Source organism: Flagellimonas chongwuensis (assembly GCF_013376415.1).
In the GTDB taxonomy this organism is placed as follows: domain Bacteria; phylum Bacteroidota; class Bacteroidia; order Flavobacteriales; family Flavobacteriaceae; genus Flagellimonas; species Flagellimonas chongwuensis.
Window position 1 is genome coordinate 1 of sequence record NZ_WYET01000012.1, and the last position, 57671, is coordinate 57671.

The 57671-nt window shown below is 40.3% G+C and carries 61 protein-coding genes, 2 tRNA genes and 1 riboswitch; of the genes, 31 read left to right on the plus strand and 32 right to left on the minus strand.

The window, feature by feature from the left end:
* Positions 1 to 241: 241 nt before the first annotated feature.
* Positions 242 to 1105 carry a helix-turn-helix domain-containing protein gene (locus GUA46_RS15840; protein ID WP_176621298.1) on the minus strand — a complete coding sequence of 288 codons (864 nt, stop codon included), beginning with the start codon at positions 1103 to 1105 and terminating at the stop codon, positions 242 to 244.
* A 76-nt stretch (positions 1106 to 1181) separates the two neighbouring features.
* Complete coding sequence (locus GUA46_RS16860; protein ID WP_176621299.1) at positions 1182 to 1901, minus strand: putative quinol monooxygenase; 720 nt, start codon at positions 1899 to 1901, stop codon at positions 1182 to 1184.
* A 244-nt stretch (positions 1902 to 2145) separates the two neighbouring features.
* Here GUA46_RS16860 and GUA46_RS15850 point away from each other — a divergent pair, with 244 nt between their 5' ends.
* Both GUA46_RS15850 and GUA46_RS15855 read left to right on the plus strand, forming a co-directional pair.
* A complete protein-coding gene (locus GUA46_RS15850) occupies positions 2146 to 2730 on the plus strand; it encodes a Crp/Fnr family transcriptional regulator (RefSeq protein WP_176621300.1) in 585 nt (194 codons plus the stop codon).
* 175 nt (positions 2731 to 2905) lie between these two features.
* Positions 2906 to 3586 (plus strand): type 1 glutamine amidotransferase domain-containing protein, encoded by a 681-nt coding sequence (locus GUA46_RS15855; protein ID WP_176621301.1) that lies wholly within the window; start codon positions 2906 to 2908, stop codon positions 3584 to 3586.
* 399 nt (positions 3587 to 3985) lie between these two features.
* On the opposite strand, the gene mobB is transcribed toward GUA46_RS15855, so the two are convergent.
* The 6 genes from mobB to GUA46_RS15885 form a co-directional block, all read right to left on the minus strand.
* Positions 3986 to 5008: a MobB family relaxase gene (gene mobB, locus GUA46_RS15860; protein ID WP_176621302.1), complete on the minus strand. Its 1023-nt coding sequence runs from the start codon at positions 5006 to 5008 to the stop codon at positions 3986 to 3988.
* Positions 5009 to 5013: 5 nt separating this feature from the next.
* The gene (locus GUA46_RS15865) at positions 5014 to 5598 is read right to left on the minus strand and encodes a BfmA/BtgA family mobilization protein (RefSeq protein WP_176621303.1); all 585 of its coding nucleotides are present in this window, start codon (positions 5596 to 5598) and stop codon (positions 5014 to 5016) included.
* 262 nt (positions 5599 to 5860) lie between these two features.
* The gene (locus tag GUA46_RS15870) at positions 5861 to 7099 is read right to left on the minus strand and encodes a site-specific integrase (RefSeq protein WP_176621304.1); all 1239 of its coding nucleotides are present in this window, start codon (positions 7097 to 7099) and stop codon (positions 5861 to 5863) included.
* A 226-nt stretch (positions 7100 to 7325) separates the two neighbouring features.
* Positions 7326 to 7400, minus strand: a tRNA-Pro gene (locus GUA46_RS15875).
* A 19-nt stretch (positions 7401 to 7419) separates the two neighbouring features.
* Positions 7420 to 7503 (minus strand) — tRNA-Ser (locus tag GUA46_RS15880).
* 112 nt (positions 7504 to 7615) lie between these two features.
* Positions 7616 to 9652 (minus strand): HD family phosphohydrolase, encoded by a 2037-nt coding sequence (locus GUA46_RS15885; RefSeq protein WP_176621305.1) that lies wholly within the window; start codon positions 9650 to 9652, stop codon positions 7616 to 7618.
* Between the two features lie 161 nt (positions 9653 to 9813).
* Between GUA46_RS15885 and GUA46_RS15890 the strand changes: the two genes are divergently transcribed.
* Positions 9814 to 9963, plus strand: coding sequence for a hypothetical protein (locus tag GUA46_RS15890; protein WP_176621306.1), 150 nt, complete (start codon positions 9814 to 9816; stop codon positions 9961 to 9963).
* Between the two features lie 8 nt (positions 9964 to 9971).
* Here the strand turns inward: GUA46_RS15890 and GUA46_RS15895 are convergent, their stop codons facing one another.
* Genes GUA46_RS15895 through GUA46_RS15910 form a run of 4 tightly spaced genes read right to left on the minus strand, consistent with a single transcriptional unit; the run spans position 9972 to position 12085 of the window.
* The gene (locus tag GUA46_RS15895; RefSeq protein ID WP_176621307.1) at positions 9972 to 10256 is read right to left on the minus strand and encodes a Rossmann-fold NAD(P)-binding domain-containing protein; all 285 of its coding nucleotides are present in this window, start codon (positions 10254 to 10256) and stop codon (positions 9972 to 9974) included.
* A 25-nt stretch (positions 10257 to 10281) separates the two neighbouring features.
* Positions 10282 to 10908, minus strand: coding sequence for a class I SAM-dependent methyltransferase (locus tag GUA46_RS15900; RefSeq protein WP_176621308.1), 627 nt, complete (start codon positions 10906 to 10908; stop codon positions 10282 to 10284).
* Positions 10909 to 10921: 13 nt separating this feature from the next.
* Entirely contained in the window at positions 10922 to 11164 is a 243-nt protein-coding gene (locus GUA46_RS15905; protein WP_176621309.1) for a hypothetical protein, read from the minus strand.
* A gap of 12 nt (positions 11165 to 11176) precedes the next feature.
* Positions 11177 to 12085 (minus strand): NAD(P)/FAD-dependent oxidoreductase, encoded by a 909-nt coding sequence (locus GUA46_RS15910; RefSeq protein ID WP_176621345.1) that lies wholly within the window; start codon positions 12083 to 12085, stop codon positions 11177 to 11179.
* 130 nt (positions 12086 to 12215) lie between these two features.
* On the opposite strand from GUA46_RS15910, the gene GUA46_RS15915 reads away from it, so the two are divergent.
* The 4 genes from GUA46_RS15915 (at position 12216) to GUA46_RS15930 (ending at position 14599) form a co-directional block, all read left to right on the plus strand.
* A complete protein-coding gene (locus GUA46_RS15915) occupies positions 12216 to 12596 on the plus strand; it encodes a Fur family transcriptional regulator (protein ID WP_176621310.1) in 381 nt (126 codons plus the stop codon).
* A 173-nt stretch (positions 12597 to 12769) separates the two neighbouring features.
* On the plus strand, positions 12770 to 13327 hold the full coding sequence (locus tag GUA46_RS15920; protein ID WP_176621311.1) for a TetR/AcrR family transcriptional regulator: 558 nt from the start codon (positions 12770 to 12772) through the stop codon (positions 13325 to 13327).
* A 12-nt stretch (positions 13328 to 13339) separates the two neighbouring features.
* Positions 13340 to 14215, plus strand: a complete 876-nt coding sequence (locus GUA46_RS15925) for an alpha/beta fold hydrolase (RefSeq protein WP_176621312.1) — start codon at positions 13340 to 13342, stop codon at positions 14213 to 14215.
* A gap of 18 nt (positions 14216 to 14233) precedes the next feature.
* A complete protein-coding gene (locus tag GUA46_RS15930; RefSeq protein ID WP_229418532.1) occupies positions 14234 to 14599 on the plus strand; it encodes a nuclear transport factor 2 family protein in 366 nt (121 codons plus the stop codon).
* Between the two features lie 82 nt (positions 14600 to 14681).
* On the opposite strand, the gene GUA46_RS16865 is transcribed toward GUA46_RS15930, so the two are convergent.
* From GUA46_RS16865 to GUA46_RS15970, 9 genes are all read right to left on the minus strand, one after another.
* Positions 14682 to 14906, minus strand: a complete 225-nt coding sequence (locus GUA46_RS16865) for a phosphatase PAP2 family protein (RefSeq protein WP_313790884.1) — start codon at positions 14904 to 14906, stop codon at positions 14682 to 14684.
* On the minus strand, positions 14852 to 15520 hold the full coding sequence (locus GUA46_RS16870; RefSeq protein ID WP_417943206.1) for a YqcI/YcgG family protein: 669 nt from the start codon (positions 15518 to 15520) through the stop codon (positions 14852 to 14854). Before GUA46_RS16870 ends, GUA46_RS16865 begins: the two co-directional genes overlap by 55 nt.
* Positions 15521 to 15645: 125 nt before the next feature.
* Entirely contained in the window at positions 15646 to 15924 is a 279-nt protein-coding gene (locus GUA46_RS16925; RefSeq protein ID WP_176621313.1) for a YqcI/YcgG family protein, read from the minus strand.
* Positions 15925 to 16307: 383 nt separating this feature from the next.
* A complete protein-coding gene (locus GUA46_RS15945) occupies positions 16308 to 16604 on the minus strand; it encodes a hypothetical protein (protein ID WP_176621314.1) in 297 nt (98 codons plus the stop codon).
* 6 nt (positions 16605 to 16610) lie between these two features.
* Positions 16611 to 16994 (minus strand): group III truncated hemoglobin, encoded by a 384-nt coding sequence (locus tag GUA46_RS15950; protein WP_176621315.1) that lies wholly within the window; start codon positions 16992 to 16994, stop codon positions 16611 to 16613.
* Positions 16995 to 17232: 238 nt separating this feature from the next.
* Positions 17233 to 17520, minus strand: coding sequence for a hypothetical protein (locus GUA46_RS15955; RefSeq protein WP_229418533.1), 288 nt, complete (start codon positions 17518 to 17520; stop codon positions 17233 to 17235).
* 16 nt (positions 17521 to 17536) lie between these two features.
* Positions 17537 to 17998, minus strand: a complete 462-nt coding sequence (locus tag GUA46_RS15960) for a hemerythrin domain-containing protein (RefSeq protein ID WP_176621317.1) — start codon at positions 17996 to 17998, stop codon at positions 17537 to 17539.
* Positions 17999 to 18005: 7 nt separating this feature from the next.
* Complete coding sequence (gene ric, locus GUA46_RS15965) at positions 18006 to 18734, minus strand: iron-sulfur cluster repair di-iron protein (protein ID WP_176621318.1); 729 nt, start codon at positions 18732 to 18734, stop codon at positions 18006 to 18008.
* A gap of 52 nt (positions 18735 to 18786) precedes the next feature.
* Complete coding sequence (locus tag GUA46_RS15970; RefSeq protein WP_176621347.1) at positions 18787 to 19221, minus strand: RrF2 family transcriptional regulator; 435 nt, start codon at positions 19219 to 19221, stop codon at positions 18787 to 18789.
* 419 nt (positions 19222 to 19640) lie between these two features.
* Here GUA46_RS15970 and GUA46_RS15975 point away from each other — a divergent pair, with 419 nt between their 5' ends.
* The 12 genes from GUA46_RS15975 (at position 19641) to GUA46_RS16025 (ending at position 29870) form a co-directional block, all read left to right on the plus strand.
* Positions 19641 to 20372, plus strand: coding sequence for a CPBP family intramembrane glutamic endopeptidase (locus GUA46_RS15975; RefSeq protein ID WP_176621319.1), 732 nt, complete (start codon positions 19641 to 19643; stop codon positions 20370 to 20372).
* Between the two features lie 106 nt (positions 20373 to 20478).
* Positions 20479 to 21408: a polysaccharide deacetylase family protein gene (locus GUA46_RS15980; protein ID WP_176621320.1), complete on the plus strand. Its 930-nt coding sequence runs from the start codon at positions 20479 to 20481 to the stop codon at positions 21406 to 21408.
* Between the two features lie 37 nt (positions 21409 to 21445).
* A complete protein-coding gene (locus GUA46_RS16875; RefSeq protein WP_229418534.1) occupies positions 21446 to 22105 on the plus strand; it encodes a hypothetical protein in 660 nt (219 codons plus the stop codon).
* Between the two features lie 32 nt (positions 22106 to 22137).
* A complete protein-coding gene (locus GUA46_RS16880; RefSeq protein ID WP_229418535.1) occupies positions 22138 to 22845 on the plus strand; it encodes a serine hydrolase domain-containing protein in 708 nt (235 codons plus the stop codon).
* Between the two features lie 24 nt (positions 22846 to 22869).
* The gene (locus GUA46_RS15990) at positions 22870 to 23568 is read left to right on the plus strand and encodes a hypothetical protein (protein WP_176621321.1); all 699 of its coding nucleotides are present in this window, start codon (positions 22870 to 22872) and stop codon (positions 23566 to 23568) included.
* A 100-nt stretch (positions 23569 to 23668) separates the two neighbouring features.
* Positions 23669 to 24787 (plus strand): serine hydrolase domain-containing protein, encoded by a 1119-nt coding sequence (locus GUA46_RS15995; protein WP_176621322.1) that lies wholly within the window; start codon positions 23669 to 23671, stop codon positions 24785 to 24787.
* A gap of 70 nt (positions 24788 to 24857) precedes the next feature.
* Positions 24858 to 25193, plus strand: a complete 336-nt coding sequence (locus tag GUA46_RS16000; RefSeq protein ID WP_176621323.1) for a hypothetical protein — start codon at positions 24858 to 24860, stop codon at positions 25191 to 25193.
* Positions 25177 to 25755 carry an RNA polymerase sigma factor gene (locus tag GUA46_RS16005; protein WP_218109578.1) on the plus strand — a complete coding sequence of 193 codons (579 nt, stop codon included), beginning with the start codon at positions 25177 to 25179 and terminating at the stop codon, positions 25753 to 25755. Before GUA46_RS16000 ends, GUA46_RS16005 begins: the two co-directional genes overlap by 17 nt.
* A gap of 19 nt (positions 25756 to 25774) precedes the next feature.
* Positions 25775 to 26116, plus strand: a complete 342-nt coding sequence (locus GUA46_RS16010) for a hypothetical protein (protein WP_176621324.1) — start codon at positions 25775 to 25777, stop codon at positions 26114 to 26116.
* Between the two features lie 140 nt (positions 26117 to 26256).
* Entirely contained in the window at positions 26257 to 27711 is a 1455-nt protein-coding gene (locus tag GUA46_RS16015) for an amidohydrolase family protein (RefSeq protein ID WP_176621325.1), read from the plus strand.
* Positions 27712 to 27893: 182 nt separating this feature from the next.
* A complete protein-coding gene (locus tag GUA46_RS16020; protein WP_159075763.1) occupies positions 27894 to 28445 on the plus strand; it encodes an NUDIX hydrolase in 552 nt (183 codons plus the stop codon).
* Between the two features lie 75 nt (positions 28446 to 28520).
* Positions 28521 to 29870 carry a serine hydrolase domain-containing protein gene (locus tag GUA46_RS16025; protein ID WP_229418536.1) on the plus strand — a complete coding sequence of 450 codons (1350 nt, stop codon included), beginning with the start codon at positions 28521 to 28523 and terminating at the stop codon, positions 29868 to 29870.
* 81 nt (positions 29871 to 29951) lie between these two features.
* Here the strand turns inward: GUA46_RS16025 and GUA46_RS16030 are convergent, their stop codons facing one another.
* The 10 genes from GUA46_RS16030 to GUA46_RS16075 all read right to left on the minus strand — a co-directional run bounded on the left by GUA46_RS16030 (position 29952) and on the right by GUA46_RS16075 (position 37954).
* Positions 29952 to 30866, minus strand: a complete 915-nt coding sequence (locus GUA46_RS16030; RefSeq protein ID WP_108245081.1) for a PAS domain S-box protein — start codon at positions 30864 to 30866, stop codon at positions 29952 to 29954.
* A 179-nt stretch (positions 30867 to 31045) separates the two neighbouring features.
* Positions 31046 to 31963 carry a ketopantoate reductase family protein gene (locus tag GUA46_RS16035; RefSeq protein WP_176621326.1) on the minus strand — a complete coding sequence of 306 codons (918 nt, stop codon included), beginning with the start codon at positions 31961 to 31963 and terminating at the stop codon, positions 31046 to 31048.
* A 76-nt stretch (positions 31964 to 32039) separates the two neighbouring features.
* Positions 32040 to 32681, minus strand: coding sequence for an HAD family hydrolase (locus tag GUA46_RS16040; protein ID WP_176621327.1), 642 nt, complete (start codon positions 32679 to 32681; stop codon positions 32040 to 32042).
* On the minus strand, positions 32672 to 33322 hold the full coding sequence (tenA, locus tag GUA46_RS16045) for a thiaminase II (protein ID WP_108245084.1): 651 nt from the start codon (positions 33320 to 33322) through the stop codon (positions 32672 to 32674). The genes GUA46_RS16040 and tenA overlap by 10 nt, the downstream gene beginning before the upstream one ends.
* On the minus strand, positions 33309 to 34142 hold the full coding sequence (gene thiD / locus GUA46_RS16050; RefSeq protein ID WP_176621328.1) for a bifunctional hydroxymethylpyrimidine kinase/phosphomethylpyrimidine kinase: 834 nt from the start codon (positions 34140 to 34142) through the stop codon (positions 33309 to 33311). The genes tenA and thiD overlap by 14 nt, the downstream gene beginning before the upstream one ends.
* Positions 34139 to 34777, minus strand: coding sequence for a thiamine phosphate synthase (gene thiE, locus GUA46_RS16055; RefSeq protein WP_176621329.1), 639 nt, complete (start codon positions 34775 to 34777; stop codon positions 34139 to 34141). Before thiE ends, thiD begins: the two co-directional genes overlap by 4 nt.
* Positions 34774 to 35577: a hydroxyethylthiazole kinase gene (gene thiM / locus GUA46_RS16060; RefSeq protein WP_108245087.1), complete on the minus strand. Its 804-nt coding sequence runs from the start codon at positions 35575 to 35577 to the stop codon at positions 34774 to 34776. Before thiM ends, thiE begins: the two co-directional genes overlap by 4 nt.
* 69 nt (positions 35578 to 35646) lie before the next feature.
* A riboswitch (TPP riboswitch) is annotated at positions 35647 to 35739 on the minus strand.
* 165 nt (positions 35740 to 35904) lie between these two features.
* A complete protein-coding gene (locus GUA46_RS16065; protein ID WP_229418537.1) occupies positions 35905 to 36465 on the minus strand; it encodes a RidA family protein in 561 nt (186 codons plus the stop codon).
* Between the two features lie 67 nt (positions 36466 to 36532).
* Positions 36533 to 37114, minus strand: coding sequence for a TetR/AcrR family transcriptional regulator (locus tag GUA46_RS16070; protein WP_108245121.1), 582 nt, complete (start codon positions 37112 to 37114; stop codon positions 36533 to 36535).
* Positions 37115 to 37195: 81 nt separating this feature from the next.
* Positions 37196 to 37954, minus strand: a complete 759-nt coding sequence (locus GUA46_RS16075) for an SDR family NAD(P)-dependent oxidoreductase (protein ID WP_176621330.1) — start codon at positions 37952 to 37954, stop codon at positions 37196 to 37198.
* A 327-nt stretch (positions 37955 to 38281) separates the two neighbouring features.
* On the opposite strand from GUA46_RS16075, the gene GUA46_RS16080 reads away from it, so the two are divergent.
* The 12 genes from GUA46_RS16080 to GUA46_RS16135 all read left to right on the plus strand — a co-directional run bounded on the left by GUA46_RS16080 (position 38282) and on the right by GUA46_RS16135 (position 56704).
* The gene (locus tag GUA46_RS16080; RefSeq protein ID WP_176621331.1) at positions 38282 to 39268 is read left to right on the plus strand and encodes a FecR family protein; all 987 of its coding nucleotides are present in this window, start codon (positions 38282 to 38284) and stop codon (positions 39266 to 39268) included.
* A complete protein-coding gene (locus tag GUA46_RS16085) occupies positions 39255 to 39848 on the plus strand; it encodes an RNA polymerase sigma-70 factor (RefSeq protein ID WP_108245090.1) in 594 nt (197 codons plus the stop codon). The genes GUA46_RS16080 and GUA46_RS16085 overlap by 14 nt, the downstream gene beginning before the upstream one ends.
* A 99-nt stretch (positions 39849 to 39947) precedes the next feature.
* A complete protein-coding gene (locus tag GUA46_RS16090; protein ID WP_176621332.1) occupies positions 39948 to 43316 on the plus strand; it encodes a SusC/RagA family TonB-linked outer membrane protein in 3369 nt (1122 codons plus the stop codon).
* Positions 43317 to 43322: 6 nt separating this feature from the next.
* Entirely contained in the window at positions 43323 to 44999 is a 1677-nt protein-coding gene (locus tag GUA46_RS16095; protein ID WP_176621333.1) for a RagB/SusD family nutrient uptake outer membrane protein, read from the plus strand.
* Between the two features lie 54 nt (positions 45000 to 45053).
* On the plus strand, positions 45054 to 46289 hold the full coding sequence (locus GUA46_RS16100; RefSeq protein WP_176621334.1) for a YdcF family protein: 1236 nt from the start codon (positions 45054 to 45056) through the stop codon (positions 46287 to 46289).
* Positions 46290 to 46528: 239 nt separating this feature from the next.
* Positions 46529 to 48085, plus strand: coding sequence for a purple acid phosphatase family protein (locus GUA46_RS16105; RefSeq protein ID WP_218109579.1), 1557 nt, complete (start codon positions 46529 to 46531; stop codon positions 48083 to 48085).
* A 331-nt stretch (positions 48086 to 48416) separates the two neighbouring features.
* The gene (locus GUA46_RS16110) at positions 48417 to 48887 is read left to right on the plus strand and encodes a hypothetical protein (protein WP_176621335.1); all 471 of its coding nucleotides are present in this window, start codon (positions 48417 to 48419) and stop codon (positions 48885 to 48887) included.
* A gap of 92 nt (positions 48888 to 48979) precedes the next feature.
* On the plus strand, positions 48980 to 50194 hold the full coding sequence (locus GUA46_RS16115; protein WP_176621336.1) for an efflux RND transporter periplasmic adaptor subunit: 1215 nt from the start codon (positions 48980 to 48982) through the stop codon (positions 50192 to 50194).
* 124 nt (positions 50195 to 50318) lie between these two features.
* Positions 50319 to 53489: an efflux RND transporter permease subunit gene (locus GUA46_RS16120; RefSeq protein WP_176621337.1), complete on the plus strand. Its 3171-nt coding sequence runs from the start codon at positions 50319 to 50321 to the stop codon at positions 53487 to 53489.
* A gap of 12 nt (positions 53490 to 53501) precedes the next feature.
* Positions 53502 to 54971: an efflux transporter outer membrane subunit gene (locus GUA46_RS16125; RefSeq protein WP_176621338.1), complete on the plus strand. Its 1470-nt coding sequence runs from the start codon at positions 53502 to 53504 to the stop codon at positions 54969 to 54971.
* A gap of 65 nt (positions 54972 to 55036) precedes the next feature.
* Complete coding sequence (locus GUA46_RS16130; RefSeq protein WP_108245098.1) at positions 55037 to 55924, plus strand: helix-turn-helix domain-containing protein; 888 nt, start codon at positions 55037 to 55039, stop codon at positions 55922 to 55924.
* Positions 55925 to 56023: 99 nt separating this feature from the next.
* The gene (locus GUA46_RS16135) at positions 56024 to 56704 is read left to right on the plus strand and encodes an SDR family NAD(P)-dependent oxidoreductase (RefSeq protein ID WP_108245099.1); all 681 of its coding nucleotides are present in this window, start codon (positions 56024 to 56026) and stop codon (positions 56702 to 56704) included.
* 198 nt (positions 56705 to 56902) lie between these two features.
* Here GUA46_RS16135 and GUA46_RS16140 read toward each other — a convergent pair whose 3' ends face one another.
* Positions 56903 to 57526 (minus strand): HPP family protein, encoded by a 624-nt coding sequence (locus GUA46_RS16140; RefSeq protein WP_176621339.1) that lies wholly within the window; start codon positions 57524 to 57526, stop codon positions 56903 to 56905.
* Positions 57527 to 57671 lie beyond the last annotated feature (145 nt).

Below are 57671 nucleotides of genomic sequence, written 5' to 3' on the forward strand. Positions count from 1 at the left end.
GGGTCATCAATGTTGACGGAATCGAAACTTCCCATGGCTATATTGACCTTGTTCCTCTCTTTTGTTCTTTCTGATTTATGACTATAATTTAATCAGAATCAAACTTAAGATGGCTATAATTCATTGTGGCAGGATTTCCTTGAACGGAAATCCTTAACTTCAAGCCAAGGTTTGATTTCGTTGTGGAATTTCACGCAGTGAACATTCCGCCCGAAATCATAGCCGAGAACGTTATGAGCAATTAATTTGACTCTAGTTTAGCAAAACCAACTGTCTTACGATAAATATCAGGCGATACTCCTACCTTCTTTTTAAAAAAACGACTGAAATAGAATTCATCGTCATAACCTAAAAAAGCAGCAATTTGTTTCACTGGTTTAGAAGTTAGATAAAGTTCTCGTTTCGCCTCAATAATGATCCTATTTGAAATTAAAGATGAAGTCGTTTGATTGAGATATTTCTTGACGATACCGGCTAAAGTTTTAGGACTTACACATAGTTCATCTGCGTATTCTTGGGGAGAATGGAGTTTGCAATAATTACTTTCAATTGCATCGACTAAATTTTGTAAAATTTCTGTTTTTGAATCTGACGATCTGGGAGTTAATTGTTGATCAAATTGTTTCTTTTGTCTGACCGCTTCAATTAAAAACACTTTTAAAAATGCCACAAGAACTTCATGCTGAGCGATTGAGTCTTTGTCCATCTCTTTCGAAATTTGATCAATCAAATTAAGAAATAGGCTTTGCTCGTTTACAGTAAAATAGGGTAATCCATGGAAATTATTAAAAAGGAATCCCTCGGTCTCTATTTCGTTTTGATGTCTATATGTACAAAAAAAATCGGGATGAAAATTCAATAAATAACCCTGACACTTTTCTTCAGAACGTATCATGAAAGGTTGATACGGAGCCAAACAAATCATTTGATTTCCTTGCAATTCAAAACTTTGAAAATCAACGCTTAGTTCGTAGCTAATTCCACATAACAAAACGATAGAATAATAATTTCTTCTTTGTAAATGATCAAACTGGCTTAGGTCGTTCAACTCTTCTAATCTAAACGCAAGTTCCCCGTTTTGTTTGTCTATAATTATTTGGGCCATACTAAATTTATTTTTTAGCTCATTCAAATTTAAAAAAAAAGGAATGCCAAAAGTACTCCTTTCTTAAATCAAATATTTATTTTGAAGCTAGAATGTTAATTTTTTGAATTGCTGAAGCATCAAAGCCTTCCAAAATTACAGGCGCATTCTCCATCAACGCTGCTGCTACTTTCCCTGTCAAATGAGCTTCTCTGCCAGCGTCATCTGCAAACGTATCGAAAATAGCATAGGTTTCTTCATTGATTTTAAAAGCATACCAAGATAAAGTTGCAGGCTCAGAACTTACCAATGACTTGCCCGCTTGTAAGAAATCCTCCACTGCAGATGTCTTTCCTTCTTTGGCTTTCATGATCACCAACAATCCGTTATTCTGATTACCCACTTTATGATTACTTGCTTGAACATCAACAGCCTTAATGTCTCTGCTAGGATCAAAACCTTCTAAAAGAACTCCAGCATTGGCCAATAAGGCTTTTGCCACTTCTCCTTTTAAGTGTGCCTGTCTGCCTTTTTCAGCTTCAAATGTGTCATAAATTCCGAAAGTTTGTTCATCTATTTGAAATGCAAACCAAGATTCAGTTTTTGGTTCTGCATTTACCAATGATAAACCACCTAGAAGAAACTCTTTCACTTCTTGCTCCTTACCTTCTTTCGCTTTCATGATTACTAATAATCCGATGTTTTCATTTTTTGTGTTGTCCATAATTTTACTTTTTTTAGATTGAGAAAATGCTTGAATTGTTATCCCTAGAATGAGAACTAGGCTACTTAATTTGATTAAACTTTTAAATTTCATTTTGACTTATTTTTGTTACACTACAAATGTAAAACTAAATAAGGGGTCTTGGAATGGAGATAAAAGACTTAAGCATGGACAATTTTCCAGTGACAATGAAGAATGTAAAAAAGCTCATAATCGAGTAGACGGCTCCGTTTGTAAGAAAATAATTAACTTTACCAACAAACCAATACTAAGCCGACAAATCCGCGTCTCTTACTCCGTCAAATGGCGATAAACGAGACCGTTGCGAGTAATTTAAATGAACATCGAAAATTCAATAATATTAGAAATTTTTAAAGGCATTTCTTTTTCAAAAAAAGAAATGAATCTTATTGAAAGTAAACTTAAAAAACTCAAGTTAAAAAAAGGGACTACACTATTAAAAGCAGATGATAAAGTGAACAGTCAATATTATGTTTACAATGGATGTTTAAGAACTTACTTTATTGACAAATCTGGTAAAGAACATACTTTGCAATTCGCCATTAATGATTGGTGGATAAGCGATTATACGGCTTTCTTCACAGCATCCAAAGCGATTATGTATATTGAAACTATTCAGGATGCAACTTTATATGAAATTTCCAAAAAAAGTATGGAAGATTTATTTGTAGAGATTCCACAATTAGAAACTTTTTTCAGAAAAAAAATGGAAAGAGCTTTTGCTAGCTTTCAAAAAAGAATATTAGCAAGTTTAGCCCAATCAGCTAAAGAAAGATACGTTTCTTTTATTAGCACTTACCCAAATATTGAACAGGCTGTAAAAAATTACCATATCGCTTCTTATCTAGGAATTACTACCGAAAGCTTAAGTAGAATTAGAAAAGAAATATCTCATAATTGATTTTATTACCATACATCAATTTTCAGTACTTAATTTGACAGTAATTTTGTTTCTAATCAAAAGAATAACAACAATTATAATCGCTTTAGCTTTATTTTCCTCTTGTGGTAAAAACACAAAAGAAACTAATTCTAATGAAAAATAATTAAGTATTAACACAAAAAAAAGCAAAAAAATGAAAAAAGTATTATTTGTATTAACTAATCATGAAGATTTAGGAGATACTGGATTGAAAACTGGTTTTTGGATTGAAGAATTTGCAGCACCTTATTACTTATTAAAAGATAAAGGAATTGAAATTACTTTGGCATCTCCAAAAGGAGGACAACCTCCAATTGACCCAAAAAGTAATGAACCAGATTTCCAAACTCCAGCAACCATAAGATTTAATGATGATAAAGAAACTCAAGAAATCTTATCTAAAACAATAAAATTGGAAACTGTAAATCAAGCAGATTATGACGCAGTATTTTATCCTGGTGGACACGGTGTTGTATGGGATTTAGCTGAAGATGAAAACTCAATTGCCTTAATAGAAGATTTTTATAACAACAATAAACCTGTTGCTGCTGTTTGTCACGCTCCTGCAATTTTTAAAAACACAAAAAATACGGATGGGACATCTTTGGTTAATGGGAAAAAAGTAACTGGATTTACAAACGGAGAAGAAGAAGCTGTTCAACTAACTTCTGTTGTTCCATTTTTGGTTGAAGAAATGTTAAAGAGTAATGGTGGAATTTACACTAAAAAAGCAGACTGGAGTCCTTATGCGGTCGAAGATGGTTTGTTAATAACCGGACAAAATCCTGCATCTTCAGAACCAGTTGCCGAACTATTACTAGAAAAGTTAAAGTAAAAACTACTCACTACAACGTGTATAATTAATAGCGACTTGGTTTTTTAATTTTTAGGATTTACTTTTAATGAAATTGTAAACGACTTTTCCTTCAGCAACCAATTGACCTTCCTGGAAAGCCTGCATACTTGTTACCATTGGTCTATTGCCCAAATGTACTAGATTATCTACAACTAATCAAAATGCTTTTGCACCTTGTAAATAATCAATTCTAAGATCAATAGTTGCTAATTTATCTTTGACCTCCTCCCCTTAAAACCGAACTGTTTAAAAGTAGAATAGTATCACCCCAAATCCCTTACCCAAACTTTTGCGCATGGATCCTATCGGGTTTTTGTAGTGTTCCGGTAGATAAGCGTAATGCAAAAACACGATAGGGCGCAACCTACTTGTTGGATTTCAATATCCCATATCCTCACCTGTGCTCCTGGCCTTATCGACACCCCTTCCAAGAGCTTTGATGATCTTGGCCGCCATCCGCACTTTATTGGTTGGGATACTGGGAGCTTTCACCCCCATGGTCTTAAGAAGCTTAAAGGCCACATCCTTTTCCTTGGTGGGCAGTCCCATGACCTTGGCAAAGAACTTCCCCGGTTCTTTGGCATGGGCCTTTCGCCCTACATAGGATTCCACATAGTTCCTCTTGAACCCTGTTGTCCTGTCAAAGGTCTTTTCTGCCGCTTGGTAAAAACTGTCCCTATCAAACCCTCTTTTGACCATCTTTCCGTTCAGTTCCACTTCGGATGCCTTGTGCTTGGCCATTGGGGAAAGCGTATAGGTGTTCGTTACGTCCCTTCTGCTGACTATGATATGGATATGGGTCTGTGGCCCCTCTTTTTGCATCCCTGCGGCCACCAATTGTCCATTCTGTTTGTGTGGGGCCAATCTTTCTTGCTCTACGATTCTTTTTTCAAGCTCTTTGACATTCCCAATGGATTCGCCCCGTACCACTTTCCGTACCTCGTTCCTGAGCCTTGCTATTTCTCCACGATACGGCGCATTCTCCTGAACCTGTTTGTCAAATCCCCGATAGGTGCGTTCATGCTCTATCTTGGCGTAATATTTCAGGTTCTCGGCCTTGACCTCTTGGTTGCGATGGAAACTCTTGGCATAGTCCTCCATGAGTTTCCTTGTGTATTCCCTTAGCATATTTGGGTCATTGCCGATGGCCTTCAGTTCCCTTTGGCTGGGACTGACCACTATGGAATAGAATTTTGGGTCTTTTTGTCTTAACTTGGCAGTATTGGCATCTATTTCATCGATGACCGTTTGAGGGCTTACACTGTCGTTCTCTTGGTCAAAGAACTCTTCCCTTTGCTCGGGCAATCTGTCCTCATTTTCCTTTTCCAGATAGTCCACATAGTTCCCTACACTGGAGTTATAGGTACTGCCCATTTTCTGTGCTGAGATGGTAAGGTACATATGCGTTATCTTAATTGATATTTCAGGCTTTCGAAATCTCCGATGCCCATATGGATTTTCAAATAGGGCTTTCCCATCATGCGTTCCACCTTCTCCACATTATCTAGGATTTCATTGCAACGCTTTTTATATTCATTGTATTCATGTAAAAGCCTATCATGTTCCACTTTCGGAACGGTATTTTTTGGCTCCAAAAAATCCATTCGCTCTTCCTGTATCTGGACAGGTTCACGTTTAGGTTTCCTCCCATCTTTTACATAGGCCTCGTAAAGTATCAGCATCATTTCATAGGTCGGCCGGATACTGGTCTTTTCTATGTTCTTGATAATGGCAATGAGCCTATCGATTTTTTTCATCACCTGACGCTCCAATTTTTCGATACTGTCAAGGATGATCTTTGTTCCTTCCCCAATAGGATCAAGGTTGTTCTCCTTGAAGTATTGTATCATTCCATCCAATACCTCACTATGCGATTTGCCGAACTTTTTGGAATAACTGCGAAAACGTATGGCCGTTTCTTTCTTTACTGTGATGTTGGAATAACCACTGGTTCCTTTCTTTGTTCTGCCATTTGTTGATTGCTTTTCCATAGGTGCGATTTTGTTTTTTCGTCAAATTGCGTCAATTTTTTCGTCAAAAATTTCCAGTGTTTATAGGGCTTCCCAAAGGGTTTACTGTAGATTTCGAAAAAGTCTACTGTAAGGCCTGATTATGTGCAGTATTTCAAGAAGTGTTCAACTAACTGGTTTTCAACAAGTTGAAAACCCGAAAACAACCGTGATGGCGCAATTTGCGCATCACCCTCTTGCTATTCCTTCGTCCCGCAAGCGGGACCGAATGAATACTACCTAATCATCCTTCGGCTGCTTTTTTGATCTGCATATGTTCTATAAGGTTTTGCATGTCCTCCCCTATCTTATGTTCCAGTACCCTTGCATAGATCTGGGTAGTGGACAGTTTGGTATGGCCTAAAAGTTTTGAGACTGTTTCTATTGGGACTCCATTCGAAAGGGTTACCGTTGTTGCAAAAGTGTGCCTTGCTGTGTGGAATGTGACCCTTTTTCGGATTCCACAGGCTTTACTGATTTCCTTTAGATAGAAGTTTACCTTCTGGTTACTGAAAACGGGTAAAAGGATATTGTTGATTTTCCTTTCAGAAGATCCTTCATATTTCTTGATGATATCCCTTGCCTGAGGCAGCAATGGTATTTTGAGTCTTTCATCGGTCTTCGTCCTTGTGGTAAACAACCAATCATTGCCGTCTATACCTTTGATAAGATTGTCGGGACTAAGTGTTTTTACATCAATATAGGATAGGCCTGTATAACAGGAGAACAGGAATACATCCTTCGTCTTTTCTACGCCTTGTTTTGTAAAACTGGTTTCTTCTATGAGTCCAAGTTCCCTTTTCGTCAAATGTTCTCTTTGTGCTTTGACAAAGTGCAGTTTATAGTTCTCAAAGGGATCCTTTGAAAGCCATTCCATCCTTACCGCTAATCTTGACATTTTCTTAAGCCGTTCCATGTGCTTCATGGCCCCGTTATTGGTACACTTGGTTCGTGTAGATGGCCTGTACTTTCTTAGATACTGTTCAAAGTCGGACATAAAACGGTAATTCAATTTTTTGAGCTTTATGTCCTCTACCCCATATTCCTCTTTTAAAAAGAGGTTTATGCACCGTTCGGTAATATGGTAGTTCTTTCTGGTTCCGGGGCGCAATGAAGTATGCATGGTTCCATTATGGTAGGCAATTAATTGTTTCAATGTTTTGCCTCCCTCATCTTCCCCAAAGAATCTTGCTTTTATAGCCAATGGAGTAATTACCTTATCTTCTGCCATCAATAGCCTATGGGCCTCATGTAAGCCTGTATATATTTGGTCAAGATACTTGTTAAGGGAAATGACATAACTGGAAAATCCCTTGCCCCTTTTACGGCTATTGTCCCATAAATTGGTTTTGATTTCCCGATTTATGCTAAAATCGGTGCGCTCACCGTCAATGGTGATCCTACAATAGACAATCCGGTTCTCGGATTGCACCTTGTGCTTTCTTGTAAAGAAATTGATTGTTAAACGATTGTTTTTCTGCATGTTGTAACCTTTTAGAGTGTGAATACTGTGAAAGTCAAAACACAAGAAAAATGGTTCTAAAAGTCATTTAAAGGTACAACAAGAAGTGTAAGTGTTTGCTCCCGATGGGAACACGCTTGATATGATTTTAGATGGTTTTAAATGAATTCAAACGATATGTCTAAAAACACAAAACACTGAAAATCATAAGATTAACAGTGTTTTGATTTTACTTAAATAAGTTAAGTCGGGGTGGCAGGATTCGAACCTGCGACCTCCTGCTCCCAAAGCAGGCGCGATAACCGGGCTACGCTACACCCCGATCTATTAAAATAGAAAAGCGGAGAGACTGGGACTCGAACCCAGGCAGCACTTACGCGCTGACAGATTAGCAATCTGCTCCGTTACCACTCCGGCACCTCTCCTATTATGTTCTATGAACGTGCACTCTGAAAATGCGGATGCAAATGTACCTTTTCAGATGTAAGATCGCAACTATTTTTTCACTTTTTTAATGGAACTTTTGTAATGCACCTGCTATTCAGGATATTCCACGCGCAAATGATAAATATTTGTAAGCTTTTGCTTGAGTACTTTCTTCACCATTTCAATCTCTTTTAACGTAATATTCGCGTTCAAGTATTGATTGGCCTGCATTTGACCTTTCACGATTTTCTCCACAAACTCATCAATGATAGTAAATGTAGGATTCTTCAAACTTTTTGATGCTGCCTCAACGGCATCGGACATCATTAATATTGCTGTTTCCTTCGAAAAAGGTATGGGACCCGGATACTCAAAATCACTCCTATCTACATCTTGTTCCAACTCTTGCTGTTTTTTGTAGAAATAGTAGACTAATGTTGTTCCATGGTGGGTTCTGATAAAATCTATCACTCTGTCGGGAAGCTTATTTTTTCTGGCAATCTCTATTCCATTGATCACGTGGTCAATAATGATCTTGGCACTTTCCTTTGGAGGAAGGTCATCATGTGGATTAACATTGGTGATTTGATTCTCCGTAAAGTAAGTAGGTCGTTCCATTTTACCAATATCATGATAAAGCGCACCTACCCTTACCAGCATTGCATTTGCCCCAATTTCGTTGGCAGCTGCCTCCGCTAGGTTGGCAACTTGCAAGGAATGATGAAAGGTTCCGGGTGCCTTGTCCGAAAGTTCTTTGAGCAATTTGGAGTTTGTATCGGAAAGTTCCAACAAGGACACATCGGATACAAGTCCAAAAATTTTTTCGAACATGTATATCAATGGTTGTGCAAAAAGCGTCAGCAACCCATTTAGAACAAACACACCGAATAATATCCATTCAATGTTGTCCATATTACCTTCATGTATCGCATGGAAAGCGAAATAGCCAACAATATATATCAACGTTATCTGACCTACCGAGATAAACAGGTTCGCCCTCTTATAAAGCTCAGAGGCCGTTAATATGGTAACTATACCCGTAATTATCTGCAAAAAGATATACTCAAAACTATTGGGTACTATAAAACCAAGGATAAGTACTGTTAATACGTGTACAAAAAGTCCCAATCTAGCATCAAAAAAGTTTTTTAAGATCAATGGTAGAATGCACAACGGAACCATATAAATAAAATCCTCATAATGCTTTACCATCAAGGTTGTGGCGACAACCATCAATAAGATGTTGAAGAAAATGAATGTTACCTTGTTATTGTTCTGAAAGATCTCGTTCCTGTATCGTTTCAAAAACAAAAACAACATAATGAGCACCAAAGCCACCAAAATGGTATACCCCAATAAAATGAAATAGTAATTGCTGCCCATCCACAGATCGGATTCATATTCATCCTTAAGGGAGTTAAGGATTTTAAAGTCATCATTCTCTACAATCTCACCTTTGGAAATAATCAATTGACCCTGATCAACCTCTCCCCGTGTGTAGGATATTTTAGAAAGTTCTTCATTTAAGGCACTTTCCGTAAGTGTGTCATCGTAAAAAAGATTGGCCTTGAGACTACTTTTTAGTAAAGACTGTACACGTTCTGCCCCGTCTATCCCCACATCCGAAAAAAGCTCGGTTACCTTCTTTTTGGCCTGTTCAAGGCTCAAGTAATCACTTGGAGAAATGGGCTGTGCTTCATTATTCTTGACCACAACCGTGGATTTTGATTGCGGCAGGTTTTGAAAAATTCCACGGAGGTACACTTCATCAATAACTTCTTCAGAAGCGTTCCTCAAGGATTGTCTTTCCGAAGAGGTGTAGTTTCCCGATTGAAGAAGTGCATTTAATCCTTCCCGTACTTCTTGCTTTACATCAGAAATCAAGGACGCATTGTAGGTATAATAATCTGTTTTGTTGGCTCTAATGGAAGACTGCTCCTCCTGTATTTCCTTTTGGGTCTTTTGTATGGAAAAATCTATTGGGGCATAGAGGTTTTCATATTGCCAAGGTTTCCCTTTTTGAAACTCATACTTAAACTTGCCTCCTTTTGGAAAGAAAAAAACAATGAGTGCTACCGATACTACATAAAGGAAATACTTGTAGACCAGTGACTGGTGTTTATATACATTATCCAAAGTTTTTCCCATTCCATAAAACTGTTAGCTTCAAAAATAGAAAATTAATGTATAAGAACATTTTTTTGTAATGCTTACATGCCTATTGTACAGATCTAGACTAGGGTTGGTTCCATGAGTTTTCTGAAAGTTTTTGTTTTTCTACCCAATAACCGCTCCAAGTCACCTGATTGATGTTCGAATTCACCTCCTTCGATAGCCAATACCCAACCTTTTATAAATTCGGCCACGTGACGGGCAACGCTTTTGGCAACCATCCCATCAATATATTTCTGGGCATAAATAGTGGTAAATGGAACTTGTTGTCCATTGATTTCCGATAGGATTTTTGCTATGTCGGAAAACGAAATGGCATGAAATCACCTAATGAATAGGTTTTATTTTCATGTCTAGGTGTCGAAAGTATTTCGGCGTGGGCTTCTGTCAATTCATCCCTTGTCGCTGGTACCATATTTCCACTGTTTGCCGGAAGGTTTATTCCAGTTTCAAAAGGATTGGGACCATAGTAAAACGATAAAAGATCAGTAAAAGGCTGATGGTACAAGATAGTATAGTCGAGCCCTGAGGATTTTAGCACTTGTTCCGTAAAAAGATCGGATTCCGTGACTTCGGCCATAATCCGTCCCGAATCTTTTTTGCGTTCACTTTTTGCAGATAATATACCAATACCGTTGTGAGGGGTGGTCTCCCAAATTCCTTATGGGTTCCCTGATTTCCTTGGCCTCTACCAGGCCATAATTGCCAAAATCCAATCGAATTGATTCTGAATCATAAAAAAATAGGGTAACACCATAATCCTTTTTGAATGTGTCTTTGCCTATTTCTACCCCTTCACCATATCTAAAATCCTTTTTCGAGATGGATACAAAAACCATATAGCCCCCAGGCCTCAGTTGTTTATAGCAATCCTTTATCAACTTGGTTCGTTCTTTGGGGATCAATAAATGAATCAAAGAATAGCTGAATATTCCATCATACACTTCTTGATCAAACGGCATTGAACTGGTAGGTCCATGATGGATTTTTATATGTTCTCCCAAATGCTCGTTTGCCATTGCAATTGCTGTTTCGGAAATCTCAATTCCAATTACCTCGAATCCATTGTCAATAAAAACCTTGGCATTTCTTCCGTAACCAAACCCCGGTACCAAGATTTTATTCAAACCGTTTTTCTTAAATAATTCCAACGTTTCAATAGCTGAATCCGCAGGTTTCCATCCCCACATTTCTTGCTTGTCCCGAAAGCTTGATTCCCAAAATTCTGTCATAGTTACCCTTAGATTATTTGCAAATTTTGTCTTCCAAAACTTCACATTTAAAACCTGATTCCTTTACGATTGCTATAATTTCATCGGAATTGACTACATCTTCCATTCTTAAAATTGTATGTCCACAAGGAAATGCTACCTCTGTCTCATTAAAGTCAAAGTTGACTTTTAAATCAGTATTTTCTAATAGGATTCTACTTGAAACCCTATCTGCCTGAGTTTTGTTTGGAATATCAGTTATAAATACCTCGATCATTGGGTCATTGGATTAAAATTGTTCACTTGTTAGCTCCCTATTCACTACTGCTCCAGTTACATTACCACTATAAACGGCATTGGCAATGGAACGCATCATATTTGAATTATCACCGCAGGCATAGATACTTGGTATGGTCGTTTTTTGGAAATCATCAACTTTTATATAGCCTTGTTCGGTAAGTTCACAACCAAGGGAAACCGGCATATCTGAATGTTGTTTAAAAGGAACTGCAGCATATGCAGCATCAAAAGATATTTTAGTGGTGTCGTCAAAAACTATATTTCGTAGGTGTCCATTTTTGTGTTCAAATTCGGAAATTTTCGTTTCTATGATTTTTATACCGTGCGTGTTTAGTTTATCAAGTTGTTCTGAATTAAAGTCAGCCCCTTCCGTGGTCAAAATCGTAATGTTGTCTGTTAGATTTTTGACCAATGAAGCAAGGTGGAATGCTTTTGCCCCGTTTGCAATAATGGCCGTGTTTTGGTTGCGGTATTCATAACCATGGCAATAAGGGCAATGGATAATAGAAATACCCCAACATGCTGCAAATCCTGGTATGTCCGGTATCATGTCTTTTATCCCTGTTGCAAAAATCAATTTTTTGGCATTGAATTTATCTCCTGCGTTTGTTGTGATTTCAAAGCCATCTTCACTTTTCCTCCCACTACTGGCAATCCCATTATAAAATTTAACTGTACCATATTTTTCAACTTGATGCTTGGCAAGCATTGAAATCTCTTTTGGTGTTTTTCCGTCCTGTGTTAAAAAGTTGTGTGAATGTGGTGTGCGTTCATTGCAAGGCATACCGCTGTCAATTAGTAGAACATGGCGCAAGGAACGTCCCAAAGCCATTGCAGCTGAAAGACCTGCATAGCTCCCACCAACTATAATTGTATCAAAATTGTTCGTATTCGTCATCTTAATTTTATTTAGTGAGCCTAATGGATTTACTTCCCATCCATCAAACATTATTGCAACATAGTCGCAATATTAATTTTTCAAATGTAGTATTGTTTTTGTAATATTGCAACATAGTCGCAATAAAAATATGAAGCGTAGAAATACACACTCAACAGCGGAGATTTTTGAAGTTCTCAAATCGTCGGGAAATGCACTGAGCCACGATATGATACAGGAAAATATTGGTTCCGATATAGACAGGGCCACCATTTACAGAGTACTAAATAGGTTCTGTGAGGATGGAAAAGTGCACAAGATCATTGGGGATGATGGAAAACAATATTTTGCAATTTGCCACAATTGTGGAGAGAAAAAGAAAGTACACTCCCATAATCATATTCACTTCAGATGTTTGCAATGCGGTAAGGTCGAGTGTTTGGAAAGGGATTTGGCCGTCCCGCTACCTGAAGGCTATGTTGCCAAAGTTCATAATCTTGTGATTTCCGGTTTTTGTAACAACTGTTCTTAAAAGCACCTTCTTTTTAGTATGGCATTCTGCTATTCTTCCCTGCATCAATCTCTTAGAACCTAGTAAATGGCGTTTAAATTACCGAAAGGTGTTTTCAGTAGTGGGATACATCAAACTATTAATAAATTTAATGAAATGTCACATATTTGAGACATATTTCATAAATTTGGGTCATGATAAACACTCGAACTAAAATTATAGCTGCCGCAGTGAAGTGTTTTAGGAACAACCCGTCGGATACTTTGGAAAAGGTTGCTGAAGAAGCTGGGGTTTCCCGTAGAACACTGCATCGCTATTTTGAAAATCGTGAGGATTTGATCGAATCCTGCAAAAACGAGATGTTGGTCAGTTGTAACAAGGCTATGACATTAGCCTATGAAAGTGATTCGGACCCGATTAAAAAAATAAGGAACATGCTTTTTGCGGCTATTGAGCAAGGGGCCAGTTATGCATTCGTTAAAAGAATATACGAACGCAGTAACTTCTCCGATTTGGAAAGAAAAAAGGAATTTGAATCCGATGATGTCAAATCAAATTGGTTGAACCTTATCAAAGAACTTCAAAAGGCTGAACGCATCAACACGGAACTGACCATCCCTTGGATTTTTAATTTGTTCGGCTCCATCATTGAGACTGCAATCTATGCCGTCGAATCCGGGGATGTCGCCAAGAACGATAGTAGAAATTTTGCTTGGACCTCCTTTAAGGGAGCCATCGGATTAAAGGAATAAAACCATATCAATATGAATCCATACACAACAGAGAGTCTTATAAAACAACTGTCAGGTTTTTCCAGTCACTTGCAAAAGGTCAATGGCATACACATCCACTATGTCATGGGAGGAAGCGGAGAACCCTTACTACTCTTACCAGGTTGGCCCCAGACCTGGTGGTCATACCATAAAATAATGCCTTTATTGGCCGAAAAGTATACTGTAATTGCGGTCGACCTGCGTGGGATGGGCGATAGTGACAAACCTGAGGGAGGATATTCCAAGAAGAACATGGCCGATGATATCGTGGAATTAGTAGCTGCTTTAGGATATGATAGGGTGCATATGGCAGGACATGACATTGGAGCCAATGTGGCCTATTCGTTTGCCGTCAATCATCCGGAAAACATTGATAAACTGATTCTTCTGGATACACCTCCCCCTGATGAAAATATGTATCGGCTTCCCATGTTGCCCGTTGGAACTCCCGTGTACCCTTGGTGGGTGGCTTTTAATCAGTTGAATGACCTCCCTGCTCAGCTACTGGAAGGACGTTTTGGGTTGTTGTTAGACCATCTGTTTGATAAGTTACTCATCAATAAAAAGGGCATCAGTGATTTTGACCGCTCCGTCTATCTTCAACACTATAACCATAATGAAAATATAAGAGCGGCCAATGCCTGGTACCAAACCTTTGGTCAAGATATTGTAGAACATAAAAGCTCTTCTAAAATTAAAAATCCAACAATGGGAATTGCATCATCCGCTAATTATGACATTCTGGATAATTTTCTGTCCCATAATGTTCATGAACATGAAATGATGGAGATTAAGGATTGCGGTCATTTTCTTCAAGAGGAGAGCCCCGAACAAATTGCAAGGGCAATCTCGGATTTCTTGAATTAGACTTACATAATCAATACTATGATGACTGAAGCAAATAAAATAATTCTACAGAAAGCAAATGAAGCTGTTTCCAAAGGGGATTATGAAGAATTTCTTCAATACTGCACCGATGATACCAAATGGATATTTGTAGGTGACCAGATGCTAAATGGAAAGGAAGCGGTCCGAAAATGGATGTTTAATGAATATATAGAACCTCCACAAAATGATGTTGAAAATTTGATTGCCGAGAACGATTATCTTACGGCAATCGGTAAAATTGCTGTGATGACCGAAAACGGAGATAGAACTATATTCTCTTATTGTGATGTATGGCGGTTTCGTGATGGAAAAATGGCCGAACTAAAAGCTTTTGTAATCGAGTACGAGAATTTGAACTTATAAAGAGGATAATGAAAGAAGAGTAAATTAACAGTACTTGCTACAAGTACAAATTGACCAATTTTACACTATGCCTTCACATACTTCAGAATCTCGACGTTAACCCCAATCCATATTCCCTTCCATTGTAAAAGGGTATCACTATTCCTGATGTTTTTTCCTTGTCCTTGAAAATTGTTTTCTTGATCATTGGATGAAACCAATACGCAATTTTAGTACTTAGGATTCCGATTCCCGCACCTGTGGCAATATCGGTCAACCAATGTTTTTCGTTGTGCAATCTGAACAAACCTGTGCCCAAAGCAACCACATAGCCGGCAACTCCGTACTAAACCGATATGTCCTTATATTCTTGATACAAAAATTCGGCACCCATAAAAGCCGTAGCGGTATGCCCTGAGGGAAAGGAGGTAGAGGAGGAGCCATCCGGTCTAGTGACCTTTGTGGTTTTTTTAGGATGTTTACAGATCCTCCCATAAGGAGATATGCCGTTCCCAAAACAATGGTCCTATCCTTAATAATATGTTTTCCTTGTATGCCCATAGCATTTAAGACATATACAGATACAAACGGACTGTACTGAGAGAAATCGTCTATATTGAATTTCTTATCATCATTCTCCCTAAATTCATTTTTTGTTCTGTAATCAATATCCTTTAAAGTAAGACTCTCTTGTCCAATAACTCCATATCCGATTAAAACAGATGGGATGATAAGCGATTTGTAATTGAATGCATTGGAGGTATTGTTTTTTGTTGAATCAATGGAAGCGTTTTGTCCGAGGGGTTTATCTCTCTTTCGTATAGCATTTCGAACTCGTTTGTAAGTACCCAACTCACGCAGTTTTTCAAACTGCCAATGTAAATTGAAGACAAGAGTGGGAAATGGTGCCTGCCGTGCCATTCGGGAACTTTTTGGGTGCATTCCCAATATATAAAATGCCTTCTTGGCCAAACTAAAATTAAATTCATTACTATTGGGTTACTGATGGGGCCCCTGGTCGATTTTGTACCTCATGTAGGTACTGTAACTGTTGCCATAACAGCTGTTCAAACTCTTTCTCTTCGAATATTTATTGGTTTGGAAAAGTGGCAATGAAGGTCCGGAAGCTGTTTTTCTGAAAAGTCATATGCTTTGATATACTGATCAATGTCTTTCCACATGACCTTAGCTACAGTTTTTGTCCCCAATCCCGTATAGGTTTTTAGGGTAACATTATCCAAATTAAAGACCGTCTGTGCCATAAGGCAAGGATGGTCTTTTGTCAAGGTGAAACTTCTAAATCGTTGCTCTACTTCGCTTACTGTGATGTCTCTTGTTATTACCACCCTCTTCTTAAATTATAGGATTTATATTGTTTCCATAAAAGGAGTCTGCTATACTATGATAATTGATATGGGTAAATTAACTCTGTTGTAGGCACCAATGTACAGTGTGCTATGGATGGATATTGAAATTATAAGAACAAAAAATAGTCCATATCCCTTTATCATTCTTGGATTTGTACTTACAATTAAAATGAATAATAGATGATTCAAAAAAAAAATACAAGTTGATTAACCGGATAATCAACATACAATGATAAAACAGCCCATTTCATTTAAACAACGGTTCGGTAAATGGGAGGGGTCTACACAGCATAAAGGGTTAAACCAGCCATTAGAATTGGCTTTTTTGTCATATTTCACAAATTGAACCACAGGAGGTAGGGTCAAGTAAAGGTCGCTACGGCAGAATTGATATCGAAGGTCTCCTGTTTCAAGGAAGACAATAGATAGGATACAATATCCTTTTCTGAGAAGGAGGATTTGTACACAAACCTGATGGCACTGCTATTGGCGTAACATAGATTGTTCTCCTTTGTGTCGTCCACCACATAAGGAATGTCATAGTATTGTGCCACCCGTTTTATAAACTCTTTTTTGATGGTCAGGGAAGCTAGTTCATCCCTAGAGTATAGGGATATACCGGACTTTTTGACGAATATTTCCGAAAGAGTGACGGTCATGAAATTCTATTCATTTTTGTTTTGAAAGTATTCGATTTTTAGTTGGAACATCTCAGCCATTTTTGTGGCCCTGAATTTTGTTTCTTCGGCTTTCTCCCCGGCAAAGTTTTCATCAACGGTTTCAAAAAAAAGTAATTTCCAACGATTAAAATGTTCGGCTTGCACCGGTAGTTGAACATGAGGCGCGAAGGGACTTCCATTATAGGTATGCTCCTCCAAAAGCACCGTTTGCCAGAAACGGTACATTTTTTCCAAGTGGGTGGGCCAATGGTTGCCTATAACCTTATTGAATATGTCGGCCAATAAATCATCTTGACGGACCTTTCCATAAAAACAGTCAACCAATTGTTTAATGTCCTCCAAGCTTTCAATATCTTTTATTGCGTTCATTTGTTTTATGGTAGTAGTATTCTATTGTTTAGCTTTTGTCTGTGTCCCAAACAATATTGGTGGATAGTGGCCAAAGTTATGAAGAATCGACATAATCAGGATAAATTTATCCGAAATAAGACGAGTTTATGAAACCAACCATCAGAACGGAAAAAGGAGAGGGTAAGGAGAGTCCCATGCTCTAGCTTTGGACGATGTGGTAATCGGGTATCCGGGAAGTTCATCAACAACAATGGCCTTACCATATATGGAACAAGATTACCGTAGTATTGAACATAAGACTCAGAATCAAAAAATTAAAAGTGGTCAAGGGTTTTAATTGGGCCAGTACCGCACCGTTGAATGCCATACAAAATATGGTCACCAAAAAGAGCAGAACCATTTTAAGAACCATGTCCATGGACCCCATTAAGAGGACCATGGCTGCTACTGAACCGACACAGCTCTGACCGATAATGGCAATGGTGGAATAGCCCAATTGGCTTTTTTTAAATTCGTTGTACGCTCTGTAGTACAGTTTTTTCATTATGCCTGTTTTTTGTTTATTCCCAGAATGGGTCGTTGGTATTGTCATTGAATTTTTCATGGTTATGCTTTTTTATTATGATGTTCATTTGGGTGTCCGTGGCGACTTGTTGAATGTGGTTGAAAAGCTGTCTTTCCTCGAAACGTATATGCTCTTCCAGTGTTTCCTCGATTTGGCCCAATGTCTTAAGGTCCGCTTTCTTCTCAGTAAACAATCGGATTAGCCTTCTGTGATCTGAAAGTGCCTTTTTTACCCACGGATGATCGTTTCCCACTATGGGGAAGATGTGCGTTTCCTCAAGTTCGAAATGTGGGACCAGATGGGTTGCATAAAACCAATCCATATACAACTTGATACGTTCCAAGGAAATATTTTTTGACAGTCCCGCTCTGATTTTCCAACAGAGGAGCAAACCGTGATGGTGCTCACGGCTTACTCCCTGAAGGGTTCTGTGGCGTTTGATAGGTGGGCGGTCCATAAAAAGATCAGTTGTTCAACAAACTTTTTTCAAGCTGTTCGGACTTTGGAAACAGGATGTTATTCTCCAGATGGATGTGTCGATGGAGGTCCTCTTCAAATTCCTGTAATAGGGAAAATGCCACCCGATAGGTATTACAGGCATCTGAGGGAGGTGTGTAGGTATCGCTCAATTCCGAGATATTACGGAAGCGGTCTCCCTCATTATCATGTTCCTGCATCATCATTTGAATGGGGTTCTTAACTGTCCCAAAATTGGGAATCTCTAAAGTATCGGTCCCCGTTGGCGCATTCACCATTTTACGGATCCAAGGAAACAGGACCAATTCCTCTTTCTTCATGTGCATGGTCAGTTCCCCGGCCGATGTATTGAATTCTTTCAGGATATGGAACAGTTCAGGATGGCGTCCACCATGTATCTTACAAAGTTTGTTCAGGTATTGTTGCAGTACTGGGATTTGCTTTTCTACATAACGATGGTGTTTTTTTTCAATATAGTCAACCAAAAGGTCCAATGGCCAGGTCTTGAAATCGGGTTGGTCATCCAAATCTTTCGATCGGACCGATGCTAGTTCTTCCAATAGTTCCTCCAAATCCAATCCCTCCTTAGTACTTACTTCGGTCAAGGTACGGTTCCCTTTACAGCAAAAATCAATGTTGTGCGCCTTGAATACTTGCGCTGTCCGGTAGTCTTCGGCTACCAACTGTCCAATTGTTTTTTCCATGGTGTTGTTCATTATACAAGATTTTTAAATAGGATAAAATTGTCCTTTATTAAGGTAAATTTTTTTATCGTTTCAAATAGGTCAATCCCACTTCCAGTCCTGTGGCCAATTCGTACAGACTTGTGCTTTTCAACATGGTCCTTAGATTACTTCGGATATCCACGAACTTATCGTGGAGGGGGCAGGGTTTGTCGGCATTACATTCCTTGAGGCCCAGACCACAGCCAACGTAAATATTATCCCCGTCAATGGCCTTGACGATCATACTCAAGTTAACCCTGTCCATATCTTTTCTTTCAATCTCAAATCCGCCCGTAGGCCCTTTTACGGAATTGACGATGTTGTTCCGGGTAAGTTGTTGCAATATTTTGGCAGTAAAGGCGATTGGCGAGTCTATCTCACCAGCGATTTCAGTAACACTGACGCGCCTACCGTCCAAGGATTGCAGCGCAATATAAACCGCTGCACGTATACCATATTCACAGGCTTTGGAAAACATCATAAGGTGTTAATATCTCCACAAAGATAAGATAAAAATAAAGAGGATGAAATTATCCTTTATTATTTTTAAGGTGAATCTTTATTTTCATGGGAGCAAATAAAGGCCAAGAGAAGTAAGGATAAACGGGTTTGACGGGAGATGAGCGCTTTTAATAATTTTAAAACCCTTCTTATAACAAATTACTTATGCCTATTTGATGCCTACTAGGCTTTCACCTCATCCAATAGCCTTTCGTTATTTTAAATATTTTTTCAAGAATGATAACGGTTTGTTAACGAATGATAAGTCAATCTTAGCTTGGAATTCTATTTTTGACCTAAGCTGTGGGGTCTACCATTTCCAGACTTTCCACGAGCTGTTGTAATGGTCTGCGTCATCAATCAAGGCTTGAATAATAAGTAAAAAAACAACATGGTATGAGAGAACTGGATGGACAAGCTCATAGAGACGAAGTGGGAAAAACAAAAAAAGTAATGGTATTTATAGTCACCATTATATTGGGGTATCTGCTTTTTATCATCCCGGATGTATTTTTTGGGGTTACCAAATTAAACGGAGGAAAAATCGGAGTAAACTTATTGTTCATTGGTCTCTTTCAATTTATAACGGTGACGGCCTTACTGTACTTTTCCCTCAAAATTCTGAAGAAAAAGTTTAGAGATATTGGCCTTCGATTTGATAATCTTGGAAAGGATATTCTTTTGGGTATTTTTTTTGGAGGTTTATGGAGCATTCTTCAATTTGTTTTAATTATTCCCAACACGGGTGGAACAAACCGTCCGGATATCAAGGGAATGCTAGAAATGTATGATGGCACTTTGGTGGGAACTTTATCTTTTATGGCGTTGGGCGTAATCGGTGGCGGTATTACCGAAGAACTTTTTAACCGAGGCTATTTTATCAATGTGCTGAAGGAAACCTTCAAGAACCCCAAAACGGGACTATGGTTTTCTGCAGTTTTGTCCATTTTACTTTTTGCATTGGGACATTTACCTTCTAACACGTTGGATTGGTTCGATATTTTGGTGCCCACCATACTATATACAATTTTGTTTATTTGGACGAAACGCCTTACGGCTTCCATAGTGGCCCATGGCGTCTACAATGCATCAGCCATTATTTTAACCTATTCTATTTATTTTCACTAATGAGGTAGATAGGAACTTAATCCTGTGGATAAAAACAAACAATGTAACAAAAGAGAGATAGAATACTCTTTTGGTAAAAGTAAAACACACTTCAATTTTACAAAATATGCAATTTAAGCTTCAACTGTTTTTTTGGGTCTTCAGCGGACTTATGTGTTTCGGACAACAAAAGTCAATTTCCATAACCATGGATGATGTCCCCAATACTGCGAAGTATCAAAAAGATGGTTATAGCCCAATGTTGTTGAAATTGTTGGACTCCTTGGATATTCCTTTTACCATTTTCATCAATGAGGATAAAATACTCAAGACAGATTCGATAAACCTGAACAAGTCACTATTGGAGTCTTGGGTCAAAAGTGATAATGCACTGATTGGCAATCATACCTTTAGTCACCCAAGGTATTCGGATGTTGGCCTGAACACTTTTATCCAGGATGTGGAAAAAGGAGAAACCTTAACCAAACAATATGCGGCAAAATATGGTAAAGACCTAACTTATTTTAGGTTCCCTTTTAACGATATGGGCAAAGATACGGTTCAGCATATGCAGATTAGGGAATATTTACAATCGGAAAACTATAGGATAGCCCCCTTTACCGTAGAAAGTTCCGATTGGATGTTCGATTACGTTTACCAACATTATCTGGACAATGGCGAAGATGAAAAAGCCAAAGCAATTGGAAAGCAATATGTGGAAAAGACCTTGGCATTGGTTGGTTTTTTTGATGAAATGGCAAAAGGTTTATACGGGCGTTCCGTAAAGCATATTTATCTATGTCACGATAATGCCATCAATACCGATTATTTGGGGGAAATCATCACAAGACTAAAACAGAACGATTATCAAATTATAAGTTTCAAGGAATCACTTACCGACCCGATTTATGATCAAGAGGACCGTTATTACAAAAAGTGGGGCATTAGTTGGTTGTACCGATGGATGGATACACAGACAGAACGTGTAAAGTGGATGAAACAGGAACCTGAACTAACTGAGATACAGAGTCTATACCAACAGATATTGGATGATTAGAAGTTTAATCTGATTGAAACCTTGATTTTTCAGAACAATGACACGAAACCAACAAAACTTCAAGAGGGCTATCAAACTAATTACGATTCCATTTTTGGCACTATTGCTTATTTATTGCTCGCCTAAAGGAGCAGCTGAGTTTGAAACCGATGAACTTATCGGGGTGTGGTCCGGATTATTGTTCCAAACCGAATCAAAATATGACTCATTGGTACTCTCACCAGCAATTGCTCCTACAGAGGCATATTTATATGAAAAAGGCAAGGAGACTGTGCGCCAAATTACCGGAAAAGGAAGGAATTTTAGTTTTAAGGATTCTTCAGGCCTTCGTTTTGAAGGTTTTTTGTCCAGTGACAGTACCAACTTGCATTGGGTATTCACCCATGATCTTTGGGCACAAAGCCTCAGTTTTGAGCATAAGGATAATCAATGGAGCGCTAAAATTCATAAACCAGAAATAATCGATACCGACTATATCGTCTATTTGGAATTTTATAAGGATTCAACAGGCAATGTACAGGCCAATATTCAAAGCAATAAAGAGAATAGGAAGCTGCATTTCATGATTGATGAGGTTTTGGTAGAAGGGAACCGTATCGACTTTAAGATAACCAACGACCGGTTCGGGATTTCTACAGTTTACGATACGGAGAAAAGGAATATAGCCCTTACTTATGGCAATGCTGGGGGAAAATAAAAATTGAACTGAAAAAACTCAAACCCAATGAATTGGAGGGTTATTTGCCAAAATTACCCAATAAAAACTATCGGTACAGCATTCCAGAAGCTCCGGATTCTAACTTGCAATCAGCTTCTTTGGAGGATGAGGATAAGATGCAATGGGAACATGAGGATTGGGTGGGGTACAAATTGAATTTGCCCATGGTACATGAACCAGGGGATGTATTCGAATACTCCTCCGGAGACAGTAATTTATTGACAGGGGTCATCCAAAAATCGGTGGACACTTATCTTCCCCATTTCATTTATAAGGAACTATTGTTGCCCATGGATATCCATGACTTTCAAATGCTTACTTCGCCCATTGATAGGGGATATTTGGCTGGCTCATTTTATATGCGTCCCATTGATTTTGCCAAGTTCGGATTATTGGTACTCAATAAAGGAACTTGGAACGGAGAACAATTGATTGGGGAATCTTGGATAAATGAATCCATAAAACCACATATAAGGGGAAGTTGGCCCAAAGATTCAGACTATGGTTATTTGTGGAGATTGCTGGAACGTGAAGTGGGCGGAAAACGGATGAGGACCATTGAAGCTTGGGGTAATGGTGGTCAGTTTCTTATCATAATTCCTGAAATTGATATGACCATAACTTTTACCGGGGGCAATTATAATTTGTTTCCCGAGATGGAAGACCGTCCCTTTTCGATCTTAACCGAATACATATTGCCCGCTGTTCAATTAAAATAGGTATCTACATCATCACATTAGAAAATGAAAAAACAACTTCCAATAATCAATCTTACACTACTCATTGCCCTGATTTGCTTCTTATTTTATGACAGACAACAGGTCAAAAATGTTGAGACGTTCAAAGAAATCAAGGCAGAAAGGCTTAGCATAATCGATGCCGAGGAAAACCTGTACATTTCAATCAGTAACCCCGAAAAGCAGGCATTGGCCACTACGCATGGTATTGCCCATAATCCAGGTTCAAATAGGGATTTGCCCGGTATCATATTTTTTAATCGTGTTGGGGATGAAGTAGGAGGTATCTACTATGATGGAACTGATGAAGAGAATTTTTCAGGCATCACTTTTGATCAACAAAAAAACGACCAAATAATGGCCATCATGAAAGACGAATACCTAGTTGATGGTGAGTGGAAAAGATGGTATGGCATGTTTTTTAGAGATCGGTCCGACTCCATACGGGTTGAAAAATTGTACGATCAGTTTGTGCAACGTACGAAATCTATGACGAAGGCTGAAAAAGACGCGGAGTATCTGAAATTTAAAGAATACTTGGATTCCGAAATCAACGTATACAGGATGTTCTTGGGGCGTGAGGAAAGCAAGAATACCGGTTTATTTATTTATGATTCAAAAGGAAATGAACGGATTAAAATTTATGTAGATGAATTTGATAATACCCGTTTCGATAACCAAAACAAAAGACAACCCAAATTGTAGCATATTTCTTTTGGGGATTTGTAACCATTTCAAAAGTCGTCTTGTCCTATGGATGTGAATTCACAAAAAAAGACGAATCATCAATTAAAAATCCATAGAAATGATTACTGTAAATTTAAAACGATTTTACTTTTTTCTTTTTACCTCAACCTTGTTGTCAGGGGCAATAGGATATGCCCAACAGCAAACAATCCATACCATGTACGGCAAAAGTGTGGAGCCCTCTGAACTTACCGAGGGTATCAAAAGGATTATGGAACAGCATAGTGTCCCTGGTTTGTCCATTGCCGTGATCAACAACAATGAATTGGTCTATCAAAATGCCTTGGGGGTATCCAATATCGAGAACAACGAGCCCGTGAATGGCGAGAGTATATTCGAGGCAGCCTCCTTATCCAAACCTATTTTTGCCTATTTCGCCTTAAAAATGGTAGAGCAGGGCAAGCTTGATTTGGACCGGCCGCTCCATGAATATCTGCCACATCCGGGTTTTGCTCCCGAATCTGAGGAGGATGCCAAGCTGATTACGGCACGTATGGTATTGGCACATCAGACAGGGATGCCCAACCATGCCTCTGGCAAAAAAATGAAGTTGGCCTTTAGGCCAGGTACCGGATTCGGGTATTCCGGAGAGGCCTATCAATATTTGGCCGCAGTTATTGGCATGCAAAACGAAGTGGGCTGGAAGGAAGGTTTGAACGATTTGTTTCAAAAGAAGGTAACCGAACCTTTGGGTATGCCCCATTCCACCTTTGTTTGGGACGATTATATTGCTGAGCACAAGGTGTACGGACATGATGAAGACGATGGAACGCCCAAACACAGAGTGCCTTCAGAAGGATATTGGGAAGATGGCGTCTTTAGTGCCTACTCCAGTTTGCATAGTGAAGCTAAGGAATATGCCCAATTTGTAATCGCCATGTTGAAGAAAGAAGGCTTAAAACAGGAGACTTTTGAAGAGATGCTCAAAGAACATACCCATTTTGATGAGGATAACCCATTGCGTAAAGAAGTTGGTCAAACCGGATGGGGACTTGGTTTTGCACAAAAACGTACCCCTGAAATGACCATGCATATGCATACCGGAAACAATCATGATTTTCAGGCCTACGTAATGCTCGTTCCGGAAAAGAAGTATGGATTGGTAGTATTTACCAACTGTGCCAGAATGATACAAGTGGTTTCAGGTCTATCAGAAATCCTTGGTCCACAATTTTAAAAAATGCCCAGGATGGCAAAAACTAGTAACTTTCTGAGACAAGATATAAAACAAAAAAAATAACAATAGTATGGAAAATGTTAAAGATGCCTTAGGGGCCCTGGTCCTGATGTCAGGATTGGTGGTAATCGTATATATCATCGCGAGATACACTTATTTGGTAAAAAAGGCCATGATTGAAAACGGGCTGGCGATCCCGACGAAATCGAAGCGATTAATGTTCATTGATATGGGATGTATTTTGGGGGGTATTGGCTTGGGCCTTTTGGTTTCCTCCATGTTCAGTGTGATGGACTTGGATGAAAATACCACCGACCTTTTGGTATGGGGAACTATTTTGATTTTTGGTGCCGTTGGGATGGTTCTGGCCCAATTTTTAAGAAACAAATTTGGCGATCAGGGATAACAATACAGATGCGAAATTGATTGATAGGGTCAAGCAAGGGGATGACGGGGCTTTTGTGGATCTCGTAAATAAGTACAAAGATCTTTCCCTTTCCTTGGCCCATTCCATCATGAAAGACCGCGACAAGGCTGAGGATGTGCTTCAGGATGCCTTTGTGAAGGTATATGAGAAAGCCGGTAGTTTCAAGCATCAATCCGCCTTTTCCAGTTGGTTGTACCGCATTGTGGTCAATACAGCCTATAATGCCTTGAAAAAGGAAAAAAAATATTGTGAAACAGAACATTTTAACCAAGAGACCACAAACATTGAGGAGCGTCCTGAAACAGATACAATTCGTGAGGATGATCAAAAAAAATATATTGTAATGGCCATGGAACGATTACGGCCCGATGAGGCCTTGGTACTCAGGCTCCATTATTTATGTGGACATACGATCACCGAAATCCAGGAAATTACAGGATTTGGAATTTCCAAGATCAAAGTGGACCTGCACAGGGGCAGGGGGCATATGGAAGAGGCCCTAGAAGATTTATTGGGAGATCAAGTCAAAGACCTTTTGTGACATATTAAAACGAATACCTATGGAAGAAAAAGCGTTTAAAAAAATACTTTTGAAAAGTAAAGTGAGGACCTCAGAAGAATTCACCGATGATTTGATGAAGAGGCTGGAAGCTAGGAAAGCGGAACGCCCCACGTCAATACAAATAATGCTCCGACCAGCAATATGGGGTTTTGTAGTGGGAGGAATGGCCATATTGTACATATTGTTTCTGGTGCCTATGAGTTCTTTTACCGTTTTCAACCGGATTCATCTTGGGAAGACACCGTTGATGGTCGGGCTTATATTTCTGTTTATAATGGGTATCAACCATATGCTTCGACTTTCACAAAAGGTGGAATCCTATAATCAATTGGTAAAGTAGTAAGGTATGGTTTTGAACTGTTTAACCATTTGTCCAGAAAAGAATCGTTTATGTATTGCCCCTTTTTGGTCGATCTATGTTGGCAAAGACTCGTTGGAGAAGGTATGTGGAAAATTAACGTATAAAGTGATTGTTAAAGTATGACCAAGAAAATCATATTGCTAAGTATTGTCCTTGTTTTGGCGGGCATCTCTTTTTTTGAACAAAATTCTAAAAAGGCTTCCGCTCCATATCGTTTCAAGAAAATGCAGTCGGAATTGACAAGAAATGTGTATTCGGACAGTGTTTTGAGATACGTAAAACATAATTATAAGACCATAGTACTACGTAATGCCACCATTATTGATGGTACAGGAGCTCCAGCAAAGAAGAAACAAACAATTATAGTCAAATCAGGAAAGTTTCATGTAATCGGAAATGATGATGAAGTAGTTGTGCCTACAGAAGCAAAGATCATGAACATGCAAGGAAAGACAATTATACCAGGTCTTGTAGGTATGCACAACCATCTTCATATCCCCGGTTTCCCAGATGTGGGGGAAATAGCTTCCAAATTGTATTTGGCCGCTGGCGTAACAACAATACAAACCTGTGGAGCCACCGATTCGGAAAAGGAGCTTTTGCTATCATATGAAATTGAGCAAGGGAAAAAAATAGGACCCAATATAGTTCCAAGTGCACCTTTTGTAAATGGCCCTGGTGGCAACCCGAACATGATCATACCCAAAAATTTGAAACATCTGAAGGATACATTAGGGTACTGGTTGAACAAGGATGTCAAATGGATCAAGGTTTATAGAAATGTTGAACCCGATGATCTTGAGGAGATTATTGATATGGCCCACGGATATGGGGCCAAGGTCAGGGGGCATTTATGTTCCGTAACCTTTGAAGAAGCGACCCGGTACGGTATTGACGGGATTGAACATGGGTTGAACAGCGCAAGTGATTTTAGGACCAATAAGACTTATGGTGTCTGTGGAGGAGGTCGTGAGTATATGGATGAATTAAATATAGATGACCCAAAGGTCAAGACCTTACAACAACAAATGATTGATAAGGGCACATTTTTGACATCCACCCTTTCCATATATGAAGCAAGTGTGCCAAACAGAATCTATTTGGATGATAGGGCCAAATCGGTAATGTCCCCTTATTTGCTCGATCAGTATGAAAGGCGGAGCAAGGAGGCGCAACATTTAAAAAGTGACCTGACCCGCGAGAAACGTTTACAGCGCATTATGGCTTTTGATCGACAGTTCCATGAAATGGGTGGCCTATTGTGCAGCGGAGTGGATGCCGGCAGGCATATCGTACCTGGATTTGGGGATCAACGGAATTTTGAGTTGCTAAGAGAAGCCGGTTTTAGCACTGAGGAAGCGATTCAGGTCATGACCAATAATGGTGCAAAAGCGCTTGGAAAAAGTGATATTGGCTCAATAGCAGTTGGTAAAAATGCGGATTTTGTCATTTTGGATGGAACTTTGGTCAATGACCCATCTGCGATATATAAGGTGAATACCGTATTCAAGAACGGATTGGGTTATGATTCCAATAAACTGATCGGGGACCTTCAAGGTAAATTTGGTTTGTAATGAAGTGGGAAGTTCCGATTGGAAGTTAGATGTGATACCATTATTTGATGCAGGGAGCATTGGAGAAGCGAGGCATATCCAAGCATTGATTTTTAGAGGGAAATGCCTGAATGGAGATCAACTGGATAATTAAGTGAGAAATCAAACAAAAGAATAATGTGGAAATAACCAAAACAATGACGATGAAAACAATGTTGATTACGTTTTTTATGGCTTTGGGAGTATTTGTTCACTGCAGAGCCCAAGTGCCTGACCCAGTAAACCAAACCATTATACGTTTGACCGTGATCAAGGATGGGGATAAGGTTCTGATGCGAAAGACCCCTTATGGGTGGATGACCCCAGCCGTGTATTTTAAAGAACGGCAGAGTATACAAGAAGTTCTGGATGAAATGACGGAAAATTATGGTATTCAAATTTCTGGCATAGGTCTGAGGGGCTTATTTACCTATACCTATGATTTTAAACCTACAGCTGATATGCGTCAACTCTATGTAGCTAATTACGTCAGCGGGAATTTGGTGTCGCCATCTGAAAATGAGGAAGTGTATTGGATGCCGATAGAAGAGGCCTTGGACAAGTTGGACGCAACGGTTCCATCATTAAAGCAAATGACCAAACATATTTTAGATAACCCTGACAAGGTATGGGGAGGATCATTTACCCTTTTTAAAGCCAACGGTAAAATGAATTCCCGTGTTACGGAGGACTTTTATATGTTGGCCAATATGTAATAAAATGATCAGGTAATCAGTAGTAACCTGCCTATAACTTTTAAAAATCAAAAGGCGTTAAAAAAGTTCTGTTAAATGTTTGGTAAGACGTTATCATTTAAAATCATCATGATGCTTTGTGCAAAGTTGCTGTTGGGAATGTTCTCGAATGGAACTTTTGCACAAGATATGGATGTAAATAGGTTGGATGCCTATTTCAATACTTTGGAAAGAAATGACAAGTTCATGGGCAGCGTGGCCATTCTAAAAGACGGAGAGCTTGTTTATGATAAACAGTTGGGATATTCCAATTTGGAATTGGGGCAGAAACCAGATGAAAACACAAGCTATGGAATCGGTTCAATTTCCAAGGTATTTACCGCTGTTCTCGTTTTTAAGGCCGTTGAGGTAGGTCTAATCGATTTGGATGATACTATTGAAGGGTATTTCCCTGTCATTGGTAATTCGGATAAGATTACTATTGCCCAATTATTGAACCATCGAAGTGGTGTGTTCAATTTTACCGATGATAAGGAAAACTATCTCAGGTATCGTACCACTTATATCGATCGGGCCGAAATGGTCGACCTCATTGCTGAAGGTGGAAGTGTTTTTGAACCGGGAACTAAAGCGGCGTACAGTAATTCCAATTACGTTTTGCTCTCTATCATTTTAGAAAAGGTGTATGGACAGTCCTATTCAGCTATTTTGTGGGAGCAACTGATCGAGCCATTGGGGCTTGCCCATACTTATTTTGGTGGTACTATAAATGAGGACCAAAGGGAGAGCCGTTCCTACAGGTATGATGGTCAATGGAGACTCATGGTGGAAACGAATACTTCCATCGGATTGGGAGCGGGCGGTATCTTTTCTACCCCGTCTGACCTATTGGTCTTTGCCGATGCCTTATTTTCGGGCAACCTATTGGCCGAGGAGAGCTTGTCACAAATGAAGAACATACGGGATAAATTTGGGATGGGATTGTTCAAGATAGTCTATTATGATCATGTCAGTTATGGTCATAATGGCGAGATTGATGGTTTTATTGGGGCATTGCGCTATTTTAAGGATGATAGGTATGGTGTTGTAGTTTTATCCAATGGGTTGAACCACAACTTGAATGCCATAACCGTAACCATGGTCAATGCCCTTTATGGAAGACACTTTAGTATCCCGGACTTTAGAGTATATCATCCAAAGGCTAAGGAATTGAACGCCTATTTGGGGGTCTACTCCAGTAGCACCTTTCCCGTAAAATTGATGGTCACCAAATCTGGGAACCAATTGGTTGTACAGGCCAAAGGGGATGCCAAAATGAAGATGGAGGCCACTGCAAAAGATGAGTTTAAATATGAGCCAGCCGACATTGTGCTCAAATTCTTTCCCAATAAGGAAGAAATGGCGATTTCCCAAGGCGGAAAATCTTATGTGCTTACACGAGAGTAACCAACTATTTACCTCATAAAAATGATAAAATTTGTTGGCTGTAGGAATCAGCCATCGGGTTCAATTCAAGAATAGTTTAACCTAAAGATGCTGTATAAAAGTAATTAGATTTTCGGAGGTGCTCAATCCTAATTTTTTTTTCAATCGGTTTCTTACCACTCTCAAACTTTCTTTCTTGATCATCATGATCCTGGAAACATCCGATGAGGTCATCCCTATTTTGATAAAGGCCAAGTGTTTCATATCCTTTTGGGAAAGATTAGGGTAATGGGTTGATAATTTAGAATAAAAATCGGGATGTACTTTTTTATAGTGCATCATAAAATCTTCCCAATCTTCATCTAGGTTCATGGTTTCTTGGATATGGGAAAGGATGCTTCTTAATTCTTTTCTTGTGTTCGGTTCAACCTCCAATATCCGATGTTCTATTTTTTTGATAATGTGCTTCTTTTTCTCAAATAATATAGAGGATAGCAAGAGGTTTTGTTGGATTATCTCTTTTTCCTTTCTTTCTAATTCGGCCAGTTTTCTGTCCTGAATGTTCCGGGTACAGCTCAATACCAATAGCACGTTGCCCTTTTTGTCAAAAATGGGCTTGGTATATCCTTCGAACCATTGATAACCAAAGTGTTTTGTCCTGAATTTAAGTTCCAATTTTTCAGGCATGGAGGAGAAGCCTACCGAAGAATTGGAAACATTTTTCAGTAGTTTGGAATATTGTTCAGGATGAATAAAGTCAAAAGGTACCTTTCCCTTAAGATCGTCCGGTGTATATCCCATGATACGTTCCGTTGAAGGGCTTGCATATAGATATTGTCCATCGGCGGGATGGTGTAAACAAACTACATCAATGGTATTTTCTGCGATCAGCTTCAACTTGTCCAGTTTTTGTAAGGCCAGAAGTCGAGCCAAAGCCTCTCCATCGAGGTTTTGTTTCTCTTCCAATAACTGCAACAATCGTTCGGTCTCCTTACCTTGACCCTTTGCTTTTTTCATTTATAAATTTAGCTTCTTTTTACTGTGGGGATACTACAAAACTAATATGGTACACCAAATCATAAAAAATAATCATTCTATGATGATTGTAATTTTGTTTTGATCAATGGTTGGGGTTGATTATCAAAATTTAAGCAACGGTATCATTCCTTATCAAATTCACATATCATAAAATTGAGTTATTTTATTTTTATGGTCGATTTTAATTGAATCAATACCCCTAGCAATCTAGTGAGCGTTACCTTTTCTGGGATACCCATATCGTCGGCCATTCTTGAGATTTCAAGGTTTAAACTTTCGATTTCTGTCCTTCTGTTTTGAAGGATGTCCACATAAGTGGAAATTAACTGGCCGTCCGATCGTTTACTGATCTGCATCAGGTTGTTCTCTATAGCATCCTTGTCAAGGGCAATGCCTTGTTTTTGTGCCACACCAACACATTCTTCAATGACTGTTCTTGCCAATCTTCTTGCATCTGCATTCCTGGTAAAAATGCCATTATCGGTTTCGAGCAATGGACAGATAGAGTTGAAAGCGCAATTGGCAATCACCTTTGTCCATAGCAATGGAGTGATATTGGCTTCACTTCGAAAGCTAAAGTGTTGGGTATTGATCCTTTCCACCAAATCCTGAAGGCCATCATTGTTTCCTTCCAAGTTTCCAACGGGTGATGGCATTACCGATTTAAAGGTAACCTCATTGTCACCTGTTACCTGACTGGTGGAAAACAGGACGCAGCGATATATTTTGTCGAACTCTTCAAAAGGGCGTTCCACATGGAGTCCATTTTGAAGGAGAACGATGGAAAAATCCCCTTCTTTGTCTTTTAGCTTTCTAGCGATTTCGGTATTAGCGAAGGCTTTTACGGTAATCAAAACAATCCCATTGATGGCTTGTAGACCCTTAAAGGTTGTTGTGGTTATCCTTTGTTGAAACGTTTTGTTTTTTCCGATAACGGTAATGGTTTCTTCCATGTCGGGTATGTTGTCCACACTACCTCTTACAAGTACCACCTCTTTGTTTTCTTGCTGTAAAAAAACGGCCAGAGCCTTTCCTATGGCTCCCGAACCAACAATGTAAATTTTTGTTTCTTTCATACTTGTATGTTTTATAGAACTGCTACTAGGTGATCGGTAAGGCTGTAAGTTATCTGTATATGGTTGTTATTTCGATTTACCTGATACTAAAATCATCAATCTTATGATCGGCCCATTCCAGAGATACATTTTTGTTTCCCTGAGTAAAGGCAATAACGGTCATTCCAGCATTTTTTGCTGCCTTCATTCCGGTCTCGCTATCTTCTATCACGGCACACTCTTCGGGCCTTACCTTCAATTTCTCCGCTGTTTTTAGGTATATGGCAGGATGTGGCTTACCCTTTTCTTCAAAATCGGCAGATGAAACAATGTCGAAAAAATCCGTGGTCTTGGTCCTTTCCAGTACCGTTGGAATGATTTTTTGCGGTGCATTGGTCGCTAATCCAATTTTATAGTGTTGGGCTTTGAGCTGTTTTATGAAGGTCTTGACCCCCTGGATTACACAATCTTCGTATCGAATCAATTCCATGACCCTATGGATGACCATCTCTTCCGCTTCAAGTAGTGTTTTTCCGTGCCAAGAAAATCGTTCGAACCAGAACCGGGTGACTTCCTTGGTCGTCATGGACCGGGTCAGTAAGCTCTCTTCTTCTGTCACCGAGACCCCAAGTGAGGAAAAAACTTCGAACTCTGCACGCTTCCAAAGACCTTCACTTTCCACCAACACTCCGTCCATATCAAAAATGACCGCTTTTTTGTCCTTTAATATCAGTTCCATGTTCTTCCAGTATATGCTGCATCCCAGAAATGGTACTCCAAATGTGAGGCATGGATAAAGGCTTCGGTCATTCTGGCCCTTGTTACGGGAGTGGCACGTTCTGCAGCAAGGTCACATATCATGATTGCGCGTTGTACACTATCTGAAAATTCCTCCCCACCGTAGGTGTCGATCCAACGTTGGTACGGGTTATTGACGGTTTGTTGTCCCTTGTATATGTGGTCACCTACTTTTTTATAGATCCAAAAACAGGGTAGCGTGGCGGCCATGGCAACTTCTACGGGTTCAAAGGCAGCAGTACTTTTTAAAAAGTGGGTATAGTGGTGGCATGCCGGTTGTATTTTACCCTTGTCCGTTACGCCAAAATCCTGAAAATAGGATTCGTGAAGCGCATTTTCAACGACTATGGCACCTTCCGCAAAACGGAGATAGGCCAATGCATCTCCAATATCATGGGATTTGGCACCTATAAGTGCAAGTGCCCTTCCAAAATGCTCCAGATAAAGCGAATCTTGGGCCATATAAAATTGAAATTTGTTTTTGGGCAGGGTACCGTTTCCCAACTCTTGGACAAATGGCATGTCTAGTATAGCGCTATATTTTTCATCGATTTTTTTCCAAGCCTGTTCAGTCCATTTCATTTTTAATCATTTTTTGAGGGTTGAAAAAGTGGTTCAAGGGGCCGTTTCCTTTTCCGGTCTGTACATTTTTTCCACTGTAAATGGCGTTGTATACATAACTTTGGGCAACATCCACGGATTCAAATAGGGTTTTGCCCTGTGCCAATAGGGAGGCAATTGCAGAAGATAGGGTACAGCCAGAACCATGTGTATTGTTCGTTCTTATTTTTTTCGTTTCAAAGGAGTGGCACCGATTGTTCGGGTCGAAAAACAAGGAGGTAATATTTGTCGTTTCCTGATGTCCTCCTTTCATGAGGATACTGTTGCAACCCAGTTCTTTGATTTGTTTTCCGGCAATTCTCATTTCTTCCAATGTCTTCACGTTCATATTGGCCAAGATGGCTGCTTCATCCATATTTGGTGTAATGACCGTTGCGATGGGGATCAATTGCTCTATCAGGGCATTTATTGAATCTTCTTCGATAAGCCGATGCCCACTGGTGGCCACCATGACCGGGTCTAATACGATGGGTACCGCGTCGTATTTTTTTAAGGTACTCGTTATGCTTTCCACTAATTCCGGGGTGTGTACCATTCCTATTTTTATGGCAGCAGGCATTATATCCTCCATAACCGCTTCGATTTGATCCTCAACAGCTTCCAATGGTATGGGATAGATGTTCCGTACACCTTGCGTGTTCTGAACGGGCAGGGCCGTTAGCACTGTCGTGGCATAACAGCCCAGAGCCGATATTGTTTTGATATCTGCATGGATACCAGCTCCACCGCTTCCATCAAAACCGGCAATGGACAAAACTGAAGGATAAGTATATTTCTTCATTTTTCTATGGTATTTTTTAGTTGATAAGCCGCCTTCATGGGGTCGTCCGCCCCGCATATGGCAGATACTACGGCTATGCAGTCCGCCCCGGCCCGGAAAACGGCCTTGGTATTGTTCATATGGATATTACCGATGGCAACCAGTGGCTTTGTTGTCAATTGTCGGATTTTTGATATACCCTCTAGGCCCCATTCCGTCACGGTGTCCGTTTTTGTATCGGTCCTAAATACAGGGCTAATCGCAAGGTAGTCGGATACCATTGTTTGCACATTTTCCAGTTGCTTTAAATACTCTATTGAATATCCGATCAGCTTGTCCTCAAAACCGGCTCGTTGTCTCAATACCGTGGGCCGGGTATCCGTATTGCCCACATGAATGCCAGAAGCACCAGCTACGCTGGCCACTTTTGGGTTATCATTGATAATCAATGGCACACCATATTTTTCTGTGATATCCTTTAATCGTTTTGCCCTTTCCAAGAATAGGGGCTCAGATAATTGCTTCTCACGCAATTGGATAATATCAACACCTCCTTGAATAGCCTGTTCCGCTACTTGCAACATGTCTTTTCCACGGCAAGCATCTTCCGAGATGACCAAATACAATCGGTATGGGAATAGGGAATGTACCTTCACTGTTTTGATATTCTGATATGGTCGTAAAACTCTTTTTCCGAAAGATTATGAAGTTTGTCTATGAGTTTTAGCTGAAGACTACCGGGTCCATCCGCCTGTTCTGCCGATAGTTCTCCTGCTATGCCCAGCAAAGCCATTGCTGCCGTTACTCCTTCGGTTTTATCGTCCACAACACCCATAAAAGCCCCTATAAGTGCGGATGCGGTGCAACCCATTCCCGTCACTTTGGTCATTAAAGGATGTCCGTTTTTTACAAAAACAGTTTGAGTGCCGTTTACGATGATATCCGTTTCACCGGAAATGCATACCAAAGTTTCATGTTGAATGGCCAATCCGATAGCAGCGTTTACTGCCTCGCTGCTGTCGGCCGTGCTGTCTACTCCTTTAGTAGCCACTTCGTTGGTTTGGGCCAATGCCATGATCTCAGAGGCATTACCTTTGACCACGATTGGTTTGAACGCTAACAGTTGTTGCAGGATTTTATCCCTGAACGGGGTAGCCCCGGCACCAACAGGGTCCAATACCCATGGTTTGCCCAATTTATGTGAGGTCTCGGCAGCCAAAAGCATGGTTTCAGACCAATATTCATCCAAGGTGCCAATATTGATGACCGATGCATGGGCAAGGGCTACCATATCGGGTACCTCGGATTTTGCATGGGCCATAATAGGGGATGCACCTGCCGCCAAAAGGGCATTGGCCGTATTGTTCATCACAACATAGTTGGTGATATTATGTACCAAAGGAGATTTTGATCTTACGGATTCGATGTGTTTCCAGAGAATTTTTTCCATTACCATTATTGATTTAGATTACAATGGCCTTAGGTGGAAATCGGAAAACAAAGGAAAGTGACATCACCAGAAAGTGATGCTTGTTTCGCTTTTCCCTACGTCGGTGTGAGCCGTATCAGGTTCCAAGGGACTCTCTCAATTCTTTTCAGAATACCCCTAAAGCTTTTACAAAGGTACACATAATTAAGAACCTAATTTGAAGTGGTTGCTATCCTTTTTTGATACAAGGGAATCTTTCATGCACAATTATAACCGTATCCGAAGGGATTTTTATAATGGTCAATACATGAGAGCACTTATTTTTAATTTCGGAGATAAAGAGTAAATCTCTTTCTAAGTATTTTGGAGTGTAAAGGAAGCGGTCAGTCCCACGCTGAAATTTCGTGGTAATTTGTCCACCCCAAAAATAGAGCGTGAATGCACTCCTTTTTCTTCGAGCACTTTCACTAAAAGATCCGATGCGCCGTTTACCACAATAGGGGATTCGTCCCAGTTTCCATCAGCTTGAAAATAAGCATCTATATGATTGAGTCCCACAACTTGGTCGAATCCAATTTTTTCCTCAATTTGGGCTATCACATTTAAAGCGCACAATTCCATGGCTTTGTAGCCATCTTCGGTACTTATCTCATTTCCCAAACGTCCTTGATATTGATATTCTTCATTATATATGGGAAATTGGATGGCCACATAGGCAATATTTTCTCTGATGTTCACGGAGACATAATTTCCTCCCGGTGTGGAGACACTGGGCAATTCCAATCCCAATCCCATTAAGTTTTTTTGCAAGTCAATTTTGATGTTCTCCATTGGTTTTTTATCAAAGTTCGAGAAAGCATTTTCCAAAGGCTCTTCTTTGCAGGTGAAATATATAAATTCAAAAATAACGGACATATCCGTTAAGTAGAGCGTTAATGTCCAGTATGTTGCAAAATGTGCTGTGACCGGTTTTATAAAGGAATTATTCTATTAAGGATAGGGCCAATTTGACCGAGTCATTTAGTTCTTTTTTGTTCCTGTTGATTTTGGAAACGACCAGCATACCGTTGTAGATGGTAAACAAAAGTGATGCTAGCGATTTTAAATCCTTGCTCTTTTTTATCTGACCTTTTTTTTGACCCTTTTTAAGGTATTCAAAAAACAGGTTTTCAAAAGCATTTCTATTACTGGTCAAAATTTCGAGACAATTATTATCGTTGGGAACAAGTTCTGTAGTATTGTTTACAGCGAAACAACCTTTTCTATCGTTGTCGAGCAGCGCCTCGTTTATGGCTTTGTTATAAAGTTCGTAAAACCCGTCTTTTACATTTGAATGGCTATTTAATAAATGGGAAATTCCTTCTATACTTTTTCTACGATACAGTTCAAAGGATTTTTTGAAAAGTTGCTCCTTGTCACCATAGGTGTCGTAAAGACTTGCTCTGTTTATCCCTAGATGGGTGACCAAATCCTGTATTGAAGTTGCGGAATAGCCTTGTTTCCAAAACAGGTTCATTGCCTTGGTCAAGACTTCTTCCTCATCAAATGATTTAACTCTTGGCATAAGATAAAATGTGGAAGTGCTGAATCGCACTTCCACAAAATTAACTTCTTGGAACAACCATTCCAAATATTGACGCAAAAATTAGACGGCGAATATTGGATTAATATTTAATCCACCATCAACATTATATTCAGCCCCTGTGATAAAAGAAGCCTTGTCAGAGGCCAGAAAAGCTGCTACCTCGGCAATTTCTTCTGGTTTACCATATCTTTTCAAAGGAATCCGGTTTTGCATCATATCGCCCATTTCCTTTAACTGTTCTTCGGACATTCCGGTTTTGCCGAATATCGGGGTGGCTATCGGGCCTGGATTAAGTGCGTTTATCCTAATTTTTCTTGGAGACAGTTCTGTGGCAGCGGCACGGGTATAAGCATTCAAAGCGGCTTTGGAAGCACCATAAATGGCGGTATTTGGCATTCCGGTATAGGCATTTATCGATGAAAGGTTGACAATACTGCCACCATCATTTAGAATGGGAAGAAATTTTTCTATAGTAAAAACAGCTCCCTTGAAATTGATGTCCATCAAATTGTCAAATCCATCTTCGGAGCTTTGGCCTACAGGCATTGGGATAAATATACCTGCGTTGACGAACAAAATATCAATTTTACCGAACTCATGTGCCACTTGAGCTACGGCCCGGTCAATAGCGGATAAATCCGAGACATCTGCTACAACACCTTTAACACCTAATTCTGATGCAGCTGATTCAACTTTTTCAGTTGAACGGCCAGTGATAATAACTGTTGCACCTTCTTCCTTGAACTTTTTGGCTGTGGCGTAACCGATTCCGCTGTTCCCCCCGGTAATTAAGGAGACTCTACCTTTTAATGTACTCATTTCTTGTTTTTTTATTAAGATTAATTATATTGGAACGAACGTTCTTGATACAAACGTACGAATAACAGAACGAACATTCCAAATAAAATAATGAAATATGGATTTTGATGATCAAATAGGCTCTAGAAACATTCTTTTTTATATGTGTGGGCACCACAGGAAATTTCCATCCTCAATATAAAATCAGATTCAACACTTTTCAAACCCAATGGAACCGGGGACTCCCAATGGTATTAACCTTAAGTTAATTCACTCTTTTCATTTTGATGACATACTGATCTAGGGGTAATTCTACCTTTCGACCCTCCTATTGGTAAAAGACAAAGTATGGCAATATCCAAGGAGGATATCAAATGCGTTCGAAAGCTTTCAGGGGAATTGGACACGGATCAGGATAGATCCATGTTTGAGGTAAACCTGTTGCTCGATGACAATTTAAGGGAACGCTATCAAGATTATAAATTATTGTGGGAGTGCTATCCCAAAGCTTCCCTTCCACTAAGAAAAGAGCATTTTGCAAAACGGGTTCTGAAAGAAATTTCACAAGAACCAAAACCTAAGATCATCTTGTTTTCTACTAAAATTAAAGCACTGGTTACCGTTGCAGCTGTGGTATTGATTGGTTTTGGTGTGTTCTTGTTTTCGCAGAATGAAGAGTCTAGGTACACCAATCATATCATTGCCCAGAACGGGGAAAGGAAGCAAGTGATGCTCCCAGATGGCTCACGAGTCATAGTGAATGCCAATTCCGAACTGAAATATCCGGAAGTCTTTACGGATACCGGACGTGATGTTTGGATGGAGGGGGAGGTCTATTTTGAAGTCGTGAAGAATGCCGAACAACCTTTTACAGTGAACACAAAAGGATTGGAAGTACAAGTATTGGGAACCAAATTTAATGTGAACACAAAGGGTTTGGCAAAAACGGTGTCCTTGGAAAGTGGTAAGGTTCAAGTGACTTTGGAAGATTCTGGTGATAAAATTCAATTAAGGCCGAACGAAGAACTTTCGTGGAACAAGGAAACCGGAGAAGTGGTAAAGCGCAATTTTGATGTCTCCAAGACCACGGCTTGGAAAGACAATATTCTTTTGCTGCATAATATCACCTTGGAAGAAGCACTACTTCCCATCAATGAATTTTACGGTATTGAGTTTATGGTTTCCGATAGCCTTGTGGCCCATAAAAAAATCAATGCCGCCTTCGAGGATCAAGATTTAGACCAGTTCATTAAAACATTGGAATTTATAGCCGATGTGAAGATTGCAAAAATAGCATCAAAAAAATTTTCTATAGCCCCAAATGATGAAAAGTAAGTCTTCTACATATCGGGAGTTGAACCATAAATCGGATTTGGAATTGTTCGAATTGATCAAAGAAAGGAACAAAGGGGCACTGGAGACCATCTTCAATAGGTATTATGAAACACTATGCCGTTTTGGAATCACTTACGAGAGCGATTTGGATGTGGTTCAGGAAAAGGTTTCCGATGTGTTTATCCAATTATGGAACGCCCACGAGCGTATTCATGAGATCAAAAAGCCAAAACCATACCTCTATGTGGTGGTCAAAAATAAACTCATGGAACAGGTATCCTACCAAAAGCTCAAACAAACTTTGGAACAAGCACAGGAGGACGAGTATTACGCTAGTCCATGTATTGAACAAGAAATCATAGATCAAGAACAACGGGAAATATATGTCAGAAAGATAGAGGGAATCTTAGACCAGATTCCCAAAAAATCCCGTCAAATCTTTGAGATGAGTAGACTGGATGAACTCAAGTACAAGGAAATCTCGGAGATTCTAGGGGTTTCCATCAAAACGGTGGAAAGCCATATGGCCATAGCCCTCAAGACCATTAGAAATATGGTAGTGAAAAACAAACAATTTTAACCCCACAATTAAAATGTATGACTAAACGAACTTTTTAAACCTTAATCAAGAAACTAAAGAAAACAATTGAGAACCAATATTTAAACTACTCTTTCAAAAATGAAAAAATTAAACCTCTTAACATTGCTATTGTGTTTGCCACTTTTAGGCCGAGCAGCTGTTGTTCCCATATCGGCAAGCATATTGGTAAGCACTCAAAATTTTGAAATTATAAACCTTAACCTAAAAAGTGTTGCTTTGGAAAAGGTATTCGACCTTATTGAAAAGCAAACAGGTAAGAAATTTATTTATGCAGCGGATGCTCAAAACCTGCAACAGCGTATCAGTATTGATGCAAATAAAGTGAACTTGGAATCTGTATTGGAAGAGCTAAAAAATAAGGCCAATGTAGACTTTAAGGTGACCGAGCAAGGTGTCCTTGTAAAGTTTATCCAAGAACAACGCAGTATTTCGGGCAAGGTTATTGACGAGGCCGGAGCCCCCATACCGGGGGCCAACGTTTTTGTTGATGGTACGGATTACGGTACGGTATCTGATTTTGATGGAAACTTTAGCTTGGATATTCCTTCCAACTTCAAGGTATTGTCCATAACCTATATAGGGTATCAAAGACAGGATGTAGATATAGAACAACTCAACAGTGTTACCGTTACCCTACTTGAAAGCGCTTCCCAATTGGATGAAATCGTAGTAGTGGGTTATGGTACCGAGGCTAGAAGAAACATCACGGGAGCCATTGCATCGGTTTCTCCGGAAGAAATCGTAACCCAGCCAAAAGCTAACGTGGTGGAAATGTTGGACGGTCGCTTACCTGGGGTTCAAATCATGAGCGATAACTCTCCAGGGGGAGGAACCTCAATCCGGGTTCGGGGTTTCAGTACCATTAACAGTAACGATCCATTGGTGATCATCGATGGCATTCCGGCCTCCAATGGATTAAATGGAATCAATCCTTCGGATATAGAGACCATCCAAGTTTTGAAAGATGCTGCTTCGGCTTCCATTTATGGATCTCGTGCCGCAAATGGTGTTGTTATCATTACTACTAAAAAAGGTTCCGATACAAGTGGAGAATATGTAGTTTCTTTTGACGGATATGCAGGCCTTCAGTCGTCTTACAACTTACCAAGAATGCTGAACGCCCAACAATATGGCGATTTGTTATGGGAGGCGACCTTAAATGATGGAGGAACTCCTTCCAATGATATTTATGGGAATAATCCCAATCAGGCCGTTATTCCACAATGGTTGGATGCCGACCAAACCATTCCAAGTGCAGATGTGGATTGGGTAAATGAAATCATGCAGACCGCTATGATCCAATCGTACAATGTATCCTTGGCAAAAGGCGATTCAAAAAACCAGAATTTGTTCTCTCTCGGTTATTATAATCAAGAAGGTTTGATCAAATACACTGGCTTTGAAAGATATTCTGCAAGATTCAATTCAGCTTATAATATAGGGGATTTCCTTACCATTGGTGAAAATTTCACGGCGAATTACAAAGAGCAAGTTTCGGTTGGCACTAATTCTGCTTTGGGAAGTATTATTCTTACGGCCATGCAATTTCCATCCATCGTACCTGTAAAGGATATCAATGGAGCATATGCAGGTAATCCGATCAACGATAGCAACAACCCCATGGGTCAGTTGTATAGGAACAAGGACAACAAACAAAAAAGGGTCCAGGCCTTAGGTAATGTGTATGCCAATCTATATGTAAGTGATTTTACATTTAAAACTTCTTTTGGACTCGACTACCAGAACTATAATATCAGAAGTTTCTCCCCAACCTACGATGAGATATTGTCTACCAATAATACCAACTCCTTGACCACATCCAATAACTTTAATTATCAGTTTTCCTTTACCAATACATTGAACTATAAAAAGCAGTTTGGCAAGCACAATGTGGATGCATTGATCGGACAGGAGGCCATTGAATACAATTACGAAGGGTTCAGTGCTTCGGTAAGTGAATTTTTGTATGAGGACGAAAATTTCAGGTATCTAAGCTTTGGAACGGAAAATATGTTGAACTCGGGAAGCGCCAACGGGTGGTCACTTAATTCTTACTTTGGAAGGGTTAACTACAATTTTGATGAAAAATACCTTTTCACCGCTACGGTGAGACGTGATGGTAGCTCTAGGTTCAGTGAGGATAACAGATGGGGTACTTTCCCCGCATTTTCGTTGGGATGGAGATTGGACCGTGAGGACTTTTTCAATCCCAATGGTGTAATTTCCTCTTTGATGTTACGCGGAAGTTGGGGCCAAACCGGGAATCAAGAGATTTCCAACTACGCCACAGTGGATAGCTACCGTAATAATAACTCGAATTCCAACTATGCCATAGATGGCGCACAAGAATCAGTTTACATCGGGCTTACACAATCCCGAATCCCAAATGCAGATTTGAAGTGGGAAACAACCACCCAAACTTCTGTGGGTGTAGATTTGGGTCTTTTGGAGAACCGATTGAGCATTACTGCTGATTACTATGTGAAAAACACAGACGATATCCTGGTATACAATACCGTGCCATTGACCTATGGGGGAACCAACGATGGTCAGTGGGTCAACGATGGAAAAATGAAAAATAGTGGTTTTGAATTGGACATCAACTATAATGATATGGTCGGCGATTTGGGTTATAACATTGGGATCAACCTGACAGGTTCCAAGAACGAGCTTACCGAATTGAACACTTCTGATTATTTAGGCATTCCAAGTTCATCATTGCACAGTGTAAACTTTGACCAGGAAATCTCTAGAAGTGCGGTAGGTGAGCCCATTGCTTCTTTCTACGGCTATGTTGCCGATGGTTTGTTCCAAAGTCAGGCAGAAGTGGATAGCTATGGTATGCAACCAAATGCACAACCCGGGGACATCAGGTTTAAAGACGTTGATGGTGATGGCGATGTTGATGCCGATGATAGGACATTCATTGGATCTCCACATCCCGATGTCATGTTGGGTCTTAATCTTCAGTTCAACTATAAGGATTTTGATTTGGGAATTCTGTTCAATGGTAGTTTTGGCAACGACACCTACAACTTTACCAAGTACAAGAACCATTTCTTTAACCAAGCAGCATACAATAAGGAAAATGTATTGTTAAACGCTTGGTCGGAAACAAATACAGGTAGCAGTATTCCTAGATTATCTTTGGATGATCCAAACAACAACATCCGTCCTTCCACCTATTATGTAGAAAATGGATCTTACGTTCGATTGACCAATCTTCAGGTAGGCTATTCGATTGACCCGGAAATCTTGGGTGGAATGAATCTTAGGATTTATGCGCAGGCGAGCAACCTTTTCACCATTACGGATTACAGTGGAATGAATCCACAAGTGGGGCTTCAGAACTATGGTGGAAGCAATCGTAATCTTGATATAGGCATTGACCGAGGATTGTATCCTCCGAGCAGGACTTTTGTAATCGGATGTAACTTAAAACTTTAAACAGCCATGAAAAACATATTAAAAATAAATTCAAAATATATAATGGTAGGTGCTACTTTGGCACTTACGGTCTTGGGTTCTTGCTCCAAGGACTTTTTGGAAGAAACTACTTTTGGAGAGGTTTCCCCTTCAGAAATTACAAAAGCAGAGAATGTTGAAAAAGCCATTATATCTGCTTACAGCGTATTGAATGGTCAGATAGACGGAGCTAGTAATGCGTATAATTCCCCTGCCTCCAACTGGAGCTTCGGAGACGTAGTCTCCGATGACTGCTACAAAGGAGGAGGAGGTACCGGAGACCAGAACCAGATCCATCAAATGGAATTATACAATACCACGCCCGCCACCTATGATGTTGAGCGTAAGTGGATGGCCCTTTTCGAAGGAGTGAAAAGAACCAATGAGGCCATGAAATTGTTGAATGCTTCTGAGGACTTCGATGCTTCGTTAAAAACACAAAGAACAGGGGAGCTGAGGTTTTTAAGGGGTCATTATTATTTTGAACTTAAAAAAATCTATGGTCAAATTCCTTATATCGATGAAACTGCCGAAACAGTTTCCGATTATGCGCGTTCGAATACGGAATTTACTTCCGCAGAAATTTGGGCCAAAATAGAGGCGGATTTTCAAGCAGCATATGATGTATTGCCAAGCAGCCAAGAAGAAGTGGGTAGACCTACAGACCTTGCTGCTATGGCATATTTGGCGAAAGCCTACCTATTTCAAGAAAAATGGCAGGATGTCTTTGATGCGACCACTATTGTCATGGGCGGAAACTATGGGTTGATGGAGGATTTCCAATCAGTGTTCTTGCCCGAAAACGATAACGGTCAAGAGGTTATTTTTGCCGTGCAGTATTCGGTGAACGATGGTCAAGGGAGTAACTATAATGGAAGTATAGGTGACCGTTTAACAGCACCTGGAGGTCCATTCTATTCCCAGTATGGATTTCACCGCCCAACTCAAAATTTGGTAAATGCATTCAAAACAAATGCTACAGGGTTGCCTATTAACGATAATGTTGATGTGACCGAAACCGATTTTGTGGACCCTCGTTTGGACATTACCATAGGTAGACCAGGTATACCTTACAAGGACCTCGAAGTTATTTATGAGGCCAACTGGGCAAGGGATTTGGCAACATACGGCCCATTTGGCCCTAAAAAGAGAATCCTTTCCGCTAACTCGCCATACCACGTTACGGTTTGGCCTTATGTCGATGCACTAAACTATTATATCATACGCTATGCTGAAGTGTTGTTGTGGAGAGCAGAGGCCGCGGTTGAATTGGGTAATTTGGAGGAAGCTCGGACTTTGGTGAACCAAATTCGGGAGCGTGCAGCCAATTCTGAATATGTGCAAGCATTGGACGGTTCGGGAGATGCAGCCAAGTACAATATTGGTACTTACGACACGGTTTGGACCGATGCCATCGATGCAATGGAGAAAGTTCGCATGGAATCTCGTTTAGAACTTGCCATGGAAGGACACCGTTTCTTCAATTTGGTTCGTTGGGGAATCGCCAAAGAAGTTATCGATGATTACTTGGAGGTTGAAAAAACCAAAAGAACCCACCTGACCAATGCCGCATTTACCCAAGGTAAAAATGAGTACTGGCCAATTCCACAGGAATATATTGACAGTGTCGACGAAGGTCTGGTAACCCAGAACAACGGATACTAACAAAATTTCAAATAAAGGGGTGGCTACAGAGCCACCCTTTTTTAAATCAATGGCATGAAAAAACTGATTCTTTTTTCATTGGTTGTTGGTTGTGCCCTTATTTCTCGGGCGCAAACCATAACCCAAGATTACCCCAACAGGACTAAACAAAGGTTACAAGCAAAAAATTTCTATTTGTTTTCAGCAGTGGAAAACGATAAAGAGATTGTGAATCTCTTAAAAACGGACAAACAATTGAAAACTTACTGGGATACAATGACAATGTCATCGGAGTCCTTGCCAAAGAATCCAAGGGAAATAATTGCTCCATTTTTGTGGTCAAGAAGTGATATCGAGGCCGTTGGAAAACGATTGGTGAAATTGTCCAAGGGCAATGCCCACTTCAAGGAACTTTTGCAGAAACTAAGAAATTCAAAGCAGTACGCCAATTTTGAAGATGCTTCTGATGACGAATACCTTTATAAAATATGGGAACAATGCGCCAAGGGATTGGATACGGTGTTGGAAGTGTATGGAGCAGGTAAAATGCCATTTTATAGAAATATTGATTCGATTTCATTCGATGCAAAATCGAAACGATATCACTACGCCGTTTCTACCCTTAAAACAGAGGCGATTGAAGATGCCCAAGAAACACAACTGTTCTTTCAGCCAAGTTTAAATCTTGCTTTAAACCTTTTGTATGCAAACCATAAGGACGAAGCCGTTCGTTATGATCCATTGGACAAAAAGGAGAACGCCGAAGCAATCCGTGCTATCAAAACCACAGATTTTAAGGCTTTTCCTTATGCCTCTATTGTGGTTTTAGGAGGAGGGCCGGAAAATTACCGAGATAAGCTTTCCATAGCTGGAAAGATTAATCTTCAATTGGCGATGAGGGAATACCGGGCTCAAAAAGCACCTTTTATAATTGTTTCAGGAGGACATGTCCATCCGTATATGACGCCTTATTATGAGGCCGTGGAAATGAAACAAGAGCTTATTGTGGAATATGGTGTTCCAGAGGAAAATATCATCATTGAGCCCTACACTAGGCACACCACGACCAATATGCGCAATGCAACCCGTTTGATGGTTGACTATGGAATTCCATTGGATCAGAAAAGCTTGGTGGTGACCAACCCTTTACATAGCGATTATACTGGCAGTGAAAATTTTAAAAAGCGTTGTAAGAACGAGTTGGGTTATCAGCCCGTGAATATCCATGCAAGGTTGTCTCCAACAACTCTTGAGTTTACGGGAAACATAGTTTCATTCCATCAAAACCCAAATCAACCCTTAGACCCTTAGGGAAATGAAAGATCATGAGTGAGATGGCATAATCAAAAACCCACATGGGCAGGTAAATGCCTTTTGGGGCTTCTTTTGGGATTGGAAAATCAATCTACAAAAGATTGACCAAAACTTAACTTTAAGAAGATGGTCGATTTAATTGAGTTTGTTTATTTGTTTAATTATCATAGGTGCAGCCATTAATTGGCTGTGCCTTGATTAAATGGATACCTTTTATAAAAAATAAATTATTACATATGAAAATGCAACTCAAAGTGTTGGTTTTAATGTTGGTTTCAGTAACATTTGGAAAAACCTTTGGACAACAACTGCCACGCATTTATAAGGCACCGGAATTTGATGTGGAATGGCGGCAACCCACAAACCACCCCGATAGAATTGTCCTTTCCTATGGGGAAGATCCATCCACAACTGCTAGTGTCACTTGGAGAACCTCTTCGGAAATAGATACTGCCTATGCTGAAATTGCAATTGCTACCGCCGCTCCTAAATTTTGGCGGAATGCAAGCACGATCAAAGCGGTAACCACAACTTTTGATGCATTGGAAATCAATGAAGCTGAAGTGCTGGCGAACTATCATTCTGTGTGGTTCCCGGATTTAAAAAGTGGTACTACCTATGCTTATCGAGTAGGAGACGGCAAACGGTGGAGCGAGTGGATTCAATTTAAAACCGCACCAATGGAAAGTAAGGACAGGTTCTCATTTTTATATGTAGGAGACACCCAAAATTTCATATTGGAGTTATGGTCACGTTTAATCAGGGAGAGCTATAAAAAAGCCCCGGATGCAAGGTTTATTGTTCATGCGGGGGATCTTGTGAACAATGCCCATAATGAACAGCAATGGCAAGAATGGTTTGATGCAGGTGGTTGGATTCACGGAACTATTGGGGCATTTCCAATTCCTGGCAACCATGAGTATCGAAATTTGACACCTGAAGCATCTGAGAGAAGCCTCTCCCTACAATGGAAACATCAATTTACGTTACCTGATAATGGGCCGGAAGGATTGGAGGAAACAGCCTATTTTATGGACTATCAAAATATGCGAATCATTGGATTGAATAGTAACGTAGATCACCAAAAACAAGCCAAGTGGGTAGAGAAATTGCTTTCGGAAACAGATAAAGACTGGAAGATTGTTACGTTTCACCATCCTTTGTTTTCTGCTTCCGATGGCCGGGACAACAAAGAGTGGAGGGAGTTGATGAAACCTATTTTTGACAAATATGAAGTGGATCTTGTATTGCAGGGACATGATCATAGTTATGCCCGAGGTAGAGTTTCTCCCAATGAAAATGTTTTGGATGGTGTTAACATGAGAGACAAAACAGGAACTGTATATGTAGTTTCGGTAAGTGGAGGTAAAATGTATGGATTGCGCAAAAACGCATGGGAAGGTTATGAGGCCCAAAGAGACAGAGCGGCGGAGAATACCCAATTATTTCAGGTAATCACTATTGAGAATGATAAATTATCTTTTGAATCCTACACTGCTGTTGGGGAACTTTATGATGCTTTTGACTTAATTAAAAAGGCTGGCCAACCTAACGAGTTTGTTGGACGAGACAATGAAGCGATTGCCGAACGTAGATTTTCCAATACCATTCCCTATCAAGATCCACTGCCCGAAGGAGCAGAAGAGTCATTATTGTCAAGATACCCCGGTTATGAAGTAAATGGAGTAAGATTTGTAAATGATAATGAATTTATAGGATATAAAGTCCGATTGGATAAGGAGGGTGAAAGAAAGGAGCTCTCTTTGGATGTGAATGGAAAAATTTTGGAATAACTAAATTTATCTTTACAATTATTCGATGCCATAGAAGGCATAGGCTTCAATTCCTGCCATCGATAACCGTATCAATAAAAAAAGTAACTCTACTGGTAATTTCTGGTTGGCGTTGCGAGAGATAGATGATGTTTGTGATATGGTGTAAATTTCACGTTATCAGTTTTTTACTTTTTGTAATCGTGCTTGGTCTTCCATATCGTTCTTCTTTTGGACTTTATCCGCACTTAGATTAGATTTTGGTCATTTCCTTCCTTTTTTTGGTTACCTAGGCCATAGGCACACCACCTAATTTTGTCGTGTAACAATGATGAAATTAAATCGGGGAGCCATGAAAACAATCAATTTTATAAACAAAGTGCTACTATCTTTTGTTATGGTAGGGCTAAGTGCCCAAGCACAAACAAAGGACACAGGTATTGAAACCAAGCAAATGGTTGAAAACTCCTTGGAGCTTTTCAAACAGCTATCAAACGATATTGCACTTGATGAGGAATTTAATTACCGAAAGGAACTTAAGGCATCCAGAGCCGAACAGACCATGTTCTATTTTAGGGACACTAAAATAAGCAAGACCCAATTGTTGAGGCACTTTAAAAGAGCCGCAAGAAGTTCGGACAACAGCATACAGTTCAAGACCTATTTTTTGGAAAGGCAACTATACTTTATCAATAAACTGGACAGAAAAACCCTTTCCGGAGTGTATGATGCCATGCGTTCAAAAACTTTGAACGGATACTTGGATATATTGGCCGTATTCGCAGCTACTGACCAAATAATGCCAACCATGGTGCGCAGTTAAGATTTTGGTCATTTTTGAAAATAATATGGTTATCAAGAATGGCAACGCCTCCAATAATTTTGTTCACATAATCTAAAATCAAAGTAGAAATCATGATACGACTAAATTTAAACACAAAGAAAAACCTGACCATAGGTGTTATGGTTTTGGCAATATCAGTATTCATTTATGCTTTTACAAGTGCTGAAAATGAAACTGAAAAACAAGAAGCAGGGGTGGCCGCACTTCCAGTAGAGGTAGCTAAGCCCATATTTGAGAACATTACGGAATGGGACGAATATACCGGTAGGTTCGAGGCCAGTAGCAGGGTAGAGGTACGAGCCCGGGTGAGCGGCTTTTTGGAAAAAGTCAACTTCCAGGACGGAGAGCTTGTGAAAAAAGGACAAGTATTGTTCGTAATCGACCAAAGACCTTATAGAATTGCTTTGGATGAGGCAAAGGCCAATTATGCCCAAGCCCTGGCATCGCTAAAAACAGCGCAGGACAATTTTGAAAGGGTAGAATCCTTACGGGAGACAGGAGCTTTGTCCATTGAGGAATATGACAGAAGAAAACAGGCGCTGGTTCATGCTGAGGCAAGCATCCAATTAGCACAGGCAAAGGTGGACAATGCTAAACTCAATTTAGAGTTTACGGAAGTGAAAGCACCTATTTCGGGACTTGTTAGTAGAGATAGGGTAAATGAAGGGAACCTAGTGGATGGTGGTAGTGCCAATTCCACCTTGTTGACCACTATTGTTGCCACTAGTCCCATCCATTTCTATTTTACAGGAAGTGAATCCGATTACTTAAGATATGTGCGATTGGCCAGAAATGGGGAACGTGGTGAGGCCCGTTCCGAAGCATTGCCCGTATTTATCAAATTATTGGACGAGGACGAATTCGTGCACCAGGCCAAGATGGACTTTGTTGACAACGAGATTGACATCAATTCCGGTACCATTGAAAGTAGGGCAGTTCTTGAGAACAAGGATCACTTATTAGAGCCCGGAATGTACGGTAAGGCACGATTAGTGGGAAGTGCCGAACACAAGGCAATGATGGTCCCCGATGAAATTATCGGTACCAACCAGTCCATTCGCTTTATCTACACCTTGTCAGAAGACAATCAAGTTGTAAGCAAGGCAGTAACATTGGGTCCTTTACATTCCAATGGACTTAGGATTGTCAGGGACGGTATTTTGCCAGAGGATCAGGTCATTGTAAATAATCTACAAAAAATAAGACCCGGTATGGTGGTAAGTCCTTCACAAGTAGCCATACAGGGAGAGGTGAACAACCTGACAACGGTGGCCCAGGTAGATTGATATTGGAGTAACAGCCAACTGTAAAATTACAATCAACAAAAAGTAAACTTCTTTTGCCCTCCAGACCCCATATAATTGGGAGTTTGGATGGGCAGCGGGAGACCTATCATCAAAAAGTAAAGCAATGAAATTCAGTCATATATTTATTAAAAGGCCCATATTCGCCGCAGTACTCAGTGTACTGATCTTGATTGTGGGCGGGCTTGCCTACGTCTCTTTGCCCATTTCACAGTTTCCGGATGTGGCACCCCCAACTATTGAGGTTGTGGCGGTATACCCTGGGGCAAATGCACAGACCCTTTCAGAGAGCGTAGCCGCACCTCTGGAAAAGGAAATTAATGGGGTAGAGGATATGATCTACATGACCTCACAGTCATCAGCCGATGGTCGCGTGGTACTACAGGTTGCCTTTGAACTGGGGACGGACCTCGACAAGGCACAGGTACAAGTGCAGAACCGGGTGGCCATAGCTGAACCTCGATTGCCAGAGTCCGTAAAAAGATTGGGTATTACTACCAAAAAGATATCACCGGATATGCTTCTTGTTGTGAACATGTATTCACTGAACAAGACCTATGACCAGACCTATATGGGCAACTATGCAGTGCTCCAACTAAAGGATGAACTCGCCCGTATCAAAGGGGTCGGGGATATCCAAATCTTTGGAGCGGCCGAATATGCCATGCGCATCTGGCTCAATCCTGATAAAATAGCAACATTGGATATCACTGCCGGAGAAGTGGTCGCAGCTCTGAGGGCGCAGAATATTCAGATTGCCAGTGGTACGTTGAATACGCTCCCTTCGGGAAGCCAATCCGCCTTTGAGGTGAATATTCAGACCCAAGGTAAACTGGTGACCACCGAACAGTTCGAAAATGTGATTATCAAGTCGGGTGAAGATGGGAGAATTGTTCGCCTTAAAGATATTGGCCGTGTTGAACTTGGTGCACAGAACTATGCTACCAAAGGATATTTGGGAAAAGATCCAGCTATCGCGATGCCCATTTTCCAACAACCGGGAGGAAATGCCTTGGAGACTGCCTCACAGATTCAGGATAAAATGGAGGCACTATCCAAAAATTTCCCAAACGACCTCGAGTACAAAATAGCATACAACCCCACTGAATTCATCCAGAAATCGGTCGATGAGGTGTACCATACTATTTTTGAGGCAGTGATCTTGGTGGTCTTGGTGATCCTATTGTTCCTTCAATCTTGGAGGGCGGCCATCATCCCGATTTTGGCAATACCCGTTTCCCTCATCGGTACCTTTGCCGTAATGCAGGCCATTGGATTCTCGCTGAACAACCTTACCTTGTTCGGGTTGGTGCTTGCCATTGGTATTGTGGTGGATGATGCCATTGTAGTGGTCGAAAATATGGAACGTTATCTGGCTAAAGGATTATCTCCCAAAGAGGCGGCCTTTAAGACGATGGACGAAGTTGGAGGCGCATTGGTCGCCATTGGGTTGGTCTTGATAGCCGTATTTATTCCAACCGCCTTTTTGGAGGGCATTTCCGGTCAATTTTACAAGCAGTTCGGAATGACAATTGCCGTGGCCACTGCCATATCGGTTTTTGTATCCCTTACCTTGAGCCCGGCCATGGCCGCCTTGCTCATGAAGCACGAGGATAGGTCGTCAAAAGGGAAAACACCTGTGTGGTTGAGACCATTGGCATTTATTGGAAATCGTTTCAACGGTTTTATGGATTGGGTTTCCGAGCGCTATGGAAAAGCGGTACAAAAATTGGTGCGTACCGCCACGATGGTCATGGCAGTTTACTTTGGACTGATCGCCATTACAGGTTTTGAGTTCAATAGGGTGCCCCAAGGCTTTATTCCGGCCATGGACCAGCAGTACTTCATTACCATTGTCCAGCTACCCCCAGGTTCCTCATTGACCAGAACCGATAAGGTTGTCCGTGAGGTACTTGACCTAGGGTTGGAAATTGATGGGGTGGAAAATGCCGTTTCATTTACAGGGTTTGATGCAGCATCGTTTACCAATGCATCAAATGCCGCAGCAGTGTTCTTGACCTTGGAAGATTTTGATGTTAGAAATGAAAAAGGTTTGGCATATGAAGACCTTTTGGGCACGGTCAGAGCAAAGCTGAGCCAAATTGATGATGCCATCGTATTGGTTATCCCGCCACCATCGGTAAGGGGTATCGGTAACGCAGGTGGGTTCCGGATGATGGTACAGGATAGAGGGAATCTGGGAACGGAAGAACTCCTCAAGGCGACCAATGAACTGGCGATGGCAGCCAATCAGGACCCGATATTGAACAACGTATTTAGTTTTTTCAATAATCAGACCCCGCAATTATTCTTGGATATTGACCGTGTAAAGGCCGAAAAATTGGGAATCGATGTAGCGGACATATTCCAATCATTGGAAATCTATATGGGTTCCGCCTTTGTGAACGAGTTCAATTACTTGGGAAGAACTTTTCAGGTAACGGCACAAGCCGATGCCCCTAACCGTTTGACACCGGATGATATTTCAAGGATAAAAGTACGCAACGATAAAGGAGAGATGGTTCCCTTGGGTACGGTCTCACAACAGGAAGATATTTCCGGACCTTCACGAATCCCCAGGTTTAATCTGTATCCATCAGCTTCACTAAACGGGGATTTTGCACCGGGTCATAGCTCAGGCGAAGGATTGGACCGTATGGAGGAATTGGCTGCGGAAATATTGCCACCAGGAATATCTTTTCAATGGACGGAAATTGCTTATCAAGAAAGAAAAGCGGGCAATACCGCAGGAATAGCATTTTTGTTGGCGGTCGTATTTGTATTTCTCTTGTTGGCCGCCCAGTTCGAGAGCTTGGTATTGCCATTGGCGGTAATTTTCATTGTGCCCATGGTATTGTTATCGGCCATGATAGGTGTCGACCTGGCCGGTCTCGACAACAATATCATGGTTCAGATCGGATTGGTAGTGCTTGTGGGACTGGCGAGTAAGAATGCCATTTTGATCGTGGAGTTTGCGAAACAATTGGAGGACCAAGGAGAAGACTTGAAAACAGCGGTTATCGAAGCCTCAAAGTTGAGATTGAGACCAATTTTAATGACGGCCATGGCTTTCATCCTGGGAGTTGTCCCATTGGCCATTGCTACAGGAGCCGGTTCGGAATTGCGCGTATCCTTGGGTATAGCGGTATTCAGTGGAATGTTGGGCGTAACCGTTTTCGGGATTTTCTTGACCCCGGTATTCTATTATTTGGGCAGAAAATGGTCATTAAAAAGGGCTGTAAGAGAAAATAAGGAGCTGGTTCATCAATTAAATTAAAATCTAAAAGCAATGAAAAATTCAATAATAGTAACTGCAATAACATTACTGTTGGCTTCTTGTGGAATTACAAAGAGAGATTATAATGTTCAAAACGACGCGGAGGTCAAGCAGGATTTTCTTGCCAACGAAATCAAAGAGGAAGCCTATACCGAAGCAGCCATAACAAAAGAATGGTGGTCAGAATTTAACGACCCCGTTCTTGATACACTCATTGAGAAGGCCAGAAGACACAATCTGGATATCAATTCGGCGGTGGCCAATTACAAGGCATCACGGGCTTTTCTCAAAGAAAGAAAATTGGACCGATTGCCAACAGTGACAGCCAATGGAAATTATACACGTACCCGTTTAGGTGAGAATGTTTTTGTTCAGGGCAGCAACCCTACCTATAGTACTTACAATGCAAGCTTTGATGCTTTTTGGGAAGCAGACCTTTTTGGTAGGGTAACTAATAGAATCAAAGGGGCGTATGCCAATAGTAATCTTGCCTTGGCCGATATGCACGGAATGTATGTGAGCATATTTGCCGAAGTGGCCAATAATTACATGGAGCTACGTGGCACACAATATTTACTCGATATCGCCCGACGTAACTTACAGGGTCAACAGGAAACCTATGAGCTCACGGTCAAATTAACCGAAGCCGGTACCAGTAACAGCCTTGATGTATCCCGGGCATTGGCCCAATTGGAGAGCACCCGAGCCAGTATTCCACCTTTGGAGGCTAGGGTAGAGGCACTGAAGAACAGTTTGAGCGTGCTTATCGGAGAGGTTCCCGGAAATTTGGGAAATGAAGTTGTTGACAAAAAGCCATTGCCAAGCCTACCGGCAACGGTAGCTCTGGGCGATGTTAGGGAAATGCTCAGAAGAAGACCTGATGTTCGTAGGGCCGAGGCTGCACTTCAGGAACGCATTGCTGCCTACAATATTTCGGTGGCCGACCTTTATCCCAAGATTGAGTTTGGAGGATCCGTTGGATTCTCAGCAGTCGATTTTGCAAATTTTGGTGAAAAACCATCATTTACTTGGACCCTGATGCCCAGCATCAGTTGGGCCGCTTTTAACCTGGGTCGGGTAAAACAACAGATTAAAAGAAATGATGCTTTGACCATCGCAGCCCTCAATCAGTATGAGAAAGCGGTATTGCAGGGATTGGAGGATATCAAGACCTCCTTGGCGAACTATAGCAAAGAGTTGGAACGAAGGGAAATCCTGCGTATTTCATCAGAAGCAAGCGCACAGGCTGCGACCTTTGCCAAGCAACGTTTTAACTCTGGATTGGATAGTTTTATTGATTACCTAAATGCAGATAACGCTTTGTTGCAGGCTGAGAATGCGTTAGCTTTAAGCGAGATTTCGTCAGCAACATCCCTAATAGCCATTTACAAGGCCTTGGGCGGTGGATGGGAAATCATTTCAGAAGAAGAATTGGATACTAAATATGAAAACTTGCATCTGGCCAGTGCCGATGCCAATTAAAACTTAGGTTGTAAGGTGGGTCGGATATTTTGGACAAAAAATAGTGCCGATCCACTACAAGATATATGAACAAGGCCGATATACCTGTTTTTGAAAATACGAATGATTTACATGAGGCCATTGGTTTTGCCCATAGGAGCCATATACCCAATTTTGATGTGTTTCCGGTAGAGGACATGGAAGCTTCATCGAGAAGGTGCATGCCGCCCTATCGACAAGGATTTTATCAGGTAGGGCTGTTGAACTATACGGGAAAGAGTCAACTCAACCTTAATACGGATACCTTGGAACTGAATGAGTTTCCGTTATGGTTTGTGGTTCCAGGGCAGGTGTTCTCTTGGTTCAGGGATGAAAAGATGTCGGGATATTATGTGATGTTCAGAAAAGAGTTTTTGATCAATACTTTTCCGGATTTGCAGAAAGATTTTCCTTTTTTGAAAATGTCCGAAAACAATGTGCTGATGCTCACCAAAGAAGAACATGAGTCGTTGTATTTTGATATGGAACGGATGCATTCGGTTTTTAAGAACCCGCATCCGTACCAAGAGAAAATGTTGGAGGGAATGCTCGGTTCCTTACTGTATTTCTGTAAGGCAATCCATGAGCGCCATAAAACAACGGAAAATCACCTGAGCAGGTCACAGATCATTGCAAATCAGTTTGAAGCGTTGGTGGACAAAATGTATGTGGATACCAAAAACGTGAGCGATTATGCGGAAGAATTGAACATAACACCGAACTACCTGACCACGACCATCAAGAAATTGACAGGCAAGAGTGCCAAGGACATCATTCAGGAACGGCTTTTGATGGAAAGTAAAAGCCTGTTGAAATATTCAGGGTTGGATATTGCTGAGATAGCCTATCGCCTCAATTTTCAAGAACCGACCCATTTTACCAGGTTCTTTAAAAATTTGAGCGGAGTAACGCCAAATCAATTTAGGAGAATGTAAATAGTTTGATACCGATTTGACCAACAATAAATTGAGAAAAGAAATACTATTAAGAATGAAAAACCATATGCTAAATTTGTAAAATGAAATAAATGAGTAATGAAGAATGATAAATATGTTGCTGTTGTAACGGAAGCAGGTAACGGACTGGGCCACAAGTTTGCCAAGATTTTATTGGAGAATGGGTATGAGGTTGTGCTTGCGGCATGCGGGAAAAGCTTTGAATTACTCTCCAAAGACGGGGAGGATTTACACGGATATCAGCTTTTGAAAATCGATTTTAGTTCGGAAGAGAGTTTGGGCGTGTTGGAACACACCATAAAGGAATCGTATGGTAAATTGGATTTGCTGATCAACAATGCTGAAATTGTCAATGGTTTTGGCCACAAGATAGATCAAATCAATATCGAGGATATCAAGGAGGTCTATGAGATCAATTTTTTCTCTATCATTCGAACCATACAAACACTTAAGCCTTTATTGAATCAGAGTAACGAACCTAGAATCATTAACATCACCAGCTCGTTGGGTGACATCAATAAGATGAAGGATGAAAGTTTTTGTTATTCTGGATATAGTCTTACTGCTTATTCTACCTCCAAAGCAGCGCTTAACATGTTTACTCATTTGCAGTGCAAGGAATTTAAGCCTTCTAAAATAAAAATGTACAGTTTTGATCCTGTAAATATGAAAAACTGTACTTATAACTCCGTAGCCATTTGTGATGGCATCAAAGATGACTTTATTTCCCTGATTGAAAGAAAGCAAATGAGAGCGTAGATTGTCTCATTAAAAATGTTACGTAAGCGTTTAACTTGTATTTGTATAGTCTAAGTAAGACTACCTTTCTACATCAACAATTAAATTTTCGCATTCAATTGGTTCATAAATAGATGTGGATGATTTTTGGGAAAGTGCTTTTTATAAAGGAAAGCAGGTATGATACTTATTGCATAAGTTTGAACCATAGTATAGGTTTCAACACATCTTTTTATCTTTTTTGAATCTGTTCTTCGCTGGTGGCCATGGAATTAATTTTATCATGCGTAAAAAGCGCCCGTTTGCCGGATATTGCCGATCTGGTGTTATGTTATTGAATGTCAATGCCACCAACAGCATAATAGTGACCCCGCTGAGCACAGGAAAGAAAATATACCAATAGCCCAATCCAATAATTTTTTCCGAACCTATTACCGCAATCAAGGCGGTGGCTCCCCCGGGCGGATGGAGGGTCTTGCTGAATTGCATGGCCAGAATGGATAATGAAACGGATAGGGCAGCGGCCAGCCAAAGAATATCTCCCAAAAATTGACATACAGTGACACCTATTACCGCACTTATCAGATGCCCTCCTATCAAGTTGCGTGGTTGCGCCAATGGACTATGGATGGCTCCATATATTAAAACACCTGTGGCACCAAAAGATCCTATGAGCAATATGTTGTCCGATTGGTCCAAATATTGATTTTGGATAATACCGATGCAGGCAATTCCTATAAATGAGCCTAAAAAGGACCAAATCAACTCTTTAGGTTCCACAGAGGTTTCCTTGTACACAATATATCTCCCAATACGATATCCCCGCTTGATATTCTTTTTCATATATGGCCCCAAAGATAAGGCTATGTCATGGCGGTGCAATTTAGAATGAGATGATAATGAGAAAGAAAAATAAATTTTTTGTTATGAGAATAACACTGAATGCAACACTTTCCTTAATAATTAAATTGCAAAATAAAGTTTTATT

Bases quoted from the DNA above. Each gene is read 5' to 3' on its own strand.
- GUA46_RS15840 (WP_176621298.1), bottom strand. From the start codon at position 1,105: ATGGCCCAAATAATTATAGACAAACAAAACGGGGAACTTGCGTTTAGA.
- GUA46_RS16860 (WP_176621299.1), bottom strand. From the start codon at position 1,901: ATGAAATTTAAAAGTTTAATCAAATTAAGTAGCCTAGTTCTCATTCTA.
- GUA46_RS15850 (WP_176621300.1), top strand. From the start codon at position 2,146: ATGAACATCGAAAATTCAATAATATTAGAAATTTTTAAAGGCATTTCT.
- GUA46_RS15855 (WP_176621301.1), top strand. From the start codon at position 2,906: ATGAAAAAAGTATTATTTGTATTAACTAATCATGAAGATTTAGGAGAT.
- mobB (WP_176621302.1), bottom strand. From the start codon at position 5,008: ATGTACCTTACCATCTCAGCACAGAAAATGGGCAGTACCTATAACTCC.
- GUA46_RS15865 (WP_176621303.1), bottom strand. From the start codon at position 5,598: ATGGAAAAGCAATCAACAAATGGCAGAACAAAGAAAGGAACCAGTGGT.
- GUA46_RS15870 (WP_176621304.1), bottom strand. From the start codon at position 7,099: ATGCAGAAAAACAATCGTTTAACAATCAATTTCTTTACAAGAAAGCAC.
- GUA46_RS15885 (WP_176621305.1), bottom strand. From the start codon at position 9,652: ATGGGAAAAACTTTGGATAATGTATATAAACACCAGTCACTGGTCTAC.
- GUA46_RS15890 (WP_176621306.1), top strand. From the start codon at position 9,814: ATGTTCGAATTCACCTCCTTCGATAGCCAATACCCAACCTTTTATAAA.
- GUA46_RS15895 (WP_176621307.1), bottom strand. From the start codon at position 10,256: ATGGCCGAAGTCACGGAATCCGATCTTTTTACGGAACAAGTGCTAAAA.
- GUA46_RS15900 (WP_176621308.1), bottom strand. From the start codon at position 10,908: ATGACAGAATTTTGGGAATCAAGCTTTCGGGACAAGCAAGAAATGTGG.
- GUA46_RS15905 (WP_176621309.1), bottom strand. From the start codon at position 11,164: ATGATCGAGGTATTTATAACTGATATTCCAAACAAAACTCAGGCAGAT.
- GUA46_RS15910 (WP_176621345.1), bottom strand. From the start codon at position 12,085: ATGACGAATACGAACAATTTTGATACAATTATAGTTGGTGGGAGCTAT.
- GUA46_RS15915 (WP_176621310.1), top strand. From the start codon at position 12,216: ATGAAGCGTAGAAATACACACTCAACAGCGGAGATTTTTGAAGTTCTC.
- GUA46_RS15920 (WP_176621311.1), top strand. From the start codon at position 12,770: ATGATAAACACTCGAACTAAAATTATAGCTGCCGCAGTGAAGTGTTTT.
- GUA46_RS15925 (WP_176621312.1), top strand. From the start codon at position 13,340: ATGAATCCATACACAACAGAGAGTCTTATAAAACAACTGTCAGGTTTT.
- GUA46_RS15930 (WP_229418532.1), top strand. From the start codon at position 14,234: ATGATGACTGAAGCAAATAAAATAATTCTACAGAAAGCAAATGAAGCT.
- GUA46_RS16870 (WP_417943206.1), bottom strand. From the start codon at position 15,520: ATGCACCCAAAAAGTTCCCGAATGGCACGGCAGGCACCATTTCCCACT.
- GUA46_RS15945 (WP_176621314.1), bottom strand. From the start codon at position 16,604: ATGACCGTCACTCTTTCGGAAATATTCGTCAAAAAGTCCGGTATATCC.
- GUA46_RS15950 (WP_176621315.1), bottom strand. From the start codon at position 16,994: ATGAACGCAATAAAAGATATTGAAAGCTTGGAGGACATTAAACAATTG.
- GUA46_RS15955 (WP_229418533.1), bottom strand. From the start codon at position 17,520: ATGAAAAAACTGTACTACAGAGCGTACAACGAATTTAAAAAAAGCCAA.
- GUA46_RS15960 (WP_176621317.1), bottom strand. From the start codon at position 17,998: ATGGACCGCCCACCTATCAAACGCCACAGAACCCTTCAGGGAGTAAGC.
- ric (WP_176621318.1), bottom strand. From the start codon at position 18,734: ATGAACAACACCATGGAAAAAACAATTGGACAGTTGGTAGCCGAAGAC.
- GUA46_RS15970 (WP_176621347.1), bottom strand. From the start codon at position 19,221: ATGTTTTCCAAAGCCTGTGAATATGGTATACGTGCAGCGGTTTATATT.
- GUA46_RS15975 (WP_176621319.1), top strand. From the start codon at position 19,641: ATGAGAGAACTGGATGGACAAGCTCATAGAGACGAAGTGGGAAAAACA.
- GUA46_RS15980 (WP_176621320.1), top strand. From the start codon at position 20,479: ATGCAATTTAAGCTTCAACTGTTTTTTTGGGTCTTCAGCGGACTTATG.
- GUA46_RS16875 (WP_229418534.1), top strand. From the start codon at position 21,446: ATGACACGAAACCAACAAAACTTCAAGAGGGCTATCAAACTAATTACG.
- GUA46_RS15990 (WP_176621321.1), top strand. From the start codon at position 22,870: ATGAAAAAACAACTTCCAATAATCAATCTTACACTACTCATTGCCCTG.
- GUA46_RS15995 (WP_176621322.1), top strand. From the start codon at position 23,669: ATGATTACTGTAAATTTAAAACGATTTTACTTTTTTCTTTTTACCTCA.
- GUA46_RS16000 (WP_176621323.1), top strand. From the start codon at position 24,858: ATGGAAAATGTTAAAGATGCCTTAGGGGCCCTGGTCCTGATGTCAGGA.
- GUA46_RS16010 (WP_176621324.1), top strand. From the start codon at position 25,775: ATGGAAGAAAAAGCGTTTAAAAAAATACTTTTGAAAAGTAAAGTGAGG.
- GUA46_RS16015 (WP_176621325.1), top strand. From the start codon at position 26,257: ATGACCAAGAAAATCATATTGCTAAGTATTGTCCTTGTTTTGGCGGGC.
- GUA46_RS16020 (WP_159075763.1), top strand. From the start codon at position 27,894: ATGAAAACAATGTTGATTACGTTTTTTATGGCTTTGGGAGTATTTGTT.
- GUA46_RS16025 (WP_229418536.1), top strand. From the start codon at position 28,521: ATGTTTGGTAAGACGTTATCATTTAAAATCATCATGATGCTTTGTGCA.
- GUA46_RS16030 (WP_108245081.1), bottom strand. From the start codon at position 30,866: ATGAAAAAAGCAAAGGGTCAAGGTAAGGAGACCGAACGATTGTTGCAG.
- GUA46_RS16035 (WP_176621326.1), bottom strand. From the start codon at position 31,963: ATGAAAGAAACAAAAATTTACATTGTTGGTTCGGGAGCCATAGGAAAG.
- GUA46_RS16040 (WP_176621327.1), bottom strand. From the start codon at position 32,681: ATGGAACTGATATTAAAGGACAAAAAAGCGGTCATTTTTGATATGGAC.
- tenA (WP_108245084.1), bottom strand. From the start codon at position 33,322: ATGAAATGGACTGAACAGGCTTGGAAAAAAATCGATGAAAAATATAGC.
- thiD (WP_176621328.1), bottom strand. From the start codon at position 34,142: ATGAAGAAATATACTTATCCTTCAGTTTTGTCCATTGCCGGTTTTGAT.
- thiM (WP_108245087.1), bottom strand. From the start codon at position 35,577: ATGGTAATGGAAAAAATTCTCTGGAAACACATCGAATCCGTAAGATCA.
- GUA46_RS16065 (WP_229418537.1), bottom strand. From the start codon at position 36,465: ATGTCCGTTATTTTTGAATTTATATATTTCACCTGCAAAGAAGAGCCT.
- GUA46_RS16070 (WP_108245121.1), bottom strand. From the start codon at position 37,114: ATGCCAAGAGTTAAATCATTTGATGAGGAAGAAGTCTTGACCAAGGCA.
- GUA46_RS16075 (WP_176621330.1), bottom strand. From the start codon at position 37,954: ATGAGTACATTAAAAGGTAGAGTCTCCTTAATTACCGGGGGGAACAGC.
- GUA46_RS16080 (WP_176621331.1), top strand. From the start codon at position 38,282: ATGGCAATATCCAAGGAGGATATCAAATGCGTTCGAAAGCTTTCAGGG.
- GUA46_RS16085 (WP_108245090.1), top strand. From the start codon at position 39,255: ATGATGAAAAGTAAGTCTTCTACATATCGGGAGTTGAACCATAAATCG.
- GUA46_RS16090 (WP_176621332.1), top strand. From the start codon at position 39,948: ATGAAAAAATTAAACCTCTTAACATTGCTATTGTGTTTGCCACTTTTA.
- GUA46_RS16095 (WP_176621333.1), top strand. From the start codon at position 43,323: ATGAAAAACATATTAAAAATAAATTCAAAATATATAATGGTAGGTGCT.
- GUA46_RS16100 (WP_176621334.1), top strand. From the start codon at position 45,054: ATGAAAAAACTGATTCTTTTTTCATTGGTTGTTGGTTGTGCCCTTATT.
- GUA46_RS16105 (WP_218109579.1), top strand. From the start codon at position 46,529: ATGAAAATGCAACTCAAAGTGTTGGTTTTAATGTTGGTTTCAGTAACA.
- GUA46_RS16110 (WP_176621335.1), top strand. From the start codon at position 48,417: ATGAAAACAATCAATTTTATAAACAAAGTGCTACTATCTTTTGTTATG.
- GUA46_RS16115 (WP_176621336.1), top strand. From the start codon at position 48,980: ATGATACGACTAAATTTAAACACAAAGAAAAACCTGACCATAGGTGTT.
- GUA46_RS16120 (WP_176621337.1), top strand. From the start codon at position 50,319: ATGAAATTCAGTCATATATTTATTAAAAGGCCCATATTCGCCGCAGTA.
- GUA46_RS16125 (WP_176621338.1), top strand. From the start codon at position 53,502: ATGAAAAATTCAATAATAGTAACTGCAATAACATTACTGTTGGCTTCT.
- GUA46_RS16130 (WP_108245098.1), top strand. From the start codon at position 55,037: ATGAACAAGGCCGATATACCTGTTTTTGAAAATACGAATGATTTACAT.
- GUA46_RS16135 (WP_108245099.1), top strand. From the start codon at position 56,024: ATGAAGAATGATAAATATGTTGCTGTTGTAACGGAAGCAGGTAACGGA.
- GUA46_RS16140 (WP_176621339.1), bottom strand. From the start codon at position 57,526: ATGAAAAAGAATATCAAGCGGGGATATCGTATTGGGAGATATATTGTG.